Origin of the sequence: Pseudomonas rhizoryzae (assembly GCF_005250615.1) — a bacterium.
Lineage (GTDB): Bacteria > Pseudomonadota > Gammaproteobacteria > Pseudomonadales > Pseudomonadaceae > Chryseomonas > Chryseomonas rhizoryzae.
In genome coordinates this window covers 1-53,484 of sequence record NZ_SULM01000008.1, presented here as the reverse complement: position 1 = coordinate 53,484, position 53,484 = coordinate 1, and the positions used below count along the sequence as shown (strand labels likewise).

The window sequence follows — 53,484 nt, the reverse complement described above, 5'->3', positions numbered from 1 at the left end:
CTCCAGCAGGACGGCAACAGCGGCACCCTCACCCTCGACCAGAGCGGTGCCGGCAACAGCGCGACCCTCTACCAGTTGCAGGGTGAAAGCAACCAGATCAGCGTGGTGCAGACCGGCGCCAGCACCGCCACCATCACCCAGGGCGGCGATGTCTACGGCTATGCCCAGGGCAACGTGGCGAGCCTGCGGCAGGAGGCCGGCAGCAGCGTGCACAGCCTGACCCAGGACGGTTTCGGCAACCAGGCCACCGTCACCTCCGTGGGCAGCAACAGCGGTACCCTGACCCAGGTGGCGTCGAGCGCCCAGTTGACCCTGGAGCAGAATGGCGACAACAACCAGGTGCGCGTCGACCAGAGCGGCGATGGCGCCGTGGCCACCCTTACCCAGCAAGGCACTGATAACCGTATCGAGTTGACCCAGCAGGGCTATCCCGGTGGCGTGGCCGAGTTGACCCAGCGCGGTCAGGGCAACCTGGCCACCGCCGTCGCTGCCGGCAAGTTCAACGAGCTGGCCTTCACCCAGGACGGCAATCGCAACGAGCTGAAGGTCGACCAGTCGGGTCGCGGCAACCACAGCACCGGCAGCTCCACCGGTGACGACAACCTGGCCAGCTTCAATGTCCAGGGCGACAGCAACACCACCAGCATCGTGCAGAACGGCAATGCCAACGAGGCACGCCTCGACACCAACAGCGCCTACAGCACCGCCACCATCGACCAGCGTGGCGACAGCAATCGCGCGACCATCCTGCAGACCTCGGCCAACTTCAACGGCTACAACGACAGCGCGCGGATCTCGCAGAACGGCTTCGGCAACAGCGCGACCATCAACCAGCGGTGAACAGGAGCGCCTGGCTGTTGCTGGCCTTCCTGCCGTTGGCAGGAAGCGCCTTGGGCAGCGCCAGCCTGGAGCTGCAACCCCAGGCGGCGGGCGCGCGGCTGCAACTGTGCTTTGCCGGCGAAGCCGCACCCCTCAGCTACGAACTCGTCGTGGAGCTGCACGGCCCGGCCGGCGTCGCCCGTACTCGTCAGGCCGGTGAAGCCAAGGGCGATGGGTGTCCGGTGGACAATCGGCTAGGCGCCGCCCCAGGCAGCCTGATCGAGGCGAAGGTGACCTGGCAGCGGCAAGGACAGCCGCAACCCGTCCTGGCGCGCAGGCTACAGCTGTAGCGATAGGGGGGACTCGGCGCGTTCCACGTGGAACCTGACCCTACAGGGTCAGCGGCAATTCCAGGACGGTCTGCTGACGCGCCGCCAGACGCTGCTGGAATTCGGCCGGATCGTGAATGAGTACGTCCTGACCAGCGAAGGCCTGGGCGGCGATCAGCCGCGACAGCCAGAAGCGCACGCAGGCGACGCGCAAGAGCACCGGCCACAGCTCGGCTTCACGGGGCGTGAAGTGGCGGTCGGCGGCATAGGCGGCCAGCAGCGCGCGGGCACGGGGCAGGTCCAGCGCGCCGCTGTCGGTGGAACACCAGTCGTTCACCGTGATGGCGAGGTCATAGAGCATCCAGCCGGAGCTGGCGTTGTAGAAGTCGATGACGCCCGACAGCTGGGGACCATCGAACATCACGTTATCGCGGAACAGATCGCCGTGCAGATTGGCTTGGGGCAGCGGCGGCTGCTCGCTCAGCAGGTCGCGGATTTCCGCCAGGGTACGCTCCAGCAGCGGCCGCGCGGTCGCATCCAGGGTTGGCGCCAGGCGCTCGCCCTCGGCCAGCATCCAGGCCAGACCGCGATCGCTGGCGCGCTCGATCCGCCGCTCGCCGGCCGTCGCCCGATGCAGGTGCCCCAGCAGATGACCGACTTCGCCGCAATGATGGGGATTGGGCGCGCGCTCGTGACGACCGGCCAGACGCGGCTGCAGCAGCGCCGGCTTACCGGCCAACTGGCGGAGCGCTTCGCCGTCCTGGGTGCGTACCGCATAGGGCACCGGCAGGTCGGCCTCGTGCAGCACGTCGAGCAGCTCGATGAAGAACGGCATCTCCGCCACCGGCCCGCGTTCCACCAGGGTCAGGACGAACTCGCCGCCTTCCAGGCTGATGAAGTAGTTGGTGTTTTCCGAGCCTTCGGCGATGCCCCGGAAATCCCGCAGCCGACCCAGGCCATAGGGCGCGAGAAAGGTTTCGAGGGTGGGACGATCGAGCGGCGTGAAGACGGACATGACGGGGCCTGGCGGATATTGGCGAGCGGCCCGCAGTTTACCGGTCCAGACGCCCTACGCCTACCAGCTGAAGAGTCGCCAGCTAGGAACGTGCAGGGTGTCCCGGCCCGACTCGGCGGCGGTGCTGTTGCCATCGGCCGGCACCAGTTGGTACGGCTTGCCGTGCTTGGGAATGACCCAGGCGGACTGCAGCACACCGCGAACCCGGGTCTCTTCGATGGTCTGATCGCCGGCCTGGTAGCGAATCACCTTGATCTCGTCAGGCAGGGGCTTTTCACCGGGCGGCAGGGGCTCGGCGGCATGCGCCAACGGGGCCAGCAGGAGCGCGACAAGCAGGAAGCGACGGGCACCCATGATAACCTTTGACCTTTTGAACGGGACGATGGGTCGATTCTAGATCCGCCCTGGTTGGTCGTCGAGCCCAGCCATAGACGTCCCGCGCCTCCCTGCCAAAGGTCCTGACCATGAGCCACGCCCCCCTCGTCCTGGTGGACGGTTCCTCCTATCTCTACCGCGCCTTCCATGCCCTGCCGCCGCTGATGACCTCCACCGGCAAGCCGACCGGCGCGGTGAAGGGCGTGCTCAACATGCTGCTCTCCCTGCGGCGCCAGTATCCGGACAGCCTCTTCGCCGTGGTCTTCGACGCCAAGGGCCCGACTTTCCGCGACGAACTCTTCGCCGACTACAAGGCCCAGCGCCCGGCCATGCCCGACGACCTGCGCAGCCAGGTCGAGCCGCTGCACGCCTGCATCCGCGCCCTGGGTCTGCCGCTGCTGGCGGTCGAAGGGGTGGAAGCCGATGACGTCATCGGTACCCTCGCCCGCCACTGCGCCAGCGCCGAGCGCCCGGTGGTGATTTCCACCGGTGACAAGGACATGGCCCAACTGGTCTGCCCCTACGTCACCCTGGTCAACACCATGAGCGGCAGCGTGCTGGACGTCGAAGGGGTGAAGACCAAGTTCGGCGTGGGCCCGGAGTTGATCATCGACTACCTGGCGCTGATGGGCGACAAGATCGACAACATTCCCGGGGTGCCCGGAGTGGGCGAGAAGACCGCTGCCGGCCTGCTCAACGGCATCGGCGGTGGCCTGGATACCCTCTATGCCAATCTGGAGGCCGTGGCCGCCCTGCCCCTGCGCGGCGCCAAGTCCCTGGCCGCCAAGCTGGACCAGCATCGCGAACAGGCCTACCTGTCCTACCAACTGGCCACCATCAAGCTGGACGTGCCGCTGGACCTGACCTTCGATGAGCTCAAAGTCGGCGAACCCCATGTGGAAGCCCTGATGGCGCTCTACCAGGAGCTGGAATTCAAGTCTTGGCTGGACGAGCTGATCCGCGACACCAAGCGCCAGGGCGCCCCCCTGCCGCTGGCCGAGGACGCCGCCGCCACCCAGGTGGAGACCCACTACGACACCGTGTTGGAACAGGCCGACTTCGACGCTTGGCTGGCAAGGCTGCAAGCCGCCGACTGCTTCGCCTTCGATACCGAGACCACCAGCATCGATGCCCAGCGCGCCGACCTGGTGGGGCTGTCCTTCGCCGTGGCACCGGGCCAGGCCGCCTATGTGCCCCTGGCGCACAGCTACATGGGCGCGCCGACCCAGCTCGATCTGCAAGGGGTGCTGGACGCGCTCAAGCCGCTGCTGGAAGACCCCAAGAAGCTCAAGGTGATGCAGCACGGCAAGTACGACCTCAATGTGCTGGATCGCTACGACATCAAGATCCAGGGCATCGCCTTCGACACCATGCTCGAATCCTATGTGCTGGACGCCACCGCCACCCGCCACGACATGGACAGCCTGGCACTCAAGTACCTGGGCCACAGCACCATCCGCTTCGAGGACATCGCCGGCAAGGGTGCCAAACAGCTGACCTTCGACCAGATCGCCATCGAGCAGGCCGGCCCCTATGCCGCCGAGGATGCCGACGTCACCCTGCGCCTGCACCAGACCCTCTGGCCCAAGCTGGAGGCCGTGCCTGGCCTGGCGTCGGTGCTGCGCGACATCGAGATGCCCCTGGTACCGGCGCTGGCGCGCATCGAGCGCAACGGCGCCCTGGTCGATTCGGCGCTGCTCGGGGTGCAGAGCCGCGAGCTGGGCGAGAAGATGATCGCCCTGGAAAAGGAGGCCTACGAACTGGCCGGCCAGGAATTCAACCTGGGCTCGCCCAAACAGTTGGGCGAGATCCTCTTCGTCAAGCTGGGCTTGCCGGTGGTCAGCAAGACCGCTTCCGGACAGCCCTCCACCGCCGAGGCAGTGTTGCAGGAACTGGCCGACCAGGACTTCCCGCTGCCCAAGGTGCTGATGCAGTACCGGCAGATGAGCAAGCTCAAGAGCACCTACACCGACAAGCTGCCGCAGCAGATCAACCCGCGCACCGGCCGCATCCACACCAGCTACCACCAGGCGGTGACGGCGACCGGCCGGCTGTCCTCCAGTGACCCGAACCTGCAGAACATCCCGATCCGCACCGCCGAGGGCCGGCGTATCCGCCAGGCCTTCGTCACGCCCCAGGGCTATCGCCTGCTGGCAGCGGACTACTCGCAGATCGAATTGCGCATCATGGCCCACCTGGCCCAGGACGAGGGCCTGCTGCACGCCTTCCAGAACGATCTGGACGTGCACCGCGCCACCGCCGCCGAGGTGATGGGCGTGCCCCTGGAAGAGGTCAGCAACGAAGATCGCCGCCGCGCCAAGGCCATCAACTTCGGCCTGATCTACGGCATGAGCGCCTTCGGCCTGGCCAAGCAGATCGGCGTCGGCCGCGCCGAGGCCCAGGCCTACATCGACCGTTACTTCCAGCGTTATCCGGGCGTGCTGGCCTACATGGAGCGCACCCGTGCCCAGGTGGTGGACCAGGGCTATGTGGAGACCCTCTACGGTCGCCGGCTGTACCTGCCGGACATCCACTCCAAGAACCAGGGTCTACGCCGCGCCGCCGAACGGGCAGCGATCAACGCCCCCATGCAGGGCACCGCGGCGGACATCATCAAGCGCGCCATGATCGCCGTGGACGGCTGGCTGCAGTCGACCCCGGATCTGGACGCCCGGGTCATCCTGCAGGTGCACGATGAACTGGTGCTGGAGGTGCGCGAAGACCAGGTGGAACGGCTGCGCGAAGGGCTACTGCCGCTGATGAGCGGTGCCGGCGAGCTGGACGTGCCGCTGCTGGTGGAGTCGGGCGTGGGTGGCAATTGGGATGAGGCGCACTGAGGGGCGCTGAAGGTGGGGATCGTTGGGCTTCGCGGGGCTCAGCCCAACCTAGGGGTCCTGCGAGGTGTGGCACCGTAGCGTGGAAAACGGCGCAGCCTTTTCCACTGTCGCTCAGGTGCCAAGGGTCTGCCTCACCCCAGCCCTCTCACGAAGGGAGAGGGGATGATTTGGAGCGTGGCTTCGGCTCCGTAGCGTGGAAAACGGCGTAGCCTTTTCCACTCGACCAGCAGGCGCCTGAGTCCGGACGCCTAGGGTGTGTTCCAGGGATTGACGATGCTGAGCCCCGCGGCGAGGTAAGGCGCCTCGTCTCGAGTGGCGATCTTGAATTTGCTGACCGCTGCAATCGCGCCTATGTAGGAATCAGGCAGGGGAAAGCCAAGACCACGCTGGCGAGCCTGTGCGGCCAATTCGGCATAACGACAGGCAGCAGCCAGATCGAAACTCAGAATCCGGCCCTCATAGAGCCGGATCAAGGCGTCTACCCCTTGCTGCAATAGGTCGCGACGACGGCTATTGGGCAGGCAGGCAATACCATATTGCAATTCGGCAACGGTGATCGTCGACAGGTACAGCGTTGCTGGCGCTTGGCGATCCAACCAAGCGATGACTTGGGGCGAGGGGATTGGCTTCATCGTCTCGGAGACGACGTTGGTATCGAGCAGAATCATTCGAATGACATCGGCTCATGGGCGCGCCGGTCACGCGTCCCCTCGAGGAAAGCCTGCTCTTCGTGAGTGATCCCGGATTGGCGCCAGATAGCGGCCATGGCCTCTCCCATCGGCGTCTCGGTCGGCAAGATCAAGGCTTGGCTAAGGATGAGTCTGACCTCGGCCTCCATGCTCCGCCCGTTGCGAGCTGCCTGGGCGCGAAGCGCGCGATCGACTTCTTCCGGTAGTCCACGGATGGTCAATTGAGCCATTGCATGCACTCCATGATTTTGCCTGCATAGCATCCATACTAATTCGCCATCTGGCCAGGGACAAGGATCTCAGCGACGTAGCCAAGACACGGAATGCAGACGTCCACTGTGGAGTGCAATGCCAAGGGCGCCCTCACCCTAGCCCTCTCCCGGAGGGAGAGGGGATGGTTTGGAGTGTTGCTTCGACACCGTGACTCCGTAGCGTGGAAAACGGCGCAGTCTTTTCCATCTGAAACCCAGGTGCCAAGGGCGCCCTCACCCCGGCCCTCTCCCTGAGGGAGAGGGGGTTACAACTTCAGCGTACTACCCCTTCCTCGCGCAACACCTTGAAGATGGCGGCGGCAGCGGCTTCCGGGGCCAGGTCCTTGAGGACCTGGCCGCCATCGCCGGACGCCTTGGCCGTGGCGGCCTTGAAGCGGTCGGCGGCGGTCTTGGCCTTGATCACCTTGAGGCGCTTGGGGCGCGCCTTGGCCGGTTGGAGTTCGCCGCTGGCGAACAGGCTGTCCTGCACGATCTCGATGGTCTCCACCTGCAGCTCGCCACGGCGGGCGGGACCGAAGGCACTTTGCCGGGGTGCCGGAGCGGCGCTGTCGACGCTGGCGACGAAGGGCAGGCGCACCCGCAGCCGACGACGCTGACCACGCGGCAGGGCTTGCAGCACGGTCGCCTGGCCACCTTCCACGGCTTCCACCGCGGCGAGGCCAACCACTAGCGGCCAGCCGAGAGTTTCGGCCAGCAGATAGGGCAACAGACCCGAGCCTTCGCCCGTCTCGGCCTGGCTACCGGTCAGCACCAAGCCAGCGCCGACCTCACGCAGGGTGTCGCCGAGGGCCGGCAGGGCATCGGCGCCCGCCGGCTGCTCCAGCACATGCAAGGCCGGTACGCCCATACCCAGATAGCCACGCAGGGCTTCCTCGGCAGGATCACCGGCGTGCAGCACGCGCAGGCGCTCGCCGACCAGACGCAGTCCCAATTCCACGGCGCGAGCATCCTGCTCCGCTCGCCGTGCCCGCCCGGACGTGGGATGGGCACCGACGGAGACCAGGGCCACGACATTCACGCCGTCCAGCGACGGCAGCTGCTGCTCAAGCGACATCCTGCAATCCTCCTGCGCGCTGTTGCTCGACCAGTTGTGCCAGCGCCGCGAGGATGGCGTCGCCATCGCCGATCACCGACAGATCGGCACGCTTGACCATGTCGCACCCCGGATTGGTATTGATGGCGATGACCTTGTCGCAACTGGCGATGCCCTGCAGGTGCTGCACGGCGCCGGAGATGCCCACGGCCAGATAGACCCGAGCGGTGACCCAGGTACCGGTGGCCCCGACCTGGCGGTTGCGCGGCATATGACCATCGTCCACTGCCACCCGCGAGGCGCCCTCGGTGGCGCCGAGGATAGCGGCGGTGCTGTGGAACAGGCTCCAGTCGCTGATACCGTTGCCCCCCGAGAGGATGAATTCGGCTTCGCCCAGGGGAATCTGCATGGGGTCGACGGCGACGGGACCGAGATCCTCGATACGCGGCAAATGCCGGGCGACGCTGCCGCTCAGCTGCACCGGCAGCACTTCGTGGCGTGTCTCGCCGACCGGCTCCGCGCACTCCGGCAAGGCCAGCACCAGACGTGGCAGGGGCTGTTGCAGATCCTGGCGACCGGCGCCGGCACGACCGGTGGCCACGCCGTCCTTGACCTGCCAGACGCGAGTCGCCGGCCGTTCGTGCAGGGCCGCGCCGAGGCGCCGACCCAGCTCGCCGCCACCAGTGCGGCTATCGGGCAGCAGCCAGTGACGCGGTTGGAGTTCGTTGTTCACCGCGCGCAGGGCGAGGACGCGCTGCTCGGGTGCATAGCCCTGGAATTGTTCGCCTTCCAGATGCAGCAGGCGATCCACGCCGGCGGTGTCGAAGGCGGTTTCCTTGACCTCACCGAAGACCACGGCCAACACGGCGCCTTCGGCACCGGCCAGTTGCCGGGCCAAGCCCAGCAGGTCGCGGTCGTGGGCAGTCAGACGACCGCTGACCAGATCGGGAACCACGGCGATGTAGAAGGCCGGCTCGGCGATCTGGTGTAGCGGCAGTTGTTCTTCCGCGGCCTGGGACGCGCCGCGCCGGCCACCACCCTGCTGGGCGCCACTGCGGTCGATACGCTTGATGCCTTGAGGCCCAACGAAGCCCGCGGCGGCGGCATGGGGATTCTTACGGACGAGGCCATTGGGGCCCATCCAGCGGATTTCGGCATCGGCGCTGCTGGCGATGCTCGCATGCAGGGGATGCAGACGGTTGCGCGCGATCCACTCGCGGCGCGGATCGCGACGAATGATGCTCATGCTGGGCGCTCCGAGTTGGGATTGCGGCTGAGGTGCGCGGTGGGCCCCTCACCCCAGCCCTCTCCCCGGACGGGAGAGGGGGTGAAAAACGACGGGTCTGGTCGGACATCGATAGCCATCCCCTCTCCCCTCGGGGAGAGGGTTAGGGTGAGGGGGCCACGGCGATTGATCACGACACCACCTCCGCCACCGGCCGACGCGCGGCTGCCGGCTTGCTATCCAGCGGCGCCTCGACGATGGCCTCGGCCACCAGCTCGGCGATGTCCTTGATTTCCGGACGCGGGGCGACCACGCCTTCCAGCATCAGGGTGCACTGGGGGCAGCCCACGGCCACCAGCTCGGCGCCGGTTTCCTTGATGTCGGCCATGCGCATGTCGGGAATCCGCTGCTTGCCGGGGATGTCGGTGATGGGGGCACCGCCGCCACCGCCACAGCAACGCGAACGGAAGCCGGAACGCTCCATCTCCTTGACCGCGATACCCAGCGCCTTGAGCACGGCGCGCGGAGCCTCGTATTCACCGTTATAGCGGCCCAGGTAGCAGGGATCGTGATAGGTGATGGTGGCGCCCTGCTCGGCCAGAGCGTGCTGGCCCAGGTGCAGGGTGCCGCGGCTGAGCAGCGCCTCGATGAAGGTGCTGTGGTGCTGGACCTGGTAGTGGCCACCCAGGGCGCCGTATTCGTTCTTGAGCACATGGAAGCTGTGCGGATCGCAGGAGACGATGGTCTGGAAGCGGTACTTGCTCAGGGTCTCGATGTTGCGCTTGGCCAGTTGCTGGAAGGTCGCCTCGTCGCCCAGGCGACGTGCCACGTCGCCACTGTCACGCTCTTCCAGGCCGAGCACGGCGAAGTCCACCTTGGCGGCCTTGAGCACCTTGACGAAGGCGCGCAGGGTGCGTTGGTTGCGCATGTCGAAGGCGCCGTCCCCGACCCAGAACAGCACCTCGGCTTGGCCCTTGTCCTTCATCAGCGGCAGATCCAGGTCGGCCGCCCAGTTCAGGCGTCCACCCGGGGCGAAGCCGCCGGGGTTGTCGGTGGCGATGAGGTTTTCCAGCACCTCGGCACCCTTGTTCGGCGTCTCGCCGCGCTCCAGGGTCAGGTGCCGGCGCATGTCGACGATGGCATCGACGTGCTCGATCATCATCGGGCACTCCTCGACGCAGGCACGGCAGGTGGTGCAGGACCAGAGGGTCTCGGCATCCACCAGGGCCTTGCCCTGGCGGGCGACGATGGGCAGGTGCGGACCACCGGCATGCTCGCCCACCGGCTTGCCGGGATAGGGCGAGCCGAAATAATGGGCATCGCTGCCACCCTTGAGGCCCACCACCATGTCCTGGATCAGCTTCTTGGGATTGAGCGGCTGGCCGGCGGCAAAGGCCGGGCACATGGCTTCGCAACGACCGCACTGGACGCAGGCGTCGAAGCCGAGCAGTTGGTTCCAGGTGAAGTCGGCGGGCTTTTCCACGCCCAGCGGCGCCTTGGGATCGTTCAGATCCAGGGCCTTGAGGCCGCTGGAACGCGCGGGATGAGCGTCGCTCGACGTGCTGAAGCGCTCGGCGCGGCGGTGCCAGGCCAGGTGCAGGGCACCAGCGAAGGCGTGCTTGATGGGGCCGCCCCAGGTCATGCCGAGGAAGAGTTCGGAAACGCCCCAGGCCACGCCGACCGCCAGGACCGCGGCAAGAAGCCAACCACCGAAGTTTGGCGGCAGGATGCCGGCGACCGGCAGGGTGGCGATGAAGAAGCTCGCCGCGAAGGCCAGCAGGCTCTTGGGCAGGCGCATCCAGGGGCCCTTGGACAGCCGTGCCGGCGGGTTGCGGCGGCGCTTGGCGACGAACAGGGCACCGGTGAACATGCAGACGGTGGCCGCCAGCAGCGCCCAACCGAGGATACGGCTGTGCAGACCGAAGCCATGCACCAGGATGGCCAGCAGCGCCGCCAGGACGAAACCGCCAGCGGTGGCGACGTGGGTCTTGGAAATGTACTTGTCGCGATCGACCACGTGGTGCAGATCCACCAGGTAGCGGCGCGGCATCTTCAGCAGCCCGCCGACCCAGTCGACCTGGGCAGGACGGCCCTGCCGCCAGAGACTGAAACGCCGCACGGCACCGATCACGGTAAGGGCCAGGGCGGCGAACAGCAGGATGGGGAGGATGGTGTCGAGCATTGCGAGTCTCCCTACGGGACCTCGGGTAGCGGCGGATCACCCCCTCTCCCTGGGGAGAAAGCTGGGATGAGGAGGCTGAATTCACGCCAAGGCGTCAGCTGAGCCCCCTCACCCCACCCTCTCCCTCAGGGAGAGGGGGCTGTCCGTGCCGACCGGACGTTGCGAACCCTCAAGGGGCGTGTCTTAGAAGTCCTTGCACAGGCGCAGGGCGTCGTAGATGGCGGCATGGGTGTTGCGCTGGGCCACGCAATCGCCGATCCGGTACAGCAGGTAGCCATTACCGGTCTCGCCGAGCGCCGGTTGGGGCTCGATGGCGAACAGGGCTTCGATGTCCATCTGACCCTTGTTGCGCGAGCCTTCCTTGAGGGCGTAGTAGAGCCCCTCGTCCGGACGCACACCGTTCTCGATGACCACCTGATCGACCACGCGCTCTTCGCGGGCACCGGTGTATTCGTTCTCCAGCACCGCGACCTTCTTGTCGCCCTCGGCGTAGACCTTTTCCAGCATCAGGTCGCCGGTCATGATCACTTCCTTGGGGTACATGCTGCGGTAGTAGGTCGGGAAGGTGGTGCCGCCGATGGCGACGCCCGGCTTGATGTCGTCGGTGACGATTTCCACCTGGGAGCCCTTGTCGGCCAGGTAGTCGGCCACGGACATGCCGGTGAATTCGCAGATGGTGTCGTACACCAGCACGTTCTTGCCCGGCTCGACCTTGCCCGAGAGGATGTCCCAGCTGCTGACGACCAGGCCGTCGGCGGCGTGCCAGTGCTCGACCTGCTCGAGGAAGGGATGACCGCCATTGGCCAGGATGACGATGTCCGGCCGCAGGTCGAGGATGGTCGCCGGATCGGCGGCGGTGCCCAGGCGCAGGTCGATACCCAGCCGCGCCAGCTCCAGCTGGTACCAACGGGTGATGCCGGCGATCTGGTCGCGCTGCGGGGCGCGGGCGGCCAGGGTGATCTGGCCACCGAGTTGCTCCTGCTTCTCGAACAGGGTGACGTCATGGCCGCGCTCGGCGGAAACGCGAGCGGCTTCCATGCCGGCGGGACCACCGCCGACGATCACCACCTTGCGCTTGGGCCCGGTGGACTTCTCGATGATGTGCGGCAGCCCCATGTATTCGCGACTGGTGGCGGCGTTCTGGATGCACAGCACGTCCAGGCCCTGGTACTGGCGGTCGATGCAGTAGTTGGCGCCGACGCACTGACGGATCTGGTCGACTTGGCCCATCTTGATCTTGGTGATCAGGTGCGGGTCGGCGATATGGGCGCGGGTCATGCCGACCATGTCGACGTAACCGCCCTCGAGGATCCGGGTGGCCTGGTTGGGATCCTTGATGTTCTGGGCGTGCAGCACCGGAACATTGACCACTTCCTTGATGCCAGCAGCCAGGTGCAGGAAGGGCTCCGGCGGATAGGTCATGTTGGGGATGACGTTGGCCAGGGTGTTGTGGGTGTCGCAGCCCGAACCGACCACGCCGATGAAGTCGAGCATGCCGGTGTCGGCGTAGTACTTGGCGATCTGCTTCATGTCCTCGTGGGACAGGCCGTCCGGGTGGAATTCGTCGCCGGTGATGCGCATGCCCACGCAGAAGTCATCGCCCACTTCGGCACGCACGGCCTTCAGCACTTCCATGCCGAATCTCATGCGATTCTCGAAGCTGCCACCCCATTCGTCGGTACGCTTGTTGACGCGCGGCGACCAGAACTGGTCGATCATGTGCTGGTGCACGGCGGACAGTTCGACGCCGTCCAGGCCACCGGCCTTGGCGCGACGGGCCGCCTGGGCGAAGTTGCCGATCACCCGCCAGATCTCTTCCGGCTCGATGGTCTTGCAGGTGGCGCGGTGCACGGGCTCGCGGATGCCCGACGGCGACATCAGGGTCGGCCAGTGGCCGCCGTCCCAACGCGAACGCCGGCCCATGTGGGTGATCTGGATCATGATCTTGGCGCCGTGCTTGTGCATGGCGTCGGCCAGATTCTGGAAGTGCGGAATGATGCGGTCGGTGGAGAGGTTGACCGAACTCCACCAGTGCTGCGGGCTGTCGATGGCGACCACCGAGGAACCGCCGCAGATGGCCAGGCCGATGCCGCCCTTGGCCTTCTCTTCGTAATACTTGACGTAACGCTCGGTGGTCATGCCGCCGTCGGTGGCATAGACCTCGGCATGGGCCGTGGAGAGTACGCGGTTGCGGATGGTGAGCTTGCCGATCTGGATCGGCTGGAACATTGCTTCGAAGGCCATGACCTTCTCCTCGATCGGCTGGTGCGCGGTCTGGAGCCGCGCTCTTGCTCTAGGTGTCGCTAGGGTGGCGGCGCCACCCTACGGAATGGCGTTACAGCGGACGGGTGACGAACAGGCCATCGTCGTGGCCTTCTTCGGAACCGCTGTATTCCTGCACGGTGACGGTACGGATGGCGCTGCCCTTGGCGGCCAGGATCTGATCGATGGCACCGGAGAACCAGCCGGTGAACATGTAGTCGACCTTGCGATTGACCTTGCCGTAGACGTAGACGAAGGCGGAGTGCTTGAGCTTGACCTCGGCGTAGCCGGTTTCCAGATCGAGCTTCTGGGTCTCGAACAGGCCCCAGCCGCGCTGTGACAGGCGCTTCATGTAGTGCTCGAACACCGCGGCGCCCTGGAGGCCATGGCACTCGGCTTCCTTTTCACACCAGTGCCAGGCGGACTTGTAGCCGGCCTTGTAGAGAATCTCGGCGTACTTGTCGGCGCCCAGGACTTCTTCGATACCCATGTGGTTGTTGACGAAGAAATGCCGGGGTACGTACAGCATCGGCAGGGCGTCGGTGGTCCAGACGCCGGTTTCGTCGTCGACCTGGATGGGCATTTCGGGGGCGTGGCTGGCCATGGGGTACTCCGGAGCAGAGGGTCGTAGGTCGGGCTGAGCGTTGGCGAAGCCCGACGATCGGAAAGGGGTGGTAAAGGTTTGTCGGGCTTCGCTGCGCTCAACCCGACCTACAGCGGGATCATTCGCCCCAGACTTCGCCGAGGATGCGCATCCAGTTTTCGCCCATGACCTTGCGCACGGTGCGCTCGGGCATGCCGCGCTTGAGCAGGGTCTCGGTCAGGTTGGGGAATTCGCCGACGGTACGGATGCCCAGCGGATTGACGATCTTGCCGAAGTTGGTCAGGCGACGGGCGTAGCCCTTGTCGTGGGTCAGCCACTGGAAGAATTCGTGGCCATGGCCCTGGGTGAAGTCGGTGCCGATGCCGATGGCATCTTCACCGACCAGGTTCATGACGTACTCGATGGCCTCGGCGTAGTCGTCGATGGTCGAGTCGATGCCCTTGGCCAGGAAGGGGGCGAACATGGTCACGCCGACGAAACCGCCGTGATCGGCGATGAACTTGAGTTCTTCGTCGGACTTATTGCGCGGATGCTCCTTCAGGCCAGAAGGCAGGCAGTGGGAGTAGCAGACCGGCTTCTTGGATTCGAGGATGACTTCCTCGCTGGTCTTGGAGCCGACGTGGGAGAGGTCGCACATGATGCCGACGCGGTTCATCTCGGCGACGATCTCGCGACCGAAGCCGGACAGACCGCCGTCACGCTCGTAGCAGCCGGTGCCCACCAGGTTCTGGGTGTTGTAGCACATCTGCACGATGCCTACGCCGAGCTGCTTGAAGATCTCGACGTAGCCGATCTGGTCTTCGAAGGCATGGGCGTTCTGGAAGCCGAACAGGATGCCGGTCTTGCCCTGGGCCTTGGCCTGGCGGATCTCGGCGGTGGTGCGCACCTGAACCACCAGATCGCTGCACTCACGGATCAGTTTCTGGCTGGCGGCGATGTTGTTGACCGTCGCCTGGAAGCCTTCCCACACCGAGACGGTGCAGTTCGCGGCGGTCAGGCCGCCCTTGCGCATGTCTTCGAAGAGTTCACGGTTCCACTTGGCGATGATCAGCCCGTCGATGACGATGCTGTCGGCGTGGAGTTCGGTGGCATTCATGACGGGCTCCGGCGAAAGTCTTGCGCCGGAACGAGTGCCGGCGATTCGAGGCCAGCATAGCCCCGGGGTTCCCGGCGACCGGATGCAAAAACGACAGAGGTATCACCAGAAGCGTCAGTGGCCGGGTCGCCCTACCCCGGCGGCAGGGCCAGGACCGCCGTGGCGGTTGCCGGCGCCGACGACCGGCCCATCTCGCGCCGCGGCCGATCTTCCCGCGGACTCAGGCCGAAACGCTGGCGATAGCAGCGGGAGAAGTAGGACGCGGACTCGAAACCGCAGGCCAGGGCGACCTCCAGCACGCTGGCATCGCCCTGTTGCAGCAGCTGGCGGGCCTTGTCCAGGCGCAACTGCAGATAGAAGGTCGAGGGTGTCGTATCCAGATAAAGGCGGAACAGCCGCTCCAGCTGGCGCCGGGTCACCTGGATGCCGGCGGCCAGCTCCAGGGTACCCAGGGGCGTCTCGGTGTGGCGCTCCATGCGCTCCACCACGCGGATCAGCTTGCGATTGGCGATGCCGTAGCGTTGCGCCACCTGGAGTCGTTGGTGCTCGCGCGGCGGCCGGATGCGGCCGAGGACGAATTGCTCGGAGACCTGCACCGCCAATTCGCTGCCGTGGCTGCGACCGATCAGCTCCAGCAGCAGATCGAGACTTGCCGTACCGCCAGCGCAGGTGATGCGCCCACGGTCGATCTCGAACAGCTCGCCGGTGACCTCCAACTGCGGCCAGGCTTCGCGAAAGGCCGCCACCGCCTCCCAGTGCAGGGTGACGCGGTAGCCCTCCAGCAGACCGGCTTCGGCCAGTATCAGGGCCCCGGTGTCGATGCCACCCAGGGGGTGGCCATGCCGGGCGACCTGGCGCAGCCAAGTGGCGAGGCCGTCGTCGTAGTGGGCCAGGGGCTCGAAACCGGCCACCACGAACAGAGTAGTGCCAGGCGCCAGCGTCTCGAGGCCGCCATCGACGTTGACCGACATGCCATTGCTGGCGGTCACCGCCGCACCCTCGCGACCGAGGATGCGCCAGGCGTAGCTGCCGGGGCGAAAGCGATTGGCCACCCGCAGGGGTTCCAGGGTGGCGATGAAGCCCAGTGCGGAAAAACCGGGCAGCAGGAGGAAGGCAAAGGACTGCGTCATGGTTAGAGCCTCTGCGGTAACGATGGCTACCGGCAAGCAAGAAGGTCGCCAGAATGCAAATTCCGGTCGTCAGACTGCGCATGGCCCCCCAGCGAGACGCCTAGGGTAGAGAACACCGGCAGTCATCCTCGGCCAGCCGCCACTAGGAGTTCGCCATGCCTTCCAAGACGCTCTGCTCCACCCTCCTCGCCTGCGGTCTGTTGGCCGCCACCCTGGGTAGTGCCCGCGCGGCCGATCCCGCCAGTTGCCAGACCGTGCGCCTGGGTATCGTCGGCTGGACCGACGTGGTCGCCACCAGCGCCCTGGCCGAGGTCATGCTCGAAGGCCTCGGTTATGAGGTCAAGCCGACCACCGCTTCGCAACAGATCATCATGGCGGGCATGGGTAACAAGGACCTGGATGTCTTCCTCGGCTACTGGCAACCGACCATGCAGCCGGTGGTGCAGCCCTTCGTCGACAAGGGCCAGGTCAAGGTGCTGACCCCACCGCTGCTGGCCGACGCCCAGTCCACCTTCGCGGTGCCCGATTACGTCTATGAAGGCGGCCTGAAGACCTTCGCCGACATCGCCCGCTTCAAGGACAAGCTCGGCGGCAAGATCTATGGCATCGAGCCGGGGAGCGGCGCCAATCGCGCCACCGCCGAGATGATCAAGACCAACAGGTTCGGCCTCAAGGACTTCCAGCTGGTGGAGTCCAGCGAGGCCGGCATGCTCAGCGCCGTACGCCGGGCCGAGAAGCGCAATGAATGGATCGTCTTCTTCGGCTGGAAACCGCACCCGATGAACCTGCAGATCAAGATGCACTACCTCAGCGGCAGCGAGGACATCTTCGGACCCGACGAAGGCAAGGCGACGGTCTCGGTGGTGACCACCGCGGACTATCCACAGCGCTGCCCCAATGTCCAGCATCTGCTCGCCAACCTGCACCTGGACAGCGCCGAAGTCAGCTCCGTGATGGCCCCCATCCTGGAGCGCACCGCGCCCAAGGACGCCGCCCGCGCCTGGCTCAAGGAGCATCCGCAACGCCTCGACGCCTTCCTGCAAGGCGTGACCACCTACGCCGGCCAGCCCGCCGCTCTCAAGCTCTGATCGCCAAGGAAAGACTCATGAACACCGATGTCATCATTACCTGCGCCCTCACCGGCGCCGGTGATACCGTAGGCCGCAATCCCCACGTTCCCGTTACCCCGGCGCAGATCGCCGAGGCGGCCCTGGAGGCCGCCCGCGCCGGCGCCACGGTGGTGCATGCCCATGTGCGCGACCCTGCCACCGGCAAGCCGAGTCGCGACGTGGCGCTCTATCGCGAGGTGGTCGAGCGCATTCGCGAAGCGGATGTGGACATCATCGTCAACCTCACCGCCGGTATGGGCGGCGACCTGGAAATCGGCCCGGGCGAGACGCCCACCGAATTCGGGCCGGGCTCGGATCTGGTCGGCCCGCTGACCCGCCTGCTGCATATCGAGGAGCTGCGCCCGGACATCTGCACTCTGGACTGCGGCACCCTCAACTTCGGCGACGGCGACTTCATCTATGTCTCCACCCCCGCGCAACTGCGCGCCGGGGCCAAGCGCATCACCGAGCTGGGGGTGAAGGCGGAGCTGGAGATCTTCGATACCGGCCATCTCTGGTTCGCCAAGCAGTTACTCAAGGAAGGCTTGCTGGAAGACCCGCTGTTCCAGATCTGCCTGGGCATTCCCTGGGGGGCGCCGGCCGACACCACCACCATGAAGGCCATGGTCGACAACCTGCCAGCGGGCGCCTGCTGGGCCGGCTTCGGCATCGGTCGCATGCAGATGCCCATGGCCGCCCAGGCCATGCTGCTGGGCGGTAACGTGCGGGTCGGCCTGGAAGACAACCTCTGGCTGGACCGTGGCGTCCATGCCACCAACGGCAGCCTGGTGGAGCGAGTGATCCAGATCATCGAGCGGCTGGGCGGGCGGGCTCTCAGCCCGGCCGAAGGGCGCAAGAAGATGAAGCTGGGAGGTGCCCAATGAGCGCCGTCTTTGCTGCCCTCGGGACCGGCGTGATCGGTGCCGGCTGGATCGCCCGGGCGCTGGCCCGGGGCCTGGACGTGCGTGCCTGGGACCCGGCGCCGGGCGCCGAGGCGGCCCTGCGCACTCGTCTGGCCAATGCCTGGCCGGCGCTGGAGGCCCAGGGCCTGGCGCCCGGCGCCAGCCTGGAACGCCTGAGTTTCCATACCGACCTGGAAGCCGCGGTAGCCGATGCCGACGTCATCCAGGAAAGCGCCCCCGAGCGCCTGGACCTCAAGCGCGACCTGCACGCCCGGGTCAGCCGGGCGGCGCGTGCCGACGCCCTGATCTGCTCCAGCACCTCGGGGCTGCTGCCCAGCGACTTCTACGCCGATGCCCAGCATCCCGAGCGCTGCCTGGTCGGCCATCCCTTCAATCCGGTCTACCTGCTGCCGCTGGTGGAGGTGGTGGGCGGGACCCAGACCTCGGAGGCCAATCTGGCGCGCGCCGAGGCCTTCTATCGCGAACTGGGCATGCGGCCACTGCGGGTGCGCAAGGAGGTGCCCGGTTTCATCGCCGATCGCCTGCTGGAAGCCCTGTGGCGCGAGGCGCTGCACCTGGTCAACGACGGCGTCGCCACCACCGGCGAGATCGACGACGCCATCCGCTATGGCGCCGGCCTGCGCTGGTCGTTCATGGGCACCTTCCTGACCTACACCCTGGCCGGCGGCCCGGCGGGCATGCGCCACTTCATGCAGCAATTCGGCCCGGCATTGAAGCTGCCCTGGACCTACCTGGAAGCGCCGGAGCTGACCGACGGCCTGATCGACGCCGTGGTGGAGGGCACCCAGGCGCAACAGGGCGACCTGGAACTGGCCGCGCTGGAGCGCTATCGCGACGACTGCTTGCTGGCGGTGCAGGCGGCCATCGCCGAGTGCAAGGCGCGCCACGGCATCCGGGACTAGGAGGACAACATGCTCATCCACAGCACTGCAGTCGCCCCTGACTGGGTCGACTACAACGGCCATCTGCGCGATGCCTACTACCTGCTGATCTTCAGCCACGCCACCGACGCCCTGATGGACGCCATGGGCCTGGACGCCGCCGGCCGCGCAGCCAGCGGGCACTCGCTGTTCACCCTGGAGTGCCATCTCAACTTCCTGCACGAGGTGAAGGCGGACGCCCAGTTGGAGGTGCGGGTGAGATTCCTGGCCCTGGACGCCAAGCGTCTGCACCTGCACTTCGGGCTGTACCGCGAAGGCGAGACCGAGCTGCTGGCGGCCTCCGAGCAGTTGCTGCTGCACGTCGACCTGGCCGGCCCCAGGTCGGCGCCCTTCGCGCCGGCGGTGCACGACTGGCTGGCGACCCGCTTGGCGGCGCAGCAGGACGAGCCCTGGCCGGAGCACGTCGGGCGGGTCATCGGCCTGCCGCCGGCCAGAAAATAACAATCAACCATCAGGATAATCCGGAGCCACTGTGACATGAGCGCTAGCCCTGACTACAGTACCTATGACGTCATCAGTCCAATACGCACGGCCCTAAGGGATGGCGCTCACGTCTCGGTCCATTGGATGGACGGCCGGAAAAGTCCCTACCATCTCCTCTGGCTGCGGGACAACTGCCCATGCCAGCACTGCGTCTATCCCGTTACCCGGGAGCAAATAGTCGAGATAGTGGATATTCCTGAAGATATCCAGGCCTCTGAGGTGACCCTCAAGGACGATGGCAGTCTGGAAGTGCTCTGGCACGACGGCCATGCCAGCACCTACGACCCGGGCTGGTTGCGCGCTCACGCGTACGATGAAGAATCCCTGGCCGAGCGGCACGGGCTGAGACCCAAGAAAAAGCTCTGGGACAAAGGGCTGGAGGTTCCTGCCTTCCAGTATTCCGAGATAATGACCGACGATGCCGCGCTACTGTCCTGGCTGATCGACGTGAGGGACACCGGCCTGTCTCTGCTGCATGGCGTGCCTGTCGAACCAGGCTCCCTGGCAGCGGTCGCGAAACGGATTTCATTCATACGCGAATCCAACTTCGGCACGATCTTCAACGTCCAATCCAAAGCCGACGCCGACAGCAACGCCTATACCGCCTTCAATCTACCGCTCCATACCGATCTGCCGACCCGGGAGTTGCAACCGGGGCTGCAATTCCTGCATTGCCTGATCAATGACGCAACAGGCGGAAGCAGTACCTTCGTGGATGGCTTCAAGCTCGCTGAAGTCCTCAGAGAAGAGGATCCCGAGTCCTTCGAGATACTCACCACGATACCCATCGAATTTCGCAATCGAGGGAAGTCTTCCGACTATCGCTACAAGGCTCCCATCATTGCCTTGGACGAAAACCAGGAAGTGTCGGAAATTCGCATGGCGAACTTCTTGCGCGGCCCTTTCAGTGCCAGCCAGGAAACCATGCCGCTGCTCTACCGCGCCTACCGGCGTTTTATCACCATGACCCGGGATGATCGCTTCCGCTACCGGCACCGCCTCGCAGCGGGTCAACTGTGGTGCTTCGACAACAGAAGGGCCCTGCATGCCCGGGATGAATTCGATCCCACCAGCGGCGCGCGTCATTTCCAGGGCTGTTATGTCGATCGAGATGAGCTGCATTCCCGCATTCGCGTGCTGCAACGATGAGCCAGCCGCCGCTCTCGGCGGACATGGTTGCCTTCGTCGCGGCCAGTCAGGCCTTCGCCACTGACGATCCGGACATCGGCGCCCAGCGCCGGGCCTATGCCCGGCTCTGCGCCGCCCTGGCGCCAGCGGACTACCAAGGTTTGGCGGTCAGCGATCACCAGGCCGGAGGCGTACCGCTGCGGTTGGTGGCGCCGCGGGAACCCGCGATCGACCGCCCCGCCCTACTCTATCTGCACGGCGGTGGCTGGATGGTGGGCGACCTGGATTCCCACGGCTTTCTCGCGGCACGCCTGGCGCGACGCCTTGGGCTGGCCGTCTTGCTGGTGGATTACCGCCTGGCACCGGAGCATCCCTACCCCGCTGCGCTGGAGGACGCCCTTCAAGCCTGGGAGTGGTTGCGGCACGAGGCCCCGCGGCTGGGGCTGGACGACACCCGGCTGGCAGTGGCCGGCGACAGCGCGGGCGGCAACCTGGCCGCTGCCCTGTGCCTGGCCCTGCGCGCCCGCGGCCAGCGCCAACCCCGCCTCCAGGCGCTGGTCTATCCAGCCCTGACGGCCCGAGTGCTGCCCAGCGAACACGAGCAGGCCCAGGCGCCGCTGCTGAGCGCGGCCGACTGGCAGGCCTGCCTGGACAGCTATCTACCGGACCCGAGGGATCGCGAGGACCCACTGGCCCTGCCGCTGCAGGCCAGCGATCTCCGAGGGCTGGCACCCGCCTTCATAGCCGTGGCCCGCCGCGATCCCCTGCGCGATCACGGCCACGCCTATGCCCACGCCCTGCACGCCGCGGGTACGGCCTGTCGGCTCTGGGAAGGTGCCGGCCTGCTGCACGGCTCCTTGCGGGCGGCGGGTGCGCGCGCCGAGGCGCTGCGCCGGGCGTTGGAATCCAGCCTCGGCCAGGCACTGGCTTGTTCGACATAACGTCGCAGCCAGAAAACCGTCATCAGGTCAAAAAAAAACCTCAACCGCTGGAGACGGAAGAGGTTTAAACGCCCTGATGGGCCTCAGTGTGTAACCGGAGGTGGCTCGCCTTTGGTGGCGAACGACCTGAAAAATCCAAGGAATGGCGCCATTCTAACGTCGATCTCGACGCCTGCCCCTGCGGCAGATTGTCCGGGCTGAATGTCGTAATAAACCTACATTGCCTGGCTGGCTGGCGAAGCCCTATCCAAAAACGACATCGGACTGCGTACCGACGCCAGCCTGTCTTGTGGTCGACGTCGCTAATGCGAAAATCCGCCCGAAGACACCCAGAGGGCAGTGCCATGATGATCGCCGACTTGATCGACCAGGATGACTTCCGCGACCGCCTGCGCGCGCTCGGCTTCAACGTCAGTGCCGAAGCCTCGGCGGATGAAGCCTGCCGCCAGGCGCTGACCGCCCTCACCCAGGAGCGCGCCGTCGCCCTGCGTCAGCTGATCCAGGAGCTGTTGTCTGGCAGCGCCGCCCTGCTGCCGGCCGTACGCCAGGCCATCGATCAGCAATTGCTGCCCGCCCTGGCCCAGGCGCGTCAGGCCTGACGCAGGCTGGCCTAGTCGCCTGAGGCTTCTCGGCCTCAGGCGAAGAACGCCAGTGCCTCTTGCAGCACCAGCTCCGGCAATTCCTCGGCCAGGTAATGCCCGCCTGGCAAGGCCCGACCGCTGACCTGGGTGGCCACCTGGCGCCACTCGGCGAGGGGGTCGAAGCAGCGCCCCACCGTACCTTCCGCACCCCAGAGCACCCGCAGCGGTAACTCCAGCCGGCGTCCGGCGTCGAGGTCGGCCTGGTCGTGTACCAGGTCGATGCCAGCACTAGCGCGATAGTCTTCGCAGATGCCGCGGGCGGTGCCGGGCAGGCTGAGACAACGCAGGTACTCCGCCAGCACCTCCGGTGGAAAGGGCGCCAGGCCCGCGCTGCGGGTGCCCATCACTCCTTTCAGATAGCCTTCCGGATCGGCCTCGATCAGCCGTTCCGGCAGCGGCGCCGGGCGGATCAGGAAGAACCAGTGCCAATAGGCCCGGGCGAAGGCCTCGTCGGTCTGGCGATACATCGCCAGGGTCGGAGCGATGTCCAGCAGCATCAGCCGCTCAACCGCCGCTGGATGATCGAGCGCCAGGCGATGGGCGACCCGGGCGCCGCGGTCGTGGGCCAGCACGGCGAAGCGCTCATGGCCCAGCAAGCGCATCAGCTCGACGTTATCCCGCGCCAGGGTGCGCTTGCTGTAGGCCTCGTCGGCCGCGGCCGGCTTGGCGCTGTCGCCATAGCCACGCAGGTCGGCTGCCACCAGGGTGAAGCGCTCGGCCAGCCGTGGCGCCACCCGGTGCCACATGACGTGGCTCTGGGGATGGCCGTGGAGCAGCAGCAGCGCCGGGCCGCTGCCGCCGACGCGGCAATTCAGCTCGACACCGTTAACGCTCAGCCGGTGCTGGGCGAACCCCGGAAACAGGCCGTCCATCTCAGGCCAGGGCCGCGGCGATGGCCCGGCTCAGGCTCTCGGTGGTGCCCTGGCCGCCCAGGTCGCGGGTGAGGGGCGCCTGCTCCGGACCCTGACTCAGCACCGCCTCGATGGCCGCTACGACCGCCGCGCCGGCTTCGGCATGGCCGAGGTGCTCGAGCATCATGGCCCCGCACCAGATCTGGCCGATGGGATTGGCGATGCCCTGGCCGGCGATGTCCGGCGCCGAGCCATGCACCGGCTCGAACAGGCTGGGGAAGGTGCGCTCCGGGTTGATGTTGGCCGAGGGGGCGATGCCGATGGTGCCGGTGCAGGCCGGACCCAGGTCGGAGAGGATGTCGCCGAACAGGTTGCTGGCCACCACCACGTCGAACCAGTCCGGGTGCAGGACGAAATTGGCGGTGAGGATGTCGATGTGGAACTTGTCCACCGCCACCTCGGGATAGGCCTTGGCCATCTCTTCGACGCGCTTGTCCCACCAGGGCATGGTGATGGCGATGCCGTTGGACTTGGTCGCCGAGGTCAGCTTCTTACGCGGTCGCTGCTGGGCCAGGTCGAAGGCGAACTTGAGGATACGGTCGGTGCCGTGGCGGGTCATCACCGTTTCCTGGATCACCACCTCGCGTTCGGTGCCCTCGAACATAATGCCGCCGACGCTGGAGTACTCGCCCTCGGTGTTCTCGCGCACCACATAGAAATCGATGTCGCCCGGCTTGCGATTGGCCAGGGGTGCCTTGACCCCCGGCATCAGCCGGCAGGGGCGCAGGTTGACGTACTGGTCGAAGCGGCGACGGAATTGCAGCAGCGAGCCCCAGAGGGAGATGTGGTCCGGTACCACGTCCGGCCAACCGACCGCGCCGAAGTAGAGGGCATCGTAGCCCTTGAGCGTCTCGAACCAGTCGTCCGGCAGCATCTTGCCGTGGGCCTGGTAGTAGGCGGCGCTGGCGAAGTCGAAGTGGTCGAACTGCAAGGCGATGCCGAAGCGGCGGGCGGCGGCCTCCAGCACGCGGATGCCCTCGGGCATGACTTCCGTGCCGATGCCGTCACCGGCGATGACCGCGATCTTGTGGGGCTGAGACGCTTGCATGGGGATTCTCCGGCAGTTCGAGTGAGGTCCCCAGTGTAGTCTCGCACCGGAGGCGTACAATCCCGCCCAGAGGAAAGCTATTCTTAACCTGGAATCAAGAATCTTGTCCGCCGACGATCTCGCCTTTTTCGTCCGCCTGGCCGGTCATCCCAGCCTGACCGCCGCTGCGCGGGAACTGGGACTGTCCCTGGCGGCGGTGAGCAAGAGACTCACCGCGCTGGAGCGCCGCCTGGGCGTGCAACTGATCCGCCGTACCACGCGGCGGCTGGACCTAACCCCGGAAGGCCTGCGCTATCTGGAAGGTGCGCGGCCACTGCTAAGCCAATTGGAAGATCTGGAGGCCGAGGTCGGCCGCCCCGATGCGCCCCTGAGCGGGACGCTCAATCTCAACGCCACCTTTGGATTCGGTCGGCGGCACCTGGCGCCGCTGGTGTCGGATTTCGCGGCGCGCCATCCCCAGCTGGAACTCAATCTGCACCTCTCCAGCCATCCGGTGAATCTGCTGGAAGGCCCGTTCGACCTGGATATCCGCGTCGGCGAGCCACCGGATGCCCGGGTCATCGCCCATCGCCTGCTGGACAACCGCCGCCTGCTCTGCGCCGCCCCAGCCTACCTGGCCCGCGCCGGCACGCCGGCAAGCGTGGCGGACCTGGCGCACCATAACTGCCTGGTCTTGCGCCAGGACGCCGGTGACTACGCCGTCTGGCGCTTTACCAAGGCCGGCCAGCACTTTGCCCAGAAGGTGCGCGGCAGCCTGAGCAGCAACGACGGCGAGGTGATGGTGCGCCTGGCGCTGGACGGCCATGGCCTGATCCTGAGATCGGAATGGGACGTGGCCGAGTTGATCGCCAGCGGCGCTTTGGTGCCGGTGCTGACCGATCATGCAGCACCAGCGGCGGCCATCTATGCGGTCCATCGCCAGCAGCGCCACGTGCCCCGGCGGATTTCCGAGCTGATCCGCCACCTGGCACGGGAGCTGCCGGCACGGTTGGGGCGTTAGGGCTGCACGAATCTTCCAGACCGACTTCAGGTCAGTAACTAGACTGAAAGGCCCGAAAGCCCCCTTCTCTCGCCATGGCCGACGATCACTGGATCCAGCTGCAGCAAGATGCCGAGACCGGCATCGAGACCCTGCGCGCCCATTTCGAGGGCCATGCCTACGATCCGCATTGGCACGACGCCTATCTGGTGGGCTACACCGAGCAGGGCCTGCAGCAATTCCATTGCCGTGGCCAGCGTCATCGGAGCACTCCCGGGCAGGTCTTCCTGCTGGAGCCCGGCGAGTTGCACGACGGCCAGGCGCCGGAAGCCGAAGGCTTCACCTATTCCATGCTCTATCTCGATCCCCAGTGGCTGGCGCGCGAGCTGCAGGGGCTGCATGGCGACGCCCGGCCCCTGGGCGAGCCCGGCTTCGCCCGCACCCTGGTGGAGCAGGCCGAGCTACATCGCGCCGTGGCCTGGGCTCATGAGGTCCTGAGCCGGCCCGAGCTGCGCATCGTCCGCCAGAGCGCCCTGGATGCCCTGTTGCTGCGCCTGTTGCCGCACCTGCAATGGCGTGCGCCCCAGGCCGGCGATCCGCGGCTGCCCCAGGTAGCCCTGCGCGCCCGCGACATCCTGCACGCCCACCATCACGAGGACATCGGCCTGGAAGAACTGGCCCGGGCCTGCGGGGTGGACAGATTCCGCCTGACCCGCGCCTTCAAGGCGGCCTTTGGCCTCGCGCCCCATGCCTACCTGGTGCAACTGCGGCTGTCTCGCGCCCGCCGTCTGCTGGCCGATGGCCTGTCGCCGGCGGACACCGCCGCCGCCCTGGGCTTCGCCGACCAGAGCCATCTGGGTCGCTGGTTCCGCCGCGCCTACGGCCTGACGCCCGCCGCCTACCGCGCGCGCTGCTCGAATCTTCCAGACCGCTAGCGATGGGGCTGCGACGCTGGAGGCTCAGTCCTTCCAGGAGTCTCCCATGTCCCTGCTGCCCTTCCTGCTATTCGCCTTGGTCGCCTCCATTACCCCGGGGCCGACCAATGTGCTCATCCTCGGCCACAGTGCCCGCCATGGCGCCCGCGCCAGCCTGCCCCTGGTATTGGGCGGCAGCCTGGGCGCGGTGGCCCTGGTGCTGGTGGTGGGCTTCGGCCTTGGCCAGACCCTGGCCCGGCATCCCGACTGGCAACGCGGCCTGGCCTGGATCGGGGTGCTCTGGCTGAGCTGGCTGGCCTGGCAACTGGCCCGCGCCGGGGCACCGGAGGTGGCGGACGACAGCGCCCGCCTGGGCTTCGGCGGCACCGCCGGCCTACAGCTGCTCAACCCCAAGAGCTGGAGCATGGCGCTGGCGGTGGTGACCGTCTATGCCGAGCCCGGCGCGGATCTCTGGCACCAGGTCCTGCTGCTGGCCCTGGTGTTCCTGCTGGTATCCGTGCCCTGCCTGGGCCTCTGGGCGCTGCTGGGCCGGGCCGCGGCGCGCCACTTGAAATCGACACGGGCCTGGCGCGGTTTCAACCTGGGGATGGCGGGGTTGCTGCTGGTGTCGGCCTGGGCGACGGTGGTCTAGCGCAGTAGACAGTGGCGAATCAGCGCCTTTTCGACGCTCTGCTTCTGCCTGAGCACCAGCAGCACGACCACGGCTTCTTCGGCGGCCTTGATCTCGTAGAAGACCCGAAAACCGTAGTGGTTGAATTCGCGATAGTGCAGTAGGCCGAGCTCACTGGCTTGGTGGCTTACAGGAAAGGCCAGAGGCGCTGCAGGTAGCTGGCTTTCGATGGCGTTGATCAATCCAGTGATTTTAGTGAGCGCGGCCTGCTGGCCAATGTGATCGGCCAGGTGATGGATCTGATCTTCCAGGCTCAGGGCGGCGCACTCGGTGAAACGCAGCGTGACGCTCATTCCGTGGAGAAACGCCGGGCCAGGCGATCTTTCAATTGGTCAGCCGTCTGGTGTCGACCCTCTGCGTCTTCCCGCGAACTCAAGGCCAGCAGCTTGACCAGGGCCACCGCCTCGTCGCGGCGGCGGCGCTCCTGGTAGGACTCGATGACATAGGCCGGCACACCGTTCTGGGTCACGATCATGGGCTCGTCCAAATCAAGATTGGCCGCATGGCGTTTCAGATAGCTGATGGTCTCGGTCTTCATCGAATGTTCTCCATCGCATCCCTCCAGGCCAGAGGCGATACGAGCGTGGGTAAGAAACGACATTGCACCACAGGTCGTCCGCTGATGAAACCGAATAAGGACCGAATTACGCCCACTTCCGTCTCGCCCTAGACCGGCGCCCCGTCAGGAATCTGGAGACTGGCCTCCAGATGCTCCAACCAGGCGCGCACGGCTGGTAGTTGCCCGCGGCGATGGGCATAGGCGGCTTGCAGATGGCCGCCGGGGACGGACCAGGCCGGCAGTAATCGCTGCAGGCGGCCCTCGTCCAGCTCGGCCTGACAATAGATCAGCGGCAGCGCGGTATAGCCGAGGCCGGCCAGGGCGGCGGTCTTGCGGACGCCGAAGTCGTCGATGCCCAGCCGGGCTTCCAGGACCAGCTCGCGCCGCTCACCCTGGGGCCCCACCAGGCGCAGATGCACCTTGCGATCCACTTCGAGGGCGCCGAGCAGCGGAAGACCCAGCAGGGCCTCCGGTGCATCCAGGGGTCGGCCGGCGAGCAACCCCGGGGTCGCCACCAGTACTACCGCGGCCTGGCGCAGCCGCCGTACCACCAACCCGGGTTCCTCGTCGTCGAGATCCCGAACACGCAGGGCGACGTCCACCCCTTCGTTGATGATGTCCACCCGCCGATTGACCAGCAGCAGGTCCAGCTGCACCTGGGGGTAGCGCGCGAGGAACTGCGTCACCACCTCCGGCAGGTACTGCTGCGCCAGGGCCACCGGACAGGACACCCGCAGGGGGCCGCGCGGTTCGCTGGACAGGCTGGCGGCGGTTTCGGCGGCGCTCTCCGCCTCGCGCAGCAGCGCCTGGCAATGCACCAGGTAGCGTTCGCCCAGGGTAGTGAGGGTCAGGGTGCGGGTGGTGCGCTGCAGCAGGCGGGCGCCCAGGCGCGTCTCCAGCTCGGCGATGCGCCGCGACAGCCGCGACTTGGGAATGCCCAGCAGCCGACCGGCGGCGGCGAAACCGCCGGCTTCCACCACCTTGGCGAAATAGGCGAGGTCGTTGAGGTCTTGCATGGCGGATTGTCCTACCTATGGGACGATGCATCGCATTCTAGCGGACTAATCGATCATTCGACTTATCGGTAGTCTGAGCTCATCTTCTCGAACCCCACAGGACCACCGCTATGAAACTCCTGCACATCGATTCCAGCATCCTCGGTGATCATTCCGCCTCCCGCGCCCTGAGCGCCAAGGTCGTCGCTGCGCTCAAGGCCAGCCATCCTGGGCTGGACGTGACCTACCACGATCTCGCCCATGATTCGCTGGGCCACTTCTCCGCCGCCAGCCTGGCCGCCGGTGCCACCCCGGCCGAGCAGCGCAGCGCCGAACAGCGCGACGAAGCCGAGCGCAATGCCCGCGCCCTACAGGAATTCCTTGCCGCCGACGTGCTGGTCCTGGGTGCGCCCATGTACAACTTCACCATCCCGACCCAGCTGAAGGCCTGGATCGACCGCATTACCGTGGCCGGCACCACCTTCCGCTACGGCGAAGCCGGTCCGGAAGGCCTGTGCGGCGGCAAGAAGGCGATCATCGTCGCCACTGCCGGCGGCATCCATGCGGGCAAGCCCACCGGCATTGCCCATGAGGACTATCTGAAGCTGCTGCTGGGCTTCCTCGGCATCACCGACGTCCAGATCGTCCGCGCCGAAGGCCTGGCCTATGGTGACGAAGCCAAGGGCGCCGCCCTGGCCAGCGCCGAACGCCAGATCACCGAGCAGTACGCCTGAGTCTGGATGGCCCTCACCCCCGGCCCCTCTCCCTGAGGGAGAGGGGAGCGGTGCAGTCCTGAGGCTGGTGGTCCTGCCTAGTACGTGCGGGGATTCATCAGACTTCGGTCCGCGGGAAGCGACCCTCACTCCCGGCCCCTCTCCCTGAGGGAGAGGGGAGCGGAGCAGTCCCGACGCTGGTGGCCTTGCTTAGTACGTGCGGGGCTTCATCAGACTTCGGTCCGCGGGAAGCGACCCTCACCCCCGGCCCCTCTCCCTGAGGGAGAGGGGAGCGGAGCAGTCCCGACGCTGGTGGCCTTGCTTAGTACGTGCGGGGCTTCATCAGACTTCGGTTCGAGTGAAGCGACCTTCACCCTCGTCCCTTCTCCCTGAGGGAGAGGGGAGCTAGAGCCCAGAGATCGAGATTTGTGGGCCTTGGCTCAGGGCTTAGCCAAGGCACCGCCCCGCTCTTCCCCCTCTCCCTCCGAGAGAGGGCCGGGGTGAGGGCCGCACCGCTGCTCAGCTGAACCCCACCACCGGATGCGGCACATAGGGCGCTTCCAGGGCGGCGATCTCCTCATCGCTCAACTGCAGTTCCAAGGCCGCCACGGCGTCGTCCAGATGCTGCGGCTTGGACGCCCCGACGATGGGCGCATCGATCCCCGGCTTCTGCAGCAGCCACGCCAGCGCCACCTGGGCGCGCGGTACGCCGCGGGCCGCGGCGATGCGCGCCACGGCCGCGACTATCTGCCGGTCGGAATCCTCGCTGGCGGTATAGAGCGTCTTGCCATAGGCGTCGCTCTCGGTGCGCGCCGTGCTGGCGTCCCAGTCGCGGGTCAGGCGGCCACGGGCCAGGGGACTCCAAGGAATCACGCCAATACCGGCATCGCGGCACAGCGGCAGCATCTCCCGCTCCTCTTCGCGATTGAGCAGGTTCACGTGGTTCTGCATGGTGGCGAATTTCGTCCAGCCGTGGCGCTCGGCCGTGTGCAGGGCCTTGCCGAACTGCCAGGCGTACATGCTGCTGGCGCCGATGTGCAGCGCCTTGCCGGCCTTGACCACGTCGTGCAGGGCTTCCAGGGTCTCCTCGATGGGCGTCTGGTAGTCCCAGCGATGGATCTGGTAGAGGTCGACGTAGTCGGTACCCAGCCGCTGCAGGCTGGCATCGATGGCGGCGAAGATGGCCTTGCGCGACAGGCCGCCGACGTTGGGCTTGTCCCGCAGCGGAAAGTACACCTTGGTCGCCAGCACGATCTCCTCGCGCACGGCGTTGGCCTTGAGGAAACGGCCGACGATCTCTTCGCTGGTGCCGTCGGAATAGCTGTTGGCGGTATCGAAGAAGTTGATCCCCAGGTCCAGCGCTTTCTTCAGCAGCGGCAAGCTCTGGTCTTCCGGCAGGGTCCAGGGGTGATTACCCCGCTCGGGCACGCCATAGGTCATGCAGCCGAGGCAGAGGGGTGAGATCTTCAGGCCGGTACGGCCGAGGTTGCGGTACTTCATGTGGGCCTCCAAAGGTTGTCGAAAGGGTTGAACACGCAGGTCTTGGATCGATTGCAACGAACTTCCCGGCTGCTGCCTGGTTCTAGATGGATTCCTACCCATAACCGGAGACGCTCCATGAAGAAATATGCTTCCGCGGTCTGGCAAGGCGGCCTGAAAGACGGCAAGGGCCACATCACCACCGAGAGTGGCGCGCTGAAGGACAATGCCTACGGCTTCAACACCCGTTTCGAAGACACCCCGGGTACCAATCCCGAGGAACTGATCGGCGCCGCCCATGCCGGTTGCTTCTCCATGGCTTTCTCCATGCTGCTGGGTCAACAGGGTCTCACCCCTGAGCGCATCGAGACCAAGGCCGACGTCACCCTGGACAAGGTCGGCGAAGGTTTCGAGATCACCACCATCGACCTGACCATGAAGGCGAAGATTCCCGGTGCCACCCAGGAGCAGTTCACCACCATCGCCAACCAAGCGAAGGAAGGCTGCCCGGTATCCAAGGTGCTCAAGGGTGCCAAGATCAACCTGAACGCCACGCTGGAAGGCTAAGGGTGCGGTGTTGCCAGTGCCGCCTGGCACTGGCAACACCGCGTCATAAAGCCCTTCCGCAGCGCCAGGCTGATGGCTAGACTGCTCCGACCCCGCATTCGGAGCTTGCAATGAACGACTCCATTTTCATGGCTATCTTTTCCATCCTCTCGCTGCTGTTGCTTGCCGGCGGTGTCTATGGCTGCGTGATCCTCAATCGTCAGCGCAAGGACATCGAGAAGAACGACAGCGAAGGCTAGGCCGGTCGCCGACCAGCCAGGTAGTGGACGCCTGTAAACCGAAAGCTTCTGCACCTAGCTTGTCGCTGATCCTGGCAAAGAGGCAGTCGACGCGAGAAAGAAGTCACGGTGACGCCCCCCGCAACGCTTTTGTCGCCACTGCCAAGCGACAGCTCTCGCCGCTTCTGTTCCATCGTCGCTGCCCATGACGGAACCTCGATGGCACCGAGGTTCCACGTGGAGCATCAGCGCTCGAGCTTGCGCTCGACCTCGGCGGTCTTGCGTTTCAGCTCGTCCGCCTCCTGCTCCTTGGTCTTGATATCGGTGGGGGTGATGGCCTTGTCGATGGCATCGGTCGGTGCGGATTCAGGCTGCTGGATGTCCTTTTTCACTACATCCACGGGACGGCCCGCTTCGTCGACCGTAGGCTCGTTCGGTAGGGTCTTGCCCAGATGGGCATCGGAACGCTGATCGCTCATGGAGAACTCCTAGGTGGGTACTCTGCTTCGAGCCCAGCGACCATCACGGAGTTCGCCAACCGCTCAACGAGGCGTCCGGACCCGCTCCAGATAAGCCAGCAACTGCCGCTGCTCGGCCGGCTCCAGCGGCGCGAAGACCGCTTCCAGCGCCTGCTGACGCGGCACCTGGGCCTGCTCGAGGGCCTGGCGACCCTGCTCGGTGAGATGCACCAGCAGGGCACGCCGGTCCTGGGGGTGGGGCTCGCGACGGACCAGGCCATCACGCTCCAGGGCGTCAAAGGCATCGGTCAGGGTGCGCGGCGCATGCCGCAGTTGCTCGGCCACCTCGCCGGGGCGGCAGGGACCGAGGCGCTCCAGCACCATCAGCACCTTGTAGCGGGCAAAGGACAGACCCGACGCCTTGAGCGTCTCATCCAGTTGTTGGCGCATCTGCCGTTTGAGATCCAGCAGGGCCTCGGCAATGGCGGCGGCGGTTGACATGAAAGACTCTTACCTCGAATATAGTGAGGAACCTCAATTAATGGTACCTCCGCAATGGCGACATCTTTTCACAGCCCTGAGGGCGATGCCAATGCCCGTCATGTATTCAACCGTGTGCGCTTCGAACTCAAGCGGCGCTGGGCGACCGTCGTCCGCCGCGAAGAACTGGGTGGCGACCTCTTGCGCCTGACCTTCGGCGGCAGCGATCTGGCCGACTTCCAGAGCGCGGCCTTCGACGAACACGTCAAGCTGTTCGTCCCCGCCGATACCACCCCCATCCGCGCCGCCAGCCCCGAGCAACTGGTGGGCCGGCACTACACGCCGCGCCACTACGACGCCGCCCGTGGCGAATTAGCCATCGACTTCTACCTGCATGAAGCCGGGGTGCTGACCACCTGGGCGCGCCAGGCGCAACCCGGGGCCGAATTGATCATCGGCGGGCCCAAGGGCGCCCTGGTGCCGCCGGAGGATTTCGACTGGTATCTGCTGGCCGGCGACGAGACCGCCCTGCCGGCCATCGCCCGGCGCCTGGAGCAACTGGCCGCGGGCGTGCGCGTGCTGGTGATCGCCGAAATCGCCCGCCCAGGACTGGAGATCGCCCTGCCGACCGCAGCAAGCGCTGACATCCGTTGGGTCCATCGCGAGACGCAAGCCGAGGCCCTGGTGCAGGCGCTGCAAGCCCTGGAGCTGCCCGCTGGCGAAGGCTACGCCTGGGTAGCCGGCGAGGCGAGCCAGGCGCGCGCCGCGCGTCAGGCGCTCCTGGCCAAGGGCCTGCCGCGGGACTGGGTCAAGGCGGCCGGCTATTGGAAGCTCGGCGAAAGCGATCAGCACGTGAAGCTCGACGATTGAGTACTACCGCCCCCCTCGCCGACGGGCTACCGCGCCCCCGCCGCCAGCGGGCCATCGCCGCCCTGCTGCTGGCCATCAGCATGACGGTGCTGGACAGCGGCATCGCCAACCTGGCCCTGCCCACCATCGCCGAGGCGCTGGACGTCTCGGCGGCCGCGGCGGTATGGATCGTCAGCGCCTATCAGCTGAGCCTGGTCGCCCTGCTGTTTCCCCTGGCGGCGGTCGCCGAGCGCCAGGGCTTGCGGCCGGTATTCGCCGCCGGCGTCGGCATCTTCGGCCTGGCCTCCCTGGGCTGCGCCCTGGCGCCGGACCTCCCCAGCCTGGTAGCCGCCCGCGCGCTCCAGGGCGTGGGCGCCGCTGCCATCATGTGCGTCAGCGCCGGTATCGTCCGGCTGTCCTACCCGCGCGACCGGCTGGGTCGCGGTATCGCCATCAATGCCCTGTGCGTCGCCCTGGGTTCGGCCGCCGCGCCCAGCCTGGGAGCGGCGATCCTGACCCTGGGTGGCTGGCCCTGGCTGTTCGCGGTCAATGTGCCCATCGCGTTGGTGATCGGCCTGCTGGTGCGCAATCTGCCCGACAGCCCTCGCGCGCAACGCCGGCTCGATCCGCTCAGCGTGGGGCTCAACGCCCTGGTGTTCTGCGCCGGCATCGGCGGCCTCGAACGCCTGGGCGGTGCGCCGCTGCAGGGGGTGGCGCTGTTGCTGGTGGCCGCCGTCAGCCTGTTGCTGCTGATCCGTCGCGAGCGCGGACTGCCGGCACCCCTGCTGCCGGTCGATCTGCTGGGCCTGCCGGCCATGCGTCACTCGGTGCTGGCCTCGGTCTGCTCCTTCGCCGCGCAGATGCTGTGTTTTCTCGCCCTGCCCTTCTACCTGCAGCATCAACTCGGGCTGGTACCCCTGCACGTTGCCCTGCTGATGCTGGCCTGGCCGCTCACCGTGGCGGTGTCGGCCCAGGTGGCCGGGCGCCTGGCCGATCGCTATCCGCCGCAGCGCCTGTGCATGCTGGGCGGCCTGGGCATCGCCCTGGGGCTGGCCGCCGCTGCCGGCATGCCGCTGGCGCGCTCGACCTTGCTGCTGATTCCCTGCCTGATCCTCGGCGGGATCGGCTTCGGCTTCTTCCAGGTGCCCAACAACAGGATCATGCTCACCGCCGCCCCCGCGGGCCGCAATGGCGCCACCGGTGGCGTCCAGGCCACCGCCCGCCAGACCGGCATGGCGCTGGGCGCCGCCGCCCTGGCGCTGCTGCTGCATCTGGATGGGAGCCTGGCGCCGCGGCTGGGTCTGGCCCTGGCGGCGGCGCTGGGGTTGGTCGCGGCCTGGTCCAACTGGCGGGCGCCGCGCTAGGGCTGAGCGTTGCGGTCTGCCGCGAGTAGCGCCTGAAGCGCCCGTTCGCGCTCCGCGGCGGGGCGCTCACCGAGCAACTGGACCCGATGGAAGAACGCCGGCCAGTTGCCCGGGTGCTGTCGATAGAGAGCGGCGAAGGCCGGTACCCATTGCTCGTACAGGCCGTAAGGCACCAGCCGCGCGTTGTTGAGCGGCTGTTGCATCCAGCCGTCGAAGCGCCGGTCTTCCCGCCAGGCCGGCGTGGCGCGTAGCCGCTGGTAATCGGCACGTAGTTGCACGAAACGCCTGGCCTTGGCCGCGCGCATGGCCGTCGGGGTCAGCGGCTGGGCATAGAGTCGTGCCAGATCCTCGCGGGTGGTGAGCAGCAGAGCGCGGAACTGCTGGTAACGCGCCTCGCGCCCCGGGTCCGGCGGTGGCAGGCCGCGACTGGCGCGCCATTGCCGCAGGCCTTCGCCCTCGACGAAGGTGGCGTAGGATTCGTTGAACGCCGTATCGCCGGGTACATAGAAGCGCTGGTGCGCCAGCTCGTGGAAGATGGTGGCCGCCACCTGGTCGTCGTCCCAGCGCAACATGCTGCTCAGCAGCGGATCGCTGAACCAGCCCAGCGTCGAATAGGCCGGCACGCCGCCGACGTAGGTATCCTGCCCTTGGCGTTGCAGCTCTTGCGCCGCCGCCCGCGCCGCGGCTTCCCGGTAGTAGCCGCGATAGGCCACGCAACCGGCGATGGGAAAGCAGTGGGTGGTGGGCCGGGTGGAGAATTCGGCGGTGGCGAAGACGTTCCACAGCACGAAGGGCCGCCCCAGTTCGACGAAACTGCGATAACTGGCATTGTCCGGCAGGGCCAACTCGGCACTGGCGAAACGCCGCGCGGCCGCCGCGGCGGCGAGACGCTGGCGCAGGGCGGCGGGGCGCGCCGGATCCGCGACGACTGTCGCAATGGGCTCGCGATCACGGATCAGCGCCCATTGGCCCTGTACCATCTGACCGTAGTACCCGACCGAGGTACAGCCGCCCAGTCCGATCGCCAGGGACAGCCACGCCAGCCACCGGCCCGCGCGTCGCGCAGGCAGGGTGCCGGATTGGGCATCGCGCCCTTCCCTGCCTGGAGTTGTAGCCGTCATGCGTAGACTGTGCCTGCTGTTGCCTGTGCTGTTCCTGAGCGCCTGTTCCCTCTGGCCGCTACCCAAGCCCGACCCGGCGCAGGCCTGGATCGATCTGGACAGCGACGGTAAGGCCAAGCTGGAAGCCCTGAGTGCCGATCGCAAGGAACTCGAAGACAAACGCTACTTCCAGGTCTGGCCAGGAAGCCATGACTTGCAGGTACGCTACCAGTTCGAGGTGCAGCCCACCAACATCGGCGCCCAGGTCGCCGATCCGCTGTCACGTACCTGCCTGGTCACGCTCAACTACAAGCAGTTCGCCGCTGGCGAGCGCTATCGCCTGGAAGCCGGCCAGACCGGCTGGCGGCCCTGGGCGCGCCTCTATGACGAGCGCAACCAGGAAGTGGCGCATAGCACTGCCAGTCGTTGCGGCGACGTGTAGACTCGACGGATCCCCTCTTCAGGAGTCGTCCATGCGTTTGCGGTTACTGGCTCCCCTGCTGCTGCTCGGCGGCTGTACCACGCCGCTGCCCCCTGTCGATCCCCAGCAGGCCTGGATCGATCTGGTGCTCCGTGAACCGGCCATCGGCGCCTCGCTGCTAGCCGAATCCCAGGATGGCCGGCGCCTGAACGACGGTCGTTATTTCCAACTCACCCCTGGGGCCCATAGCCTCAAGGTGAGCTACAACTACGAACTCTATGGCAACGGCGGTTTCGGGCCACGCTTTGGCTGGAACAATGCCCTACAGATCCAGTGCTACCTGGAGCTCGACTATGATGATTTCCAGGCGGGTCGACGTTATCGCCTGAAGGCCGAGCATACCTACGGTCAGGGGGAGATCACCCTCTACGACGGGCAGCGCGAGCTGGTGACGTCGCAACGGGGCATCTGTACCCCCATCTGAACCGCTGGCGCAGACGGACTCAGGCCGGCAGGCTCAGCCAGTCGTCCTGGCTGTGGTCCAGGGTACGCATCACAGCGGGGCGCTCCTGCTGCTCACGCAGTTGCCGACTCAGGCGCAGGAAATCCTCGCGTTCCATCCAGCGCGGCGCAGGCTGGGCAAGGGACAGAGCTTGGCGAATCCGGGCGAACAGCGACATGGCATTACCCTCTTGGCTAGATACTGTATGCGCAAACAGTACTAAGCCAAGCGGAACTGTACAAGCATCCAGCGGATGAACGGTCCGCCTTCCGTCCCGAAGTCAGTCGTTACGCTGATAGATGATCTTGTGGGTGCCGTTGGCGCAGCTCCCCACCACCATGTTCGGATCCCGTACCTCGGCGTTGGGTACCGCTTCCAGGGTGTAGGCGGTCACCCCGGCCGCCTGGATCTTGACCTCGATGTCGGCCTTGAGCTGTTCACAGGACAGGGGCGCGGCCAGCAGCGGCGCGCTGAGCAGGGCGGTACAGCAAAGCAGCGATAGACGTAGCATGGCGATGTTCCTTGGCGTGATGACCTCGCTACTTGGACGCCACGGCTGTGGCGATGTTCTCACCAGGACCGCTCGACCAGCGAAGCGGTGGAACCCGGGACCCGAACGGTCTTTCCGATGGGAATCCCGTTCAGCGAAGTGGCCCCATGTTCCAGTGGTTGCAAGACAATTACCAGGTGCTCACCCTGTTCGCCCAATGCTGCACCCTGGGCGTCTGGATCCTCTATGCCCAACTGCTGCTCAACAACTACAAGCGTCAGCGCCAGCCGCGGCTGATCATCAATCGCGGCGCCGGCAAGGGCGTGGGCGCCCTCTGCCTGCTGTCGAACATGAGCGCCGAACCGGTGTTCATCAACCAGCTCACGGTCATTCTCAAGACCAATCGCGAAACGCTCTACACCGATGTCACCGACATCCGCGAAAGCGGCCAGGATGACTTCGATCCCGATCTGGTGCTCGGCCAGGCCACCCACCAGGGCCCGCTCAACACCGGAGACTTCACCCACATCGGCACCTTCCAGGGCCTGATCCGGCGTGCTGCCGAGGGCAATGGCCTGGCGCTGGACAACCATCGCCCGCCGGACGGCTGGGTGTTCGAAGGCATGGAGATTCGCGCCGTGGCCTTCTACGGTTCGGACCATGATCCCATCGGCGTGCGCCGGCGCTTCCGCCTGGGCCAGCACGACGGCGAATACTGCGCGCTGATCGCCGAGGATTGGCAGACCCAGCAACTCACCTCACGCCGCCAGCGACGCATGGTGCAGGACGACTGGATGCGCGAACCGGAGCACAGGACCCAGAGCAGCTCATAAAACGTAGCGAGCGGTTGTCAGGCGGGTGCGCGCGGCGCGCAGGAACCGCACCGGGCTCGCGTTCGAGTGTACGAGTGGTACATGAGGATTCCGAGCACTGCACGCGCCCGTCTGGCGAACGCGCAGTAGTTTTATTAGCTGCTCTCAGCCGAAGAACCAGTAGCAGACCAGGATCGACGCCGTGACGCCGGTGAATTCGGCCAGCAGGGCGCAGCCCACCGCATGGCGGGCGCGCTGGATGCCCACCGCGCCGAAGTACACCGCCAGCACATAGAAGGTGGTCTCGGTGCTGCCCTGGATGGTGGCCGCGACCAGTGCGGGGAAGCTATCCACCCCCTGGGTCTTCATGGTCTCGATCAGCAGGGCGCGGGCGGCGCTGCCGGAGAAGGGTTTGACCAGGGCGGTGGGCAGCGCCTCGACGAAGCGGGTGTCCCAGCCGAGCAAGGTCACCATGTGGCGGATGCCTTCGAGGATCGCCTCGAGGGCGCCGGAGGCGCGCAGCACCCCTACCGCGCAAAGCATGGCCACCAAATAGGGCAACAGCGACTTGGCGACGTCGAAGCCTTCCTTGGCGCCTTCGACGAAGGCCTCGTACACCGGCACCTTGCGCAGCGCGCCGAGGATCAGGAAGGCCAGGATGATGCCGAACAGGGTCAGGTTGCCGAGCAAGGACGACAACCCGGCCAGCGCCGTGGCGGTGAGGGTGAAGAGAAAGGCGACGAAGGCGCCGAAGGCCAGGGCGCCACCGCCGAGCCAGGCCAGCACCACCGGGTCCCAGAGTTTCAGCCGCTGCATGAAGGCGACTGACAGCAGGCCCACCAGGTTGGCACAGGTATGGGCCAGCAGGATCGGCAGGAACACCAGGGTCGGGTCGGCGGCGCCCTGCTGGGCGCGATACATGAACACCGTTACCGGCAACAGGGTCAGCGAGGAGGCATTGAGCACCAGGAAGAGGATCTGCGCATTGCTCGCCGTGGTGCTGCTGGGATTGAGTTCCTGCAGGGCACGCATGGCCTTGAGGCCGATGGGGGTAGCAGCGTTGTCCAGGCCCAGGCCATTGGCGGCGAAGTTGAGGGTGATCAATCCCAGCGCCGGGTGCCCGCGCGGTACCTCGGGCATCAGGCGGGCGAACAGCGGGCCGAGCAGCCGCGCCAGGGCATCCACCAGACCGGCCCGCTCGGCGATGCGCAGGATGCCGAGCCAGAGGGTCAGGGTGCCGAACAGCAGCACCATGACCTCCACCGACAGCTTGGCCATGGCGAACAGACTCTCCACCATGGCGGCGAACACCCCGGCGTTGCCCGCCACCAGCCACTGGCCGAAGGCACTGATCCCGGCGACGATGAAGAAGCCCAGCCACAATCCGTTGAGCATCGGTGTTCCCCCGGCAAAACGGCGATCATAACCCCAGCGTTGCGCCCGTGCAGGCCGGTCGTTCAGTCCACGGTCATCCCCGTCGGGTTATCCTGAAGAATCTTCGAAGAAATTGCTGGAGTCCCTGTATGCGTCTGCCCGTCCTCGCCCTGCCGCTGGTGCTCGCCGCCAGCCCGGTGTTCGCCTTCAACCTCAACGACGCCGTCAACGCCTACAACAGTGCCAGCGGCAACAACAACGCCAAGGCCACTGCCGCCGCAGCTGCCACGCCCCAGGCCCAGGGCTTGCTGCAGGCGCTGACCAGCCAGCTCAACGTCACTCCGCAGCAGGCGGTGGGCGGTACTGGTGCCCTGCTGGGCCTGGCCAAGAACCAGCTGGTGGGCAACGACTACAGCCAGTTGGCCAAGGCCGTGCCGGGGCTGGATCAGCTCGCCGGCGCCAACGCCGCGGGCGGTCTGGCACAACTGGGTGGCCTGGGCAATCTGCTCGGCGGCGGTGGCCAGGACGCCAAGCAGAGTCCGCTGGGCAGCCTGCTGGGTTCGGTCGACAGCCGCCAGGACGTCAACAAGACCTTCAACGCCCTGGGCATGAACAGCAGCATGACCACCCAGTTCGCCCAGGTGATCCTCGGTTACCTCGGCAAGCAAGGCACCCAGCCCTCCCTGCTGAGCACCCTGGGCAATGTCTGGGGCCTGTGACCCGACGCCGCGCTGGCTGACCCGTGAGGCGGCCAGCCGGGAAGCGGATTACGCCAAAGCGCCGCTCGACTGGCTCTACGCCGATCGCGGCTCTCTCACCGAGCGCCTCACCGCCGTCAGTGGCGGGCGCTTCGCCGTGGAGGTGCTTGCCGAAGGCTGGCAACCGCTGCGCCTGGACGAATGTCAGGCACTGGACGTGGCGCCGGCCAGCTCCGGCTGGGTACGCGAAGTCTGGCTGCGGGGTGCCGGTGAGCCCTGGGTCTTCGCCCGTAGCGTCGCGGCCCGCACGGCCCTGGAAGCCGCCGACTTCGACTTGGCAGCACTGGGCGATCGACCGCTCGGCCACTGGCTGTTCCAGGCGCCAGCCTTCGTCCGCGGGCCGCTGGAGGCCTGTCGCTATCCCCAGGCCTGGCTGCCCGCGGCTGTGGGGTCCACGTCCTGCTGGGCCCGTCGCTCGGTGTTCCGCCGGCAGCCCTTGGCGATCCTGGTCAGCGAGGTCTTCCTGCCGACGTTCTGGCCCCACGCCGAGCGAGAACGCTAGTCGAATCCTCACGACGCCCGACAGGCCCCTTATAATCGCCGGGCCCTTTGCCACGCAGCCGTCCGATGAAAAAGAAAGCGTCCCGCCCTCGTGATCGCCGTCCTGCCCCGCCCCGCGCCCCGCAGCCCGGCGCCCGGGTCATCGCCACCCGTCCGCGCAGCGAGCGGCTCAAGGATTTCGTCCAGCTGACCCGGCTGGACCGCCCCATCGGTATCTACCTGCTGCTCTGGCCCACCCTCTGGGCGCTGTGGATCGCCGCCGAGGGTGTGCCGAGCCTGAAGAACCTGCTGATCTTCGTGCTCGGGGTGGTACTGATGCGCTCGGCCGGTTGCGTGATCAACGACTTCGCCGATCGCAACTTCGACGGCCATGTCGCCCGCACCAAGAACCGCCCCCTGGCTACCGGGCGGGTCACGCCCAAGGAAGCGTTGATCCTCTTCGCCGCCCTGGTGCTGATCAGCTTCGGCCTGGTGCTGTGCACCAATGCCACCACCGTCTGGCTGTCCTTCGGCGCCCTCGGCATCGCCGCGCTCTACCCCTTCATGAAGAGATACACCTACTACCCCCAGGCGGTCCTGGGCGCGGCCTTCTCCTGGGGCATGCCGATGGCCTTCACCGCCGAGACCGGCCAACTGCCGGCAGCGGCCTGGCTGCTGTTCATCGCCAACGTGATCTGGACGGTGGGCTACGACACCTATTACGCCATGGCCGATCGCGAGGACGATCTCAAGATCGGAGTGAAATCCACCGCCATCCTCTTCGGCGACGCCGACCGGGTGATCATCGCCACCCTGCAGGGCCTGACCCTGCTCTGCCTGGCGCTGGCCGGCGGCCGCTTCGGCCTGGGCCTGCCGTTCTACCTGGGTCTGGTGGTGGCGGCCGGCTGCTTCGCCTGGGAATTCCACGTCACCCGCACGCGCGATCCGCTGGTGTGCTTCAAGGCCTTCCTGCACAACCACTGGGCGGGGTTGGCGATCCTCTTGGGCATCATCGCGGATTACGGGCTGCGCTGAGCCTTGCTCAGATCGCCCGCATCCGCCGCCACCTCCGGCAAGGCCTCAGGTTGCGGCGCCGGCACCGGTTTGGTCTTGGATCTCTTGCGGCTCTGTTGCCAGGCCACGGCCAGGCCGCTGGCGCAGATGATGAGGATGCCGATCATCGCACCGCCGTCCGGCACGTGGCCGAAGGCGAAGTAGCCGACGATGCCGGCGGTGACGATCTGGCCATAGCTGAAGGGCGCCAGCAGCGCCGGGGGTGCGTAGCGGAAGGCCTGGGTCAGCAGCAGGTGGGCGGTCATGCCGAAGAAGCCGAGCAGCGCCAGCATGAAGCCGTGCCCCAGCGTCGGCACCTCCCAGAAGAAGGGCACCAGGGCGCTGAGGACCAGGGTGTTGACCACCCCGGTGAGGAAATTGCTGGTGGTAGGGCTGTCGGTGGCGCTGAGTATCCGCGTCAGCAACTGGTAGAGGCCGAAGCACACCGCCGAGCAGACCGGCAGCAGCACCGCCGGGGTGAACAGTTGGCCGCCCGGGCGGACGATGATCAGCACCCCGACGAAACCGGCCAGCACCGCCGCCCACTGGCTGCGGCTGACGCGCTCCTTGAGCAGCGGCACCGACAGCGCCGTGACCATCAGCGGCGCGAGGAAGTTGACCGCCGTGGCTTCGGCCATCGGCAGATAGTGCAACGCGGTGGTGAAGAGCAGGCTGCAGCCGATCAGGCACAGCGCCCTGAGTACCTGCAGGCCAGGACGCTTGGTGCGGATCACCGCCATCCCCGAACGCGGGATGAAGATACCCATCATCAACAGGGTGTGGGAGAGGTAGCGGGCCCAGACCACCATGACCACCGGGTAGAAGCCGGCGAGGTACTTGGAGAGGGCATCGTGGCAGGCGAACAACCAGACCGCCAGGCAGATCAGGGCGATGCCCTTGAGCGGCTGGTCGGCGAATCTCAGAGTGGGTCCTGCTGGGGTGCTCATTGGACTCCCGTGGTACTGACGGCGGCCCGCGACCGCCTGCATGATCCGGCCGTCCCGCATGGCGGTCCTGCGACGTTGCCGCCGACTTGGGACATGGACCTCGACGACCGCGAAGCGTGCCGGGAGGAAGCCGTCCTGTCGCCCCCCAGGACCGCGATACCGGGCGATATTTCAATAGCTTACTAACTATGACCAGGCACGGAGCGCCTGCTCTTCGAGCTTAGTCCAAGCGACCCGTCGCGCTCAACGAGATTGTCCGGCGAGTTCACTGGCGGCGCGTACCACGGCTTCATCCGCCTCCAGGGCGCCGGGAATCTGCTCGCGCAGGTAGGCGACCCAGGTCTTGATCTTGGCATCCAGATACTGCCGCGAGGCATAGAGGGCATAGGCATTCAGCCGCTGCAGGCGATAGGCCGGCAGCACCCGCACCAGGCTGCCGTCGCGCAGGCCGTCCACCGCGGAATAGAGCGGCAGCACGCCGATGCCGAGGCCATGGCGCAGGGCCTCGGTCATGGCATCGCCGACATTGACCTGGAAGGGGGTCTCACCGAGGCGGAAGGTTTCCGCGCCGTTGGGACCTTCGAACTGCCAGCGGTCGAAGGACACCACCGGACTGATGAATCTCAGGCAGGCGTGGTCGGCCAAGTCCGCCGGCGTCTGCGGCTGGCCGTGCTCACGCAGGTAGGCGGGCGAGGCACAGAGGATGCTATAGGTCTGGCCGATCTGCTGGGACACGAAGCCGGAGTCGGGCAATTCCGCCGCCACTACGATGGCCAGGTCGAAGCCCTCTTCCAGCAGATCGGGGATGCGGTTGGCCATGGTCAGGTCGAAGCGCACCTCGGGGTGCAGGGTGCGATAGCCGGCGATGGCGCGGATCACGTAGTGCTGGCCGATGCCGGTCATGCTGTGCACCCGCAAGCGGCCCTCGGGCCGGGCCTGGGCGTGACCCGCTTCGGCTTCGGCTTCCTCGACATAGGCGAGGATCTGCTCGCAACGCGCCAGGTAGCGCTGGCCGGCCTCGGTCAGGGCGATACGTCTCGTGGTGCGGTGCAGCAGGCGGGTGCGCAGGTGGGTTTCGAGATGGGCGACCGCGCGGGAGACGTGGGCGGTGGTGGTCTGCAGCATCTGGGCCGCGCTGGTGAAGCTGCCGCTTTCCACCACGGCGACGAAAACGCGCATGTTGTGCAGAGTGTCCATGCCACCTCGTGGGTCTGGAAAACCATCATTCTGCATATTATTTCACTATGTGAAACAAAGAATCGCGAGTTGGCGCGCTAATCGGCTACCTCGTAATTTCATATAATCGTTAGCATCCTAACAGTGTCGCCAAATAGCCGTTCGGCCTGAACGATACCGTCTCCAGCTCACGCTCATTCCGCCGTCCCGCACCACGCCTTCATGGGCGCGCTATTCAGGGATGGCCCTGTTGCAAACGGACCCCACGTGTCGCCTTCCCCTTGCAGAGGATGGCCCGCGCTGGCGGTGGTCGCCCTGGCGACCCTGCTGGCCGGGTGCATCAGTACCGGTCACAACGCGCCCCAGGCGCAACGCCTCGACGATCAGGCCCTGGTCACCGACGCCGCCATCCGCGACGCCGCGCAGCAGGCCGCCTGGCCGGAGCGCCAGTGGTGGCGTGCCTATGGCGATGCGCAACTGGATGCCTGGATCGCCAGCGCCCTGGCCGATAACCCGCGCCTGGCCACGGCCGCCGCCCGGGTGCGCCGCGCCGAGTCCCTGGCCGGGCTCGCCGAATCCCGCGAAGCCCTGCAGGTCGAGGGCAAGGGCGCCTTCAAGCGCTACAGCTGGCCCACCGACGGCTTCTACGGCCCCGGCGAACTGGCCGATCGCACCACCTGGAACAACAATGCCGAACTGGGGCTGAGCTACGCCCTGGACTTCTGGGGCCGCGAGCGCGACGCCAGCGCCCAGGCGCTGGACCAGGCGCACCAGGCCGCCGCCGAGGTCCGCGCCGCCGAACTGGAGCTGACCGGCAATATCGTCCGCACCTACATCGGCTTCGCCCTGCACCACGATCAGCGCGACATCCTCGCCGCCACCCTGGAACAACAGCGCCAACTGGCCGAGCTGGCCCAGCGGCAACTGGACGGCGGCCTCGGCACCCAGTTCGAGGTCAGCCAGGCCCGTGCCCTGCTGCCCGAGACCGAGCGCCAGCTGGAAGCCCTGGACGAGACCCTGGCGCTGGATCGCAACCAGCTCGCCGCCTTGGCTGGCAAGGGTCCCGGCGCCGGGGCCAGCCTGCAACGACCGTGGCTGACCCTGGGCGCCGCGCCGCGCCTGCCCAGCAGCCTGCCGCTGGAGTTGGTCGGCAAGCGTCCCGACGTGGTGGCGCGCCGCTGGCAGATCGCCGCGGCGGCCAAGGGCGTGGACGTCGCCCGCGCCAGCTTCTATCCCAACATCGACCTGGTGGCCAACGTCGGCCAATTCCTCACCCTGGGCCGGCTCAGCGAGATGCTCACCCACGCCAAGACCGGCTCCTTCATCGGCCCCGCGTTCTCGTTGCCGATCTATGACGGCGGCGCCCTGCGCAGTCGCCTTGGCGCGGAATCGGCGGCCTACGACATGGCGGTCAGCGCCTACAACCAGACCCTGGTGGACGCCCTCAAGGAGATTTCCGACGCCCTGATCAAGGCCGACTCGGCGGCCAAGCAGGCGACCCTCGCCGACCAGGCCAGCCAGGAGGCCCAGCGCACCTACGACATCGCCCGCGAGGCCTTTCGCCGCGGCCTGACCGACTACCTGCACGTGCTCGACGCCCAGACCCGGCTGTTCGCCCAGCAGCGCGTGACCGCCCAGGTGCACGCCCTGCGCCTGGCCGCCCAGGCCGGCGCCCTGGTCGCCCTCGGTGGCGGTGCGGACCTCGAACGCGGCCCGGCCGATAAAGAGCTGGTACCAGCGCGCGTCGCCGTCGAGCGGGCGGCCCGGTGAACGCCACCACCGCCACCGGCACGCCCCTGCGTCAGGCCCTGAGTGCCTGGGCGCGCAGCGACGGCAGCCTCTGGCTGTACCTGTTCAAGGTAGTGCTCGCCGCCAGCCTGACCCTGTGGCTGGCCATGCGCCTGCAACTGCCGCATCCCAGCTCGGCGGTGATCACCGTGTTCATCGTCATGCAGCCGCAAAGCGGCCAGGTGCTGGCCAAGAGTTTCTATCGGGTCATGGGCACCCTGCTGGGGCTGGCGGTAATGCTGGTGCTGATCGCCCTGTTCGCCCAGGAGCGGGTGCCCTTCCTGATCTTCCTGGCGCTGTGGATCGGCCTCTGCGTGGCCGGCTCGGCGCGCTATCGGGACTTTCGCAGCTATGCCTGCATGCTGGCCGGCTACACCGCCGCCCTGATCGGCATTCCCGCCGCGCTGAATGCCGATACCGCCTTCATGTCGGCGGTGATGCGGGTGCTGGCCATCACCCTGGGGGTGCTCTGCAGTGGCGCGGTGAGCGCGGCGGTCTTTCCACAGACCAGCGCCACGGCCATGCGCCTGACGCTCTATCGGCGCATGGGGGTCTTCTCCGGCCTCGCCGCCGACGTCCTGCGCGGCCGCCTCGATCGCGCCAGCCTGGAAGCCGCCGGGGTCCGCCTGGCCGCCGAGGCGGTGGGGCTGGAAAGCCTGCGCAGCGCCTCGGCCTTCGAAGATCCGCACATGCGCATGCGCAGCGGCCGTCTGGCGCGGCTCAACGCCGAATTCATGGCCCTGACCACCCGCCTGCACGCCCTGAGTCGCCTGCTGATGCGCCTGCGCGAGCGCGAGGCCCAGGTGCCGCTGGCAGCGCTCGAACGGCTCTGGGCACCGCTGCTCGACCTCTTCGAGGAATGGCGTGGCCAGTCCCTCACCGATCGCGCCGCACCTGCCGCTGCCGCACGCCTGGAAGCCCTGCACCAGGGTCTGCGACCGCGCATTCGGGCCCTGCGCGCCGAGCTGCCACTGCTGAGCGATGTCGACCGGCGGGATTTCGAGACCGCCGTGGAGCTGCTCTTCCGCCTCACCGGCGAATGGCACGACTACCTGCAGACCCACGCCTCCCTGGCCGCCGCGCGGCACAGTCGCGAGCAATGGAAGCCGCGCTTCGTGGCCAAGGCCAATGCCCTGGGCGCGGCGGTCACCGGTGTGCGCAGCGCCTTCCTGGTCTTGCTGCTGGGTGCCTTCTGGATCGCCAGTGCCTATCCCAGTGGCGGCATGCTGGCGCTCAACGCCGCGGCCGTCTCGGCGCTGGCCTCGGCCTCGCCCGATCCCAAGCGCACCGCCATGCAGATGGCCGTCGGTGCCAGCGGCGGCGTCCTGATCGGTTTCTTCCTGACCTTCTTCGTCTTTCCCTGGATCGCCGGCTTGCCGCTGCTGCTGCTGACCCTGGCGCCGGTGTTCATGCTCGGCACCTGGATCTCCCTGCGGCCGGGCTGGATGGGCTACGGGTTGGGCTGCCTGGTGTTCTTCTGCTTCACCTCGATCCCCGATAATCCGCCGGTCTACAACGCCTACGCCTTCATCAACAACGGCATCGCCGTGGTGCTGTCGATGGTGATCACCGCGGCGGTCTCGGCGGTGCTGCTGCCGCCCAACAGCCCCTGGCTGTGGCGCCGCCTGGAACGCGATCTGCGCCAACAGCTGGTGCGGGCGGTGAGTGCGCCCCTGCCGCACCTGGCGCCGGCCTTCGAAAGCCAGACCCGCGACCTGCTGAATCAGGCCTATGGCGTCAGCGCCGGCCAGGGCGACGCCCAGCGCCGCTTGATCGGCTGGGCCTTCTGCGTGCTGGAGATCGGCCATGCGGTGATCGAGTTACGCGAGTTGCAGGCGCGCCTGCCCTGGGCGCCGCACTATGCCGAGGGCAGCGCCTGGCGCCAGGCCATCCGCGTGGTCGGCCGCGCCCTGGTGCGCCTCTTCCTCAAGCCCGGTGCGGAGAATCTGCGGCGCGCCCTGGCCGCGGTGGACGCCGCCCTGGCCGCCGTGGCGGCGGTGACCGAATCGCCGGAATTGCCCTATGACGAATCGCCCCTGCGCCAGGTGCAAAGCGACCTGCATTTCATCCGCAGCGCCCTGCTCGATCCCCAGGGACCGCTGGCCCGTTACCTCGAGATCTCCCATGCCACGTGAAATCGCCTTCCATGGCCTCTACCTGCCCACCGTGACGGTGCTGTTCCTGGTCGCCGCCCTGCTCGCCTGGGCGCTGGACCGGGTGCTCGCCGCCGTGGGCCTCTATCGCCTCGTCTGGCATCCGGCGCTGCTGCGCCTGGCCCTGTTCACCTGTCTCTACTGCGCCCTGGCGCTGTGCGTCTATCGCTAGGATTACTGCCATGATGCTCAAGAAACTCTTCGGCGTGCTCTTCACCCTGCTGGTGGTCTGCCTGGCCCTGATCCTCGGCCGGCTGCTGTGGGTGCACTACATGAACGATCCCTGGACCCGCGACGGCCGGGTACGTGCCGAAGTCATCACCATCGCCCCCGACGTGGCCGGGCTGGTGACCGAGGTCGCCGTGCGCGACAACCAATGGGTGCACAAGGGCGACCTGCTGCTGCAGATCGACCCCGCGCACTACGAGATCGCCGTGCAGCAGGCCGAGGCCACGGTCGCCGCGCGCAAGGCCACCCTGGCCATGCGCCAGCAGAACGCCCGCCGCCGCGCCGACATCGATAGCCTGGTGGTCTCCCGCGAGAATCGCGAAGACGCCAGCGCCGCCGCCCTGGCCGCCGAGGCCGATCTGCGCCAGGCCCAGGCCCAACTGGAAGCGGCGCGGCTGAATCTCAAGCGCACCCGGGTACTGGCCCCGGTCGATGGCTACGTCACCAACCTGTCGGTGTTCAAGGGTGACTACGCCGCCGCAGGCGCGCCGAAGCTCGCCGTCATCGACGCCCACTCGTTCTGGGTCTACGGCTATTTCGAAGAGACCAAGCTGCCCCATGTGCAGGTGGGCGCGGCGGCTGAGATGCGTCTGATGAGCGGTCAGGTATTGCACGGCCATGTGGAAAGCATCGCCCGCGGCATCTATGACAGGGACAATCCCCAGAGTCGCGAACTCACCGCCGATGTGAATCCCACCTTCAACTGGGTACGGCTCGCCCAGCGGGTACCGGTGCGCATCGCCCTCGACCCGGTGCCGGACGGCGTGCTGCTCGCCGCCGGTACCACCTGCACCGTGGTACTGGAAGATGCTCGCGGCGAGCGCTCCTGGTGGGATGCCTTCTGGCAGGGCTGAGCTTTCCTGCTCCTCAAACGACGACACCCCTGACGTCGGCGGCCTTCACCAAGTGGTGAACTCCGTCGAATTCAGGGGTGTTGTCGTTTCCAGCCCAGTCCGCCGCGAGTGCGAAAGTACTCCCTGTACTCTTGGAACCCTCCCGCTACTGCAGAGCGTCCCGACCTTGTGGCCCTTGCGTCCCGTTGTGCGAGACGTCTTCGAGGGTGTCATTGAATCGGCTTAAAGCTGCAATCCGATGACAGAGCCTCAACTGCCGGTCGTCATGACCGGCAGTCCGTTCCTACTCACGGATCTGGCGTCAGGGACGCCGACGACCCATGAAGAACGACACCACGAACAGCACCAGGAACAGCACGAACAGGATCTTGGCGATACTGGTAGCAGTACCCGCGATACCACCGAAGCCCAGGACGCCGGCAATGATGGCAATGATCAGGAAAGTGATAGCCCAGCTCAGCATGGTGTTTCTCCTATGTATTACAAGTGCACTCAGCGGACGACAGCACCTGTCCAGCGAGCATTAGTGTTATTAGCGAAATCCTGGGTGCCCAGACTCGCCATCCGTGGTTCCACATCAGTCAAATCAAGATCGATACCATTGAGGTTGTGCGTCTGATTGAGGGCGCGACCCATCACCAGAGCGCTGAGCAACATCCCAACGCTGACGACCGCAGCTGCGACGAACAACGAAATCACCAGCAGCATCCACACCATGGCCATCGCCTCAGAACACCCAACGGGTCTGCTTCACCAGACGGTCACCGTTGGACTGTGCGGGGATGGCCTTGAGTTCCCCAGCACCTTGGCTAGCCAAGGGCTTGATTGCCGGCACCATGGCCTGAGCGGCAATGCGAGTAGAGGCAATGAGTGCCTGTTCGCGGCTGACGTCCTGCCCCTGGGGAGCGGCGACGGCGGCGCTGGCGAAGCAAGCGAAGAGCGCAGTACCTACCAAGTGCTTGCGAAGGGTCTGGCTGATCATTGGGTCTCTCCTGCATTCCGTTGGCCCTAAGGCCGGCTTGCCAAGGAGATTGCAGACTGCGTGCCAGCTTTTTTGAAAGTGCTTTTTACTTATAAATCATGTACTTATGATTTATTGCCAGCGGCTCCGCACATGCACCTTGCAAGGTGCATGGCCTGGAGCATTGCGTTTTGCATGATGGCTCGACTACGAAAGGACGGCTTTGCAGCGGGTCGATCGGCGACTTGAGTGGTAAAACCTCCGGACTCGGACCCTTTTTATGCACTTGCAGCGGTTTCAGGTCCCGCCGGAGCGGGTGGGTTGCGATCTGCACGATGCTTGCGAGGCCCGCTTTCGATTGGCTGGTGGACCTGCGGATTGCAACTTGCACGATGTATGATGGACTAACTGCCAGCTCTGTCTTTTAGCGCGTTTCGGCCTGCGGGCCTGGAGTCCTCCTTCATGGAACAAACCAGCGGTCGCATCCTGCTCGTGGACGACGAAGCCGCCATCCTGCGTACCTTTCGTTTCTGTCTGGAAGATGCCGGCTACAGCGTCGCCACGGCCAACAGCGCGGCCCAGGCCGAGGCTCTGCTGCTCCGCCAGGTCTACGACCTCTGCTTCCTCGATCTGCGTCTGGGTGCGGACAACGGCCTGGACGTGCTGCAGCAGATGCGTATCCAGGCGCCCTGGATGCGAGTGGTGATCGTCACCGCCCACTCGGCCATCGACACCGCGGTGGATGCCATGCAGGCCGGCGCTGCGGACTACCTGGTCAAACCCTGTAGCCCCGACCAGTTGCGCATGGCCGCCGCCAAGCAGCTGGAATTCCGCCAGCTTTCCGCCCGCCTGGAGGCCCTGGAAGGTGAGGTGCGCCAGTCCAGCGCCGGTCTCGATTCGCGCAGCCCGGCGATGATGAGCATCCTGGAAACCGCCCGCCAGGTCGCCACCACCGACGCCAACGTGCTGATCCTTGGCGAATCCGGTTCCGGCAAGGGCGAGCTGGCGCGCGCCATCCATGCCTGGAGTCGGCGCGCCAAGAAGACCTTCGTCACCATCAACTGTCCCTCGCTCTCCGCCGATCTGATGGAAAGCGAGATGTTCGGCCATACCCGTGGCGCCTTCACCGGCGCCAGCGAGAGCACCCTCGGCCGGGTCAGCCAGGCCGATGGTGGCACCCTCTTCCTCGATGAGATCGGCGACTTCCCCCTGGCCCTGCAGCCCAAGTTGCTGCGCTTCATCCAGGACAAGGAATACGAGCGGGTCGGCGATCCGGTGACTCGTCGCGCCGACGTGCGCATCCTCGCCGCCACCAACCGCAACCTGGAACAGATGGTGGCGGAAAACGAATTCCGCGAAGACCTGCTCTATCGCCTCAACGTCATCGTGCTCAACCTGCCACCGCTGCGCGAACGCAAGGAAGACATCGTCGATCTCGCCGAGCGGTTCCTCGCCCGCTTCGTCAAGGACTACAACCGACCCGCCCATGGCTTCAGCGAGGCGGCCCTGGAGGCCTTGCGCAACTATGGCTGGCCGGGCAACGTCCGCGAGTTGCGCAACGTCATCGAACGGGCGAGCATCATCTGCGGCCAGGACCTGGTGGACGTCAACCACCTGGGCCTGGGCGACGGCCCTGCCACCGGCAGCGCCGCCAGTGCGCCGCGGGTCGGCGAGGCCTTGAGTCTGGAAGCCCTGGAGCGGGCCCATATCGCCGCGGTGATGGCTACCAGCGAGACCCTTGACCAGGCCGCCAAGACCCTGGGCATCGATGCTTCCACGCTGTATCGGAAACGTAAGCAGTACGGGCTATGAAACTGCCGATCAAGCTGCACACCCGCCTCTTCCTCAGCATTTCCGCCCTGATCGCCGTGGCCCTCATCGGCCTGCTGGTGGGCCTGGTCAGCGTGCTGCACCTGGCCCGTGAGCAGAGCGTGCAGACGCGCAGCAACCTGGACTTCATCAACCTGACGCTGAACATGCGCCAGGAGCTGAGCAACAGCCTGTTCCAGATGCTCGATGGCGCGCCGGATCCCAAGGCCCTGGCGGCCGCTCAGCAACGCTTCGAGCAGTACCTGCAACTGGTCCAGGGCGAGATGCGCCAGCCCGAACAGCGCGCGGTGCTGGAAGACGTCAAGCAGCGTTACGAACGCTTCGCCGAGTACCTGCGCTCACCGCCCACCGACTACGCCCAGCTGCGCGCCGATCCGGGATTCCAGGAGACGCTCAACACGCTACGCAACCGTATCTATGACCTGCAAAGAAGCTACGTGGTGACCCTGGAGCGCATGCAGGACGAGGCCCACGACCGGGCGGTGATCATCGCCCTGCTGCTGGCCATGATCGGCGTAGCCATCCTGGTCACCGGGGTGGTGACGGCCAATGGCATCGCCAAGCGCTTCACCGGTCCCATCGACGGCCTGGCCAAGGCCGCCGAACGCATCAGCCAGGGCAATTTCGACGTCCAGTTGCCCACCTCGCAGATCGCCGAGTTCACCCTGCTCAGCCGTCGCTTCGGCAACATGGCCCAGGCCCTGCACCGCCTCAGCGAGACCAATGTCGAAGCCCTGGTGGCCGGTCAACGACGCCTGCAGGCGGTGCTCGACAGCATCGACTACGGCCTGGTGATCCTCGATCCCCAGGGCAACATCGAGCACGCCAATCCGGTGGCCTGCCGCCAGCTCGGCTGGAACGAGAACCACCTGGGCGAATCCCTGATCGCCGCCCTGGAACGGCCGGAAATCGAGGCGAGCGTGCAGCGCGTCCTGGCTGGCGGCGCCTTGAATGCGGCGCCCGAAGACCTGGAAATCCGTGTCGACGACGAGGTGCGGCTGCTGGCCTGGAGCCTGACCCCGGTGAACCACGCCGACGGTCGCAGCGTGGGGGCGCTCATGGTGCTGCGCGACGTCACCGAGCAACGCGCCTTCGACCGGGTGCGCAACGAATTCGTCCTGCGTGCCTCCCACGAGCTACGTACCCCGGTCACCGGCATGCACATGGCCTTCGGCCTGTTGCGCGAGCGCCTCAAGGTGGCGCCGGAATCCCGCGAGGCCTATCTGCTGCAGACGGTGGACGAGGAAACCCATCGCCTGGTGCAACTGATCAACGACCTGCTGGACTACTCCCGTCACCAGAGCGGCCTGCAGCGTCCGGAAAAGCTACCCAGCGAGATCGGCGACCTGCTGGAAGAGGCTCGTGCCCGCCATGCCGACGAGGCGCGCGAGCGCGATGTCGAATTGACCGTGGAGCTGCTGCACACGCCGCTGCCGCGGGTCAGCCTGGACCCCAAGCAATTGGCGCGCGTGTTCGACAATCTGTTGAGCAACGCCCTGCGCCACACCCCGGCAGGCGGGCGGATCGTCATCCAGGCGCTGCGCCAGAACGATCAGCTGCTGATGGCGGTGCAGGACAATGGCGAAGGCATCGCCTACGCCCAGCAGGGGCGGGTGTTCGAGCCCTTCGTGCAGATCGGCAGCCAGAAAGGCGGGGCCGGCCTGGGCCTGGCGCTGTGCAAGGAAATCATCCGCCAGCACGGTGGCCGCATCGGCGTGGTGTCGCGCCCCGGCCAGGGGACGCAGATCTTCATGACCTTGCCGACCTGAGCCAAGCGGCCCGGCTAGCCCCCTCTCCCCTAGGGAGAGGGTTGGGGTGAGGGCGCCCTTCGTCACGATGCCCCAGTGGAAAAGGCTGCGCCGTTTTCCACGCTACGACGCCCCGTAGGTTGGGTTGAGCGCAGCGAAGCCCAACATCACCCCGAGCGCCGGCCCTGTTGGGCTTCGGCGATAGAGCCGCCGCAACCCAACCTACGCTCTAGCCCCCTCTCCCTCAGGGAGAGGGTTGGGGTGAGGGTGCCCCTCGTCACGATGCCCCAGTGGAAAAGGCTGCGCCGTTTTCCACGCTACGACGCCCCGTAGGTTGGGTTGAACGCAGCGAAGCCCAACGGTGCCCAGATCGAATCCGCGTTGTTGGGCTTCGGCGATAAAGCCGTCTCAACCCAACCTTGTATCTCTCCTGGGTAATGAGATTAGCTACCTCATTACCCGGAGCCGGCTGAGCACCTACCCAACCTGAGCACTCGATGCTGTTTCGTAGAATGTGCCTGCCGGCTCCCTTTCTCCACATCCTGAATGG

Annotated in this window: 58 protein-coding genes and 1 other RNA gene (1 of these 59 only partly in view); 30 read left to right on the top strand and 29 right to left on the bottom strand. The window is 66.5% G+C overall.

Features of this window, described 5'->3' with window-relative positions; genetic code table 11:
* Positions 1-840 carry the 3' portion of a hypothetical protein gene (locus tag FAZ11_RS14285; protein ID WP_240043634.1) on the top strand. It extends 81 nt beyond the left edge of the window, so 840 of the gene's 921 nt are visible here — the last part of the coding sequence; the start codon falls outside the window, past its left edge; its stop codon occupies positions 838-840.
* The gene (locus tag FAZ11_RS14280; protein ID WP_058766512.1) at positions 837-1,169 is read left to right on the top strand and encodes a hypothetical protein; all 333 of its coding nucleotides are present in this window, start codon (positions 837-839) and stop codon (positions 1,167-1,169) included. Before FAZ11_RS14285 ends, FAZ11_RS14280 begins: the two co-directional genes overlap by 4 nt.
* Positions 1,170-1,209: 40 nt before the next feature.
* On the opposite strand, the gene FAZ11_RS14275 is transcribed toward FAZ11_RS14280, so the two are convergent.
* A complete protein-coding gene (locus FAZ11_RS14275) occupies positions 1,210-2,163 on the bottom strand; it encodes a homoserine kinase (protein ID WP_058772056.1) in 954 nt (317 codons plus the stop codon).
* A gap of 60 nt (positions 2,164-2,223) precedes the next feature.
* A complete protein-coding gene (locus FAZ11_RS14270; RefSeq protein ID WP_058772055.1) occupies positions 2,224-2,517 on the bottom strand; it encodes a DUF2782 domain-containing protein in 294 nt (97 codons plus the stop codon).
* 110 nt (positions 2,518-2,627) lie between these two features.
* On the opposite strand from FAZ11_RS14270, the gene polA reads away from it, so the two are divergent.
* Entirely contained in the window at positions 2,628-5,375 is a 2,748-nt protein-coding gene (polA, locus tag FAZ11_RS14265) for a DNA polymerase I (protein WP_058772054.1), read from the top strand.
* A gap of 248 nt (positions 5,376-5,623) precedes the next feature.
* Here the strand turns inward: polA and FAZ11_RS14260 are convergent, their stop codons facing one another.
* From FAZ11_RS14260 to FAZ11_RS14220, 9 genes are all read right to left on the bottom strand, one after another.
* Complete coding sequence (locus tag FAZ11_RS14260; RefSeq protein WP_058761751.1) at positions 5,624-6,043, bottom strand: type II toxin-antitoxin system VapC family toxin; 420 nt, start codon at positions 6,041-6,043, stop codon at positions 5,624-5,626.
* The gene (locus FAZ11_RS14255) at positions 6,040-6,294 is read right to left on the bottom strand and encodes a FitA-like ribbon-helix-helix domain-containing protein (protein ID WP_058761752.1); all 255 of its coding nucleotides are present in this window, start codon (positions 6,292-6,294) and stop codon (positions 6,040-6,042) included. Before FAZ11_RS14255 ends, FAZ11_RS14260 begins: the two co-directional genes overlap by 4 nt.
* Positions 6,295-6,589: 295 nt before the next feature.
* Positions 6,590-7,390: an electron transfer flavoprotein subunit beta gene (gene etfB, locus FAZ11_RS14250; protein WP_058772053.1), complete on the bottom strand. Its 801-nt coding sequence runs from the start codon at positions 7,388-7,390 to the stop codon at positions 6,590-6,592.
* Positions 7,380-8,615, bottom strand: coding sequence for an electron transfer flavoprotein subunit alpha (gene etfA, locus FAZ11_RS14245; protein ID WP_058767071.1), 1,236 nt, complete (start codon positions 8,613-8,615; stop codon positions 7,380-7,382). The genes etfB and etfA overlap by 11 nt, the downstream gene beginning before the upstream one ends.
* Before the next feature lie 169 nt (positions 8,616-8,784).
* Positions 8,785-10,776 carry a dimethylglycine demethylation protein DgcB gene (gene dgcB, locus FAZ11_RS14240; protein WP_058772052.1) on the bottom strand — a complete coding sequence of 664 codons (1,992 nt, stop codon included), beginning with the start codon at positions 10,774-10,776 and terminating at the stop codon, positions 8,785-8,787.
* Positions 10,777-10,959: 183 nt separating this feature from the next.
* Positions 10,960-13,020, bottom strand: coding sequence for a dimethylglycine demethylation protein DgcA (gene dgcA, locus FAZ11_RS14235; protein ID WP_058761756.1), 2,061 nt, complete (start codon positions 13,018-13,020; stop codon positions 10,960-10,962).
* Positions 13,021-13,111: 91 nt separating this feature from the next.
* On the bottom strand, positions 13,112-13,642 hold the full coding sequence (locus FAZ11_RS14230) for a DUF5943 domain-containing protein (RefSeq protein ID WP_058761757.1): 531 nt from the start codon (positions 13,640-13,642) through the stop codon (positions 13,112-13,114).
* 118 nt (positions 13,643-13,760) lie between these two features.
* Positions 13,761-14,738 carry a dipeptidase gene (locus tag FAZ11_RS14225; protein WP_058761758.1) on the bottom strand — a complete coding sequence of 326 codons (978 nt, stop codon included), beginning with the start codon at positions 14,736-14,738 and terminating at the stop codon, positions 13,761-13,763.
* A 131-nt stretch (positions 14,739-14,869) separates the two neighbouring features.
* Positions 14,870-15,868 (bottom strand): GlxA family transcriptional regulator, encoded by a 999-nt coding sequence (locus FAZ11_RS14220; protein WP_058772051.1) that lies wholly within the window; start codon positions 15,866-15,868, stop codon positions 14,870-14,872.
* Between the two features lie 155 nt (positions 15,869-16,023).
* On the opposite strand from FAZ11_RS14220, the gene choX reads away from it, so the two are divergent.
* From choX to FAZ11_RS14185, 7 genes are all read left to right on the top strand, one after another.
* Complete coding sequence (gene choX, locus FAZ11_RS14215; RefSeq protein WP_058761760.1) at positions 16,024-16,956, top strand: choline ABC transporter substrate-binding protein; 933 nt, start codon at positions 16,024-16,026, stop codon at positions 16,954-16,956.
* Between the two features lie 17 nt (positions 16,957-16,973).
* A complete protein-coding gene (cdhC, locus tag FAZ11_RS14210; protein WP_058772050.1) occupies positions 16,974-17,861 on the top strand; it encodes a 3-dehydrocarnitine:acetyl-CoA trimethylamine transferase CdhC in 888 nt (295 codons plus the stop codon).
* The gene (locus tag FAZ11_RS14205) at positions 17,858-18,802 is read left to right on the top strand and encodes an L-carnitine dehydrogenase (RefSeq protein ID WP_058772049.1); all 945 of its coding nucleotides are present in this window, start codon (positions 17,858-17,860) and stop codon (positions 18,800-18,802) included. Before cdhC ends, FAZ11_RS14205 begins: the two co-directional genes overlap by 4 nt.
* 9 nt (positions 18,803-18,811) lie before the next feature.
* Positions 18,812-19,282: a thioesterase family protein gene (locus tag FAZ11_RS14200; RefSeq protein WP_058761763.1), complete on the top strand. Its 471-nt coding sequence runs from the start codon at positions 18,812-18,814 to the stop codon at positions 19,280-19,282.
* Positions 19,283-19,318: 36 nt separating this feature from the next.
* Positions 19,319-20,473, top strand: a complete 1,155-nt coding sequence (locus FAZ11_RS14195; RefSeq protein ID WP_058772048.1) for a gamma-butyrobetaine dioxygenase — start codon at positions 19,319-19,321, stop codon at positions 20,471-20,473.
* Positions 20,470-21,393: an alpha/beta hydrolase gene (locus tag FAZ11_RS14190; RefSeq protein WP_058772047.1), complete on the top strand. Its 924-nt coding sequence runs from the start codon at positions 20,470-20,472 to the stop codon at positions 21,391-21,393. Before FAZ11_RS14195 ends, FAZ11_RS14190 begins: the two co-directional genes overlap by 4 nt.
* Before the next feature lie 344 nt (positions 21,394-21,737).
* Positions 21,738-21,992 carry a hypothetical protein gene (locus FAZ11_RS14185; RefSeq protein WP_058761766.1) on the top strand — a complete coding sequence of 85 codons (255 nt, stop codon included), beginning with the start codon at positions 21,738-21,740 and terminating at the stop codon, positions 21,990-21,992.
* Between the two features lie 35 nt (positions 21,993-22,027).
* On the opposite strand, the gene FAZ11_RS14180 is transcribed toward FAZ11_RS14185, so the two are convergent.
* Positions 22,028-22,906 carry an alpha/beta fold hydrolase gene (locus FAZ11_RS14180; protein WP_058761767.1) on the bottom strand — a complete coding sequence of 293 codons (879 nt, stop codon included), beginning with the start codon at positions 22,904-22,906 and terminating at the stop codon, positions 22,028-22,030.
* A 1-nt stretch (position 22,907) separates the two neighbouring features.
* Complete coding sequence (locus tag FAZ11_RS14175; RefSeq protein ID WP_058772046.1) at positions 22,908-23,993, bottom strand: tartrate dehydrogenase; 1,086 nt, start codon at positions 23,991-23,993, stop codon at positions 22,908-22,910.
* 103 nt (positions 23,994-24,096) lie between these two features.
* Here FAZ11_RS14175 and FAZ11_RS14170 point away from each other — a divergent pair, with 103 nt between their 5' ends.
* The 3 genes from FAZ11_RS14170 (at position 24,097) to FAZ11_RS14160 (ending at position 26,538) form a co-directional block, all read left to right on the top strand.
* Positions 24,097-24,993 carry a LysR family transcriptional regulator gene (locus FAZ11_RS14170; RefSeq protein ID WP_058772045.1) on the top strand — a complete coding sequence of 299 codons (897 nt, stop codon included), beginning with the start codon at positions 24,097-24,099 and terminating at the stop codon, positions 24,991-24,993.
* A gap of 74 nt (positions 24,994-25,067) precedes the next feature.
* A complete protein-coding gene (locus tag FAZ11_RS14165) occupies positions 25,068-25,907 on the top strand; it encodes an AraC family transcriptional regulator (protein WP_058772044.1) in 840 nt (279 codons plus the stop codon).
* 46 nt (positions 25,908-25,953) lie between these two features.
* A complete protein-coding gene (locus FAZ11_RS14160) occupies positions 25,954-26,538 on the top strand; it encodes a LysE family translocator (RefSeq protein ID WP_058767060.1) in 585 nt (194 codons plus the stop codon).
* On the opposite strand, the gene FAZ11_RS14155 is transcribed toward FAZ11_RS14160, so the two are convergent.
* The 3 genes from FAZ11_RS14155 to FAZ11_RS14145 all read right to left on the bottom strand — a co-directional run bounded on the left by FAZ11_RS14155 (position 26,535) and on the right by FAZ11_RS14145 (position 28,152).
* On the bottom strand, positions 26,535-26,870 hold the full coding sequence (locus tag FAZ11_RS14155; protein ID WP_058772043.1) for a type II toxin-antitoxin system RelE/ParE family toxin: 336 nt from the start codon (positions 26,868-26,870) through the stop codon (positions 26,535-26,537). The genes FAZ11_RS14160 and FAZ11_RS14155 overlap by 4 nt on opposite strands.
* Positions 26,867-27,115, bottom strand: a complete 249-nt coding sequence (locus FAZ11_RS14150; RefSeq protein ID WP_058761773.1) for a type II toxin-antitoxin system Phd/YefM family antitoxin — start codon at positions 27,113-27,115, stop codon at positions 26,867-26,869. The genes FAZ11_RS14155 and FAZ11_RS14150 overlap by 4 nt, the downstream gene beginning before the upstream one ends.
* A gap of 128 nt (positions 27,116-27,243) precedes the next feature.
* Positions 27,244-28,152, bottom strand: coding sequence for a LysR substrate-binding domain-containing protein (locus tag FAZ11_RS14145; RefSeq protein WP_058761774.1), 909 nt, complete (start codon positions 28,150-28,152; stop codon positions 27,244-27,246).
* A 110-nt stretch (positions 28,153-28,262) separates the two neighbouring features.
* Here FAZ11_RS14145 and FAZ11_RS14140 point away from each other — a divergent pair, with 110 nt between their 5' ends.
* Positions 28,263-28,865 (top strand): FMN-dependent NADH-azoreductase, encoded by a 603-nt coding sequence (locus FAZ11_RS14140; RefSeq protein ID WP_058761775.1) that lies wholly within the window; start codon positions 28,263-28,265, stop codon positions 28,863-28,865.
* Positions 28,866-29,363: 498 nt separating this feature from the next.
* On the opposite strand, the gene FAZ11_RS14135 is transcribed toward FAZ11_RS14140, so the two are convergent.
* Complete coding sequence (locus FAZ11_RS14135; protein WP_058772042.1) at positions 29,364-30,344, bottom strand: aldo/keto reductase; 981 nt, start codon at positions 30,342-30,344, stop codon at positions 29,364-29,366.
* A gap of 117 nt (positions 30,345-30,461) precedes the next feature.
* On the opposite strand from FAZ11_RS14135, the gene FAZ11_RS14130 reads away from it, so the two are divergent.
* A complete protein-coding gene (locus FAZ11_RS14130; protein WP_058761777.1) occupies positions 30,462-30,890 on the top strand; it encodes an OsmC family protein in 429 nt (142 codons plus the stop codon).
* 110 nt (positions 30,891-31,000) lie between these two features.
* Entirely contained in the window at positions 31,001-31,129 is a 129-nt protein-coding gene (locus FAZ11_RS25210; protein WP_275044825.1) for a hypothetical protein, read from the top strand.
* A 224-nt stretch (positions 31,130-31,353) separates the two neighbouring features.
* Here the strand turns inward: FAZ11_RS25210 and FAZ11_RS14125 are convergent, their stop codons facing one another.
* Together FAZ11_RS14125 and FAZ11_RS14120 are read right to left on the bottom strand one after the other, a co-directional pair.
* The gene (locus tag FAZ11_RS14125) at positions 31,354-31,587 is read right to left on the bottom strand and encodes a hypothetical protein (RefSeq protein WP_058772041.1); all 234 of its coding nucleotides are present in this window, start codon (positions 31,585-31,587) and stop codon (positions 31,354-31,356) included.
* A gap of 63 nt (positions 31,588-31,650) precedes the next feature.
* Positions 31,651-32,067, bottom strand: a complete 417-nt coding sequence (locus FAZ11_RS14120) for a MarR family winged helix-turn-helix transcriptional regulator (protein WP_058761779.1) — start codon at positions 32,065-32,067, stop codon at positions 31,651-31,653.
* Positions 32,068-32,121: 54 nt separating this feature from the next.
* Here FAZ11_RS14120 and FAZ11_RS14115 point away from each other — a divergent pair, with 54 nt between their 5' ends.
* Both FAZ11_RS14115 and FAZ11_RS14110 read left to right on the top strand, forming a co-directional pair.
* Complete coding sequence (locus tag FAZ11_RS14115) at positions 32,122-32,916, top strand: siderophore-interacting protein (protein ID WP_058767056.1); 795 nt, start codon at positions 32,122-32,124, stop codon at positions 32,914-32,916.
* Complete coding sequence (locus FAZ11_RS14110) at positions 32,913-34,259, top strand: MFS transporter (RefSeq protein ID WP_058761781.1); 1,347 nt, start codon at positions 32,913-32,915, stop codon at positions 34,257-34,259. Before FAZ11_RS14115 ends, FAZ11_RS14110 begins: the two co-directional genes overlap by 4 nt.
* Here the strand turns inward: FAZ11_RS14110 and FAZ11_RS14105 are convergent.
* Entirely contained in the window at positions 34,256-35,380 is a 1,125-nt protein-coding gene (locus FAZ11_RS14105; RefSeq protein WP_137279524.1) for an aminopeptidase, read from the bottom strand. The two genes, FAZ11_RS14110 and FAZ11_RS14105, sit on opposite strands and share 4 nt — an antisense overlap.
* Here FAZ11_RS14105 and FAZ11_RS14100 point away from each other — a divergent pair.
* Together FAZ11_RS14100 and FAZ11_RS14095 are read left to right on the top strand one after the other, a co-directional pair.
* Entirely contained in the window at positions 35,379-35,801 is a 423-nt protein-coding gene (locus FAZ11_RS14100) for a PA0061/PA0062 family lipoprotein (protein ID WP_058772039.1), read from the top strand. The two genes, FAZ11_RS14105 and FAZ11_RS14100, sit on opposite strands and share 2 nt — an antisense overlap.
* A 31-nt stretch (positions 35,802-35,832) precedes the next feature.
* On the top strand, positions 35,833-36,264 hold the full coding sequence (locus FAZ11_RS14095) for a PA0061/PA0062 family lipoprotein (protein ID WP_058761784.1): 432 nt from the start codon (positions 35,833-35,835) through the stop codon (positions 36,262-36,264).
* Positions 36,265-36,283: 19 nt separating this feature from the next.
* On the opposite strand, the gene FAZ11_RS24785 is transcribed toward FAZ11_RS14095, so the two are convergent.
* A complete protein-coding gene (locus FAZ11_RS24785; protein WP_167371457.1) occupies positions 36,284-36,460 on the bottom strand; it encodes a hypothetical protein in 177 nt (58 codons plus the stop codon).
* 102 nt (positions 36,461-36,562) lie between these two features.
* Positions 36,563-36,793 carry a DUF1161 domain-containing protein gene (locus FAZ11_RS14090; RefSeq protein ID WP_058761785.1) on the bottom strand — a complete coding sequence of 77 codons (231 nt, stop codon included), beginning with the start codon at positions 36,791-36,793 and terminating at the stop codon, positions 36,563-36,565.
* A 146-nt stretch (positions 36,794-36,939) separates the two neighbouring features.
* On the opposite strand from FAZ11_RS14090, the gene FAZ11_RS14085 reads away from it, so the two are divergent.
* Positions 36,940-37,605 (top strand): hypothetical protein, encoded by a 666-nt coding sequence (locus FAZ11_RS14085; RefSeq protein WP_058772038.1) that lies wholly within the window; start codon positions 36,940-36,942, stop codon positions 37,603-37,605.
* Here the strand turns inward: FAZ11_RS14085 and FAZ11_RS14080 are convergent.
* Together FAZ11_RS14080 and FAZ11_RS14075 are read right to left on the bottom strand one after the other, a co-directional pair.
* Positions 37,597-37,688, bottom strand: a non-coding RNA gene (locus tag FAZ11_RS14080) — sX9 sRNA. The genes FAZ11_RS14085 and FAZ11_RS14080 overlap by 9 nt on opposite strands.
* Positions 37,689-37,749: 61 nt before the next feature.
* Positions 37,750-38,979 (bottom strand): nucleoside recognition domain-containing protein, encoded by a 1,230-nt coding sequence (locus FAZ11_RS14075; RefSeq protein WP_058772037.1) that lies wholly within the window; start codon positions 38,977-38,979, stop codon positions 37,750-37,752.
* 128 nt (positions 38,980-39,107) lie between these two features.
* Here FAZ11_RS14075 and FAZ11_RS14070 point away from each other — a divergent pair, with 128 nt between their 5' ends.
* The 3 genes from FAZ11_RS14070 to ubiA all read left to right on the top strand — a co-directional run bounded on the left by FAZ11_RS14070 (position 39,108) and on the right by ubiA (position 41,231).
* Positions 39,108-39,677: a DUF2780 domain-containing protein gene (locus FAZ11_RS14070; protein WP_058761788.1), complete on the top strand. Its 570-nt coding sequence runs from the start codon at positions 39,108-39,110 to the stop codon at positions 39,675-39,677.
* Positions 39,661-40,218 (top strand): chorismate--pyruvate lyase family protein, encoded by a 558-nt coding sequence (locus tag FAZ11_RS14065; RefSeq protein WP_081319951.1) that lies wholly within the window; start codon positions 39,661-39,663, stop codon positions 40,216-40,218. Before FAZ11_RS14070 ends, FAZ11_RS14065 begins: the two co-directional genes overlap by 17 nt.
* Positions 40,219-40,283: 65 nt before the next feature.
* Positions 40,284-41,231, top strand: coding sequence for a 4-hydroxybenzoate octaprenyltransferase (gene ubiA / locus FAZ11_RS14060; protein WP_058772036.1), 948 nt, complete (start codon positions 40,284-40,286; stop codon positions 41,229-41,231).
* On the opposite strand, the gene FAZ11_RS14055 is transcribed toward ubiA, so the two are convergent.
* Together FAZ11_RS14055 and FAZ11_RS14050 are read right to left on the bottom strand one after the other, a co-directional pair.
* Complete coding sequence (locus tag FAZ11_RS14055; RefSeq protein WP_058772035.1) at positions 41,216-42,196, bottom strand: DMT family transporter; 981 nt, start codon at positions 42,194-42,196, stop codon at positions 41,216-41,218. The two genes, ubiA and FAZ11_RS14055, sit on opposite strands and share 16 nt — an antisense overlap.
* 243 nt (positions 42,197-42,439) lie before the next feature.
* Positions 42,440-43,393 (bottom strand): LysR family transcriptional regulator, encoded by a 954-nt coding sequence (locus FAZ11_RS14050; RefSeq protein ID WP_058767049.1) that lies wholly within the window; start codon positions 43,391-43,393, stop codon positions 42,440-42,442.
* A gap of 246 nt (positions 43,394-43,639) precedes the next feature.
* Between FAZ11_RS14050 and FAZ11_RS14045 the strand changes: the two genes are divergently transcribed.
* Genes FAZ11_RS14045 through FAZ11_RS14030 form a run of 4 tightly spaced genes read left to right on the top strand, consistent with a single transcriptional unit; the run spans position 43,640 to position 48,395 of the window.
* Positions 43,640-45,142: an efflux transporter outer membrane subunit gene (locus FAZ11_RS14045; protein ID WP_058772034.1), complete on the top strand. Its 1,503-nt coding sequence runs from the start codon at positions 43,640-43,642 to the stop codon at positions 45,140-45,142.
* Positions 45,139-47,295 carry an FUSC family protein gene (locus tag FAZ11_RS14040; protein ID WP_058772033.1) on the top strand — a complete coding sequence of 719 codons (2,157 nt, stop codon included), beginning with the start codon at positions 45,139-45,141 and terminating at the stop codon, positions 47,293-47,295. Before FAZ11_RS14045 ends, FAZ11_RS14040 begins: the two co-directional genes overlap by 4 nt.
* Positions 47,285-47,485: a DUF1656 domain-containing protein gene (locus FAZ11_RS14035; RefSeq protein WP_058761794.1), complete on the top strand. Its 201-nt coding sequence runs from the start codon at positions 47,285-47,287 to the stop codon at positions 47,483-47,485. The genes FAZ11_RS14040 and FAZ11_RS14035 overlap by 11 nt, the downstream gene beginning before the upstream one ends.
* Before the next feature lie 10 nt (positions 47,486-47,495).
* Positions 47,496-48,395, top strand: coding sequence for an efflux RND transporter periplasmic adaptor subunit (locus FAZ11_RS14030; protein ID WP_058761795.1), 900 nt, complete (start codon positions 47,496-47,498; stop codon positions 48,393-48,395).
* 301 nt (positions 48,396-48,696) lie between these two features.
* Here FAZ11_RS14030 and FAZ11_RS14025 read toward each other — a convergent pair whose 3' ends face one another.
* From FAZ11_RS14025 to FAZ11_RS14015, 3 genes are read right to left on the bottom strand one after another with little or no spacing between them, the layout of a single operon-like run.
* A complete protein-coding gene (locus FAZ11_RS14025; protein ID WP_007160206.1) occupies positions 48,697-48,858 on the bottom strand; it encodes a DUF1328 domain-containing protein in 162 nt (53 codons plus the stop codon).
* Positions 48,859-48,887: 29 nt separating this feature from the next.
* On the bottom strand, positions 48,888-49,112 hold the full coding sequence (locus FAZ11_RS14020; RefSeq protein WP_193557173.1) for a hypothetical protein: 225 nt from the start codon (positions 49,110-49,112) through the stop codon (positions 48,888-48,890).
* Positions 49,113-49,122: 10 nt separating this feature from the next.
* The gene (locus FAZ11_RS14015; protein ID WP_058761797.1) at positions 49,123-49,377 is read right to left on the bottom strand and encodes a hypothetical protein; all 255 of its coding nucleotides are present in this window, start codon (positions 49,375-49,377) and stop codon (positions 49,123-49,125) included.
* Between the two features lie 441 nt (positions 49,378-49,818).
* Between FAZ11_RS14015 and algB the strand changes: the two genes are divergently transcribed.
* Positions 49,819-51,168, top strand: a complete 1,350-nt coding sequence (algB, locus tag FAZ11_RS14010) for a sigma-54-dependent response regulator transcription factor AlgB (RefSeq protein ID WP_058761798.1) — start codon at positions 49,819-49,821, stop codon at positions 51,166-51,168.
* Entirely contained in the window at positions 51,165-52,955 is a 1,791-nt protein-coding gene (locus FAZ11_RS14005) for an ATP-binding protein (protein ID WP_058772032.1), read from the top strand. The genes algB and FAZ11_RS14005 overlap by 4 nt, the downstream gene beginning before the upstream one ends.
* Positions 52,956-53,484 lie beyond the last annotated feature (529 nt).

Bases quoted from the DNA above. Each gene is read 5' to 3' on its own strand.
- FAZ11_RS14275 (WP_058772056.1), bottom strand. From the start codon at position 2,163: ATGTCCGTCTTCACGCCGCTCGATCGTCCCACCCTCGAAACCTTTCTC.
- FAZ11_RS14270 (WP_058772055.1), bottom strand. From the start codon at position 2,517: ATGGGTGCCCGTCGCTTCCTGCTTGTCGCGCTCCTGCTGGCCCCGTTG.
- polA (WP_058772054.1), top strand. From the start codon at position 2,628: ATGAGCCACGCCCCCCTCGTCCTGGTGGACGGTTCCTCCTATCTCTAC.
- FAZ11_RS14260 (WP_058761751.1), bottom strand. From the start codon at position 6,043: ATGATTCTGCTCGATACCAACGTCGTCTCCGAGACGATGAAGCCAATC.
- FAZ11_RS14255 (WP_058761752.1), bottom strand. From the start codon at position 6,294: ATGGCTCAATTGACCATCCGTGGACTACCGGAAGAAGTCGATCGCGCG.
- etfB (WP_058772053.1), bottom strand. From the start codon at position 7,390: ATGTCGCTTGAGCAGCAGCTGCCGTCGCTGGACGGCGTGAATGTCGTG.
- etfA (WP_058767071.1), bottom strand. From the start codon at position 8,615: ATGAGCATCATTCGTCGCGATCCGCGCCGCGAGTGGATCGCGCGCAAC.
- dgcB (WP_058772052.1), bottom strand. From the start codon at position 10,776: ATGCTCGACACCATCCTCCCCATCCTGCTGTTCGCCGCCCTGGCCCTT.
- dgcA (WP_058761756.1), bottom strand. From the start codon at position 13,020: ATGGCCTTCGAAGCAATGTTCCAGCCGATCCAGATCGGCAAGCTCACC.
- FAZ11_RS14230 (WP_058761757.1), bottom strand. From the start codon at position 13,642: ATGGCCAGCCACGCCCCCGAAATGCCCATCCAGGTCGACGACGAAACC.
- FAZ11_RS14225 (WP_058761758.1), bottom strand. From the start codon at position 14,738: ATGAATGCCACCGAACTCCACGCCGACAGCATCGTCATCGACGGGCTG.
- FAZ11_RS14220 (WP_058772051.1), bottom strand. From the start codon at position 15,868: ATGACGCAGTCCTTTGCCTTCCTCCTGCTGCCCGGTTTTTCCGCACTG.
- choX (WP_058761760.1), top strand. From the start codon at position 16,024: ATGCCTTCCAAGACGCTCTGCTCCACCCTCCTCGCCTGCGGTCTGTTG.
- cdhC (WP_058772050.1), top strand. From the start codon at position 16,974: ATGAACACCGATGTCATCATTACCTGCGCCCTCACCGGCGCCGGTGAT.
- FAZ11_RS14205 (WP_058772049.1), top strand. From the start codon at position 17,858: ATGAGCGCCGTCTTTGCTGCCCTCGGGACCGGCGTGATCGGTGCCGGC.
- FAZ11_RS14200 (WP_058761763.1), top strand. From the start codon at position 18,812: ATGCTCATCCACAGCACTGCAGTCGCCCCTGACTGGGTCGACTACAAC.
- FAZ11_RS14195 (WP_058772048.1), top strand. From the start codon at position 19,319: ATGAGCGCTAGCCCTGACTACAGTACCTATGACGTCATCAGTCCAATA.
- FAZ11_RS14190 (WP_058772047.1), top strand. From the start codon at position 20,470: ATGAGCCAGCCGCCGCTCTCGGCGGACATGGTTGCCTTCGTCGCGGCC.
- FAZ11_RS14185 (WP_058761766.1), top strand. From the start codon at position 21,738: ATGATGATCGCCGACTTGATCGACCAGGATGACTTCCGCGACCGCCTG.
- FAZ11_RS14180 (WP_058761767.1), bottom strand. From the start codon at position 22,906: ATGGACGGCCTGTTTCCGGGGTTCGCCCAGCACCGGCTGAGCGTTAAC.
- FAZ11_RS14175 (WP_058772046.1), bottom strand. From the start codon at position 23,993: ATGCAAGCGTCTCAGCCCCACAAGATCGCGGTCATCGCCGGTGACGGC.
- FAZ11_RS14165 (WP_058772044.1), top strand. From the start codon at position 25,068: ATGGCCGACGATCACTGGATCCAGCTGCAGCAAGATGCCGAGACCGGC.
- FAZ11_RS14160 (WP_058767060.1), top strand. From the start codon at position 25,954: ATGTCCCTGCTGCCCTTCCTGCTATTCGCCTTGGTCGCCTCCATTACC.
- FAZ11_RS14155 (WP_058772043.1), bottom strand. From the start codon at position 26,870: ATGAGCGTCACGCTGCGTTTCACCGAGTGCGCCGCCCTGAGCCTGGAA.
- FAZ11_RS14150 (WP_058761773.1), bottom strand. From the start codon at position 27,115: ATGAAGACCGAGACCATCAGCTATCTGAAACGCCATGCGGCCAATCTT.
- FAZ11_RS14145 (WP_058761774.1), bottom strand. From the start codon at position 28,152: ATGCAAGACCTCAACGACCTCGCCTATTTCGCCAAGGTGGTGGAAGCC.
- FAZ11_RS14140 (WP_058761775.1), top strand. From the start codon at position 28,263: ATGAAACTCCTGCACATCGATTCCAGCATCCTCGGTGATCATTCCGCC.
- FAZ11_RS14135 (WP_058772042.1), bottom strand. From the start codon at position 30,344: ATGAAGTACCGCAACCTCGGCCGTACCGGCCTGAAGATCTCACCCCTC.
- FAZ11_RS14130 (WP_058761777.1), top strand. From the start codon at position 30,462: ATGAAGAAATATGCTTCCGCGGTCTGGCAAGGCGGCCTGAAAGACGGC.
- FAZ11_RS25210 (WP_275044825.1), top strand. From the start codon at position 31,001: ATGAACGACTCCATTTTCATGGCTATCTTTTCCATCCTCTCGCTGCTG.
- FAZ11_RS14125 (WP_058772041.1), bottom strand. From the start codon at position 31,587: ATGAGCGATCAGCGTTCCGATGCCCATCTGGGCAAGACCCTACCGAAC.
- FAZ11_RS14120 (WP_058761779.1), bottom strand. From the start codon at position 32,067: ATGTCAACCGCCGCCGCCATTGCCGAGGCCCTGCTGGATCTCAAACGG.
- FAZ11_RS14115 (WP_058767056.1), top strand. From the start codon at position 32,122: ATGGCGACATCTTTTCACAGCCCTGAGGGCGATGCCAATGCCCGTCAT.
- FAZ11_RS14100 (WP_058772039.1), top strand. From the start codon at position 35,379: ATGCGTAGACTGTGCCTGCTGTTGCCTGTGCTGTTCCTGAGCGCCTGT.
- FAZ11_RS14105 (WP_137279524.1), bottom strand. From the start codon at position 35,380: ATGACGGCTACAACTCCAGGCAGGGAAGGGCGCGATGCCCAATCCGGC.
- FAZ11_RS14095 (WP_058761784.1), top strand. From the start codon at position 35,833: ATGCGTTTGCGGTTACTGGCTCCCCTGCTGCTGCTCGGCGGCTGTACC.
- FAZ11_RS24785 (WP_167371457.1), bottom strand. From the start codon at position 36,460: ATGTCGCTGTTCGCCCGGATTCGCCAAGCTCTGTCCCTTGCCCAGCCT.
- FAZ11_RS14090 (WP_058761785.1), bottom strand. From the start codon at position 36,793: ATGCTACGTCTATCGCTGCTTTGCTGTACCGCCCTGCTCAGCGCGCCG.
- FAZ11_RS14085 (WP_058772038.1), top strand. From the start codon at position 36,940: ATGTTCCAGTGGTTGCAAGACAATTACCAGGTGCTCACCCTGTTCGCC.
- FAZ11_RS14075 (WP_058772037.1), bottom strand. From the start codon at position 38,979: ATGCTCAACGGATTGTGGCTGGGCTTCTTCATCGTCGCCGGGATCAGT.
- FAZ11_RS14070 (WP_058761788.1), top strand. From the start codon at position 39,108: ATGCGTCTGCCCGTCCTCGCCCTGCCGCTGGTGCTCGCCGCCAGCCCG.
- FAZ11_RS14065 (WP_081319951.1), top strand. From the start codon at position 39,661: ATGTCTGGGGCCTGTGACCCGACGCCGCGCTGGCTGACCCGTGAGGCG.
- ubiA (WP_058772036.1), top strand. From the start codon at position 40,284: ATGAAAAAGAAAGCGTCCCGCCCTCGTGATCGCCGTCCTGCCCCGCCC.
- FAZ11_RS14055 (WP_058772035.1), bottom strand. From the start codon at position 42,196: ATGAGCACCCCAGCAGGACCCACTCTGAGATTCGCCGACCAGCCGCTC.
- FAZ11_RS14050 (WP_058767049.1), bottom strand. From the start codon at position 43,393: ATGGACACTCTGCACAACATGCGCGTTTTCGTCGCCGTGGTGGAAAGC.
- FAZ11_RS14035 (WP_058761794.1), top strand. From the start codon at position 47,285: ATGCCACGTGAAATCGCCTTCCATGGCCTCTACCTGCCCACCGTGACG.
- FAZ11_RS14030 (WP_058761795.1), top strand. From the start codon at position 47,496: ATGATGCTCAAGAAACTCTTCGGCGTGCTCTTCACCCTGCTGGTGGTC.
- FAZ11_RS14025 (WP_007160206.1), bottom strand. From the start codon at position 48,858: ATGCTGAGCTGGGCTATCACTTTCCTGATCATTGCCATCATTGCCGGC.
- FAZ11_RS14020 (WP_193557173.1), bottom strand. From the start codon at position 49,112: ATGGTGTGGATGCTGCTGGTGATTTCGTTGTTCGTCGCAGCTGCGGTC.
- FAZ11_RS14015 (WP_058761797.1), bottom strand. From the start codon at position 49,377: ATGATCAGCCAGACCCTTCGCAAGCACTTGGTAGGTACTGCGCTCTTC.
- algB (WP_058761798.1), top strand. From the start codon at position 49,819: ATGGAACAAACCAGCGGTCGCATCCTGCTCGTGGACGACGAAGCCGCC.
- FAZ11_RS14005 (WP_058772032.1), top strand. From the start codon at position 51,165: ATGAAACTGCCGATCAAGCTGCACACCCGCCTCTTCCTCAGCATTTCC.